57 protein-coding genes (2 of these 57 cut by a window edge) are annotated in these 57,671 nt (G+C 33.0%); 30 read left to right on the top strand and 27 right to left on the bottom strand.

Annotation, left to right across the window (positions count from 1 at the left end):
• From htpG to CAP47_RS06125, 10 genes are all read left to right on the top strand, one after another.
• Nucleotides 1-959 carry the 3' portion of a molecular chaperone HtpG gene (htpG, locus tag CAP47_RS06170; protein ID WP_100775844.1) on the top strand. It extends 943 nt beyond the left edge of the window, so only the last 959 of its 1,902 coding nucleotides appear in the window; its start codon lies beyond the left edge, outside the window; it ends in the stop codon at nucleotides 957-959.
• Between the two features lie 124 nt (nucleotides 960-1,083).
• Nucleotides 1,084-1,728, top strand: a complete 645-nt coding sequence (locus CAP47_RS06165) for a hypothetical protein (RefSeq protein ID WP_153043499.1) — start codon at nucleotides 1,084-1,086, stop codon at nucleotides 1,726-1,728.
• A gap of 151 nt (nucleotides 1,729-1,879) precedes the next feature.
• On the top strand, nucleotides 1,880-2,725 hold the full coding sequence (locus CAP47_RS06160; RefSeq protein ID WP_100775842.1) for a phospholipase D family protein: 846 nt from the start codon (nucleotides 1,880-1,882) through the stop codon (nucleotides 2,723-2,725).
• Between the two features lie 17 nt (nucleotides 2,726-2,742).
• Nucleotides 2,743-3,261 carry a GNAT family N-acetyltransferase gene (locus tag CAP47_RS06155; protein WP_192869950.1) on the top strand — a complete coding sequence of 173 codons (519 nt, stop codon included), beginning with the start codon at nucleotides 2,743-2,745 and terminating at the stop codon, nucleotides 3,259-3,261.
• Between the two features lie 120 nt (nucleotides 3,262-3,381).
• The gene (gene thrS, locus CAP47_RS06150) at nucleotides 3,382-5,328 is read left to right on the top strand and encodes a threonine--tRNA ligase (RefSeq protein ID WP_100775840.1); all 1,947 of its coding nucleotides are present in this window, start codon (nucleotides 3,382-3,384) and stop codon (nucleotides 5,326-5,328) included.
• Nucleotides 5,329-5,347: 19 nt separating this feature from the next.
• Entirely contained in the window at nucleotides 5,348-5,914 is a 567-nt protein-coding gene (infC, locus tag CAP47_RS06145) for a translation initiation factor IF-3 (protein WP_093244089.1), read from the top strand.
• A gap of 33 nt (nucleotides 5,915-5,947) precedes the next feature.
• Complete coding sequence (gene rpmI / locus CAP47_RS06140) at nucleotides 5,948-6,145, top strand: 50S ribosomal protein L35 (RefSeq protein WP_093244092.1); 198 nt, start codon at nucleotides 5,948-5,950, stop codon at nucleotides 6,143-6,145.
• Nucleotides 6,146-6,240: 95 nt separating this feature from the next.
• Nucleotides 6,241-6,585 (top strand): 50S ribosomal protein L20, encoded by a 345-nt coding sequence (rplT, locus tag CAP47_RS06135; RefSeq protein WP_100775839.1) that lies wholly within the window; start codon nucleotides 6,241-6,243, stop codon nucleotides 6,583-6,585.
• An 82-nt stretch (nucleotides 6,586-6,667) separates the two neighbouring features.
• A complete protein-coding gene (locus CAP47_RS06130) occupies nucleotides 6,668-7,447 on the top strand; it encodes a helical backbone metal receptor (protein ID WP_100775838.1) in 780 nt (259 codons plus the stop codon).
• 71 nt (nucleotides 7,448-7,518) lie between these two features.
• Nucleotides 7,519-8,298 (top strand): alpha/beta fold hydrolase, encoded by a 780-nt coding sequence (locus CAP47_RS06125; RefSeq protein ID WP_100775837.1) that lies wholly within the window; start codon nucleotides 7,519-7,521, stop codon nucleotides 8,296-8,298.
• Here CAP47_RS06125 and CAP47_RS06120 read toward each other — a convergent pair.
• Nucleotides 8,293-9,009, bottom strand: a complete 717-nt coding sequence (locus CAP47_RS06120; protein WP_100775836.1) for a DUF4197 domain-containing protein — start codon at nucleotides 9,007-9,009, stop codon at nucleotides 8,293-8,295. The genes CAP47_RS06125 and CAP47_RS06120 overlap by 6 nt on opposite strands.
• A 176-nt stretch (nucleotides 9,010-9,185) precedes the next feature.
• On the opposite strand from CAP47_RS06120, the gene CAP47_RS06115 reads away from it, so the two are divergent.
• The 3 genes from CAP47_RS06115 (at nucleotide 9,186) to guaB (ending at nucleotide 15,039) form a co-directional block, all read left to right on the top strand.
• Nucleotides 9,186-12,617 carry a methylmalonyl-CoA mutase family protein gene (locus tag CAP47_RS06115; protein WP_100775835.1) on the top strand — a complete coding sequence of 1,144 codons (3,432 nt, stop codon included), beginning with the start codon at nucleotides 9,186-9,188 and terminating at the stop codon, nucleotides 12,615-12,617.
• A gap of 115 nt (nucleotides 12,618-12,732) precedes the next feature.
• The gene (gene rluF, locus CAP47_RS06110; protein WP_100775834.1) at nucleotides 12,733-13,458 is read left to right on the top strand and encodes a 23S rRNA pseudouridine(2604) synthase RluF; all 726 of its coding nucleotides are present in this window, start codon (nucleotides 12,733-12,735) and stop codon (nucleotides 13,456-13,458) included.
• Between the two features lie 108 nt (nucleotides 13,459-13,566).
• A complete protein-coding gene (gene guaB / locus CAP47_RS06105; protein ID WP_100775833.1) occupies nucleotides 13,567-15,039 on the top strand; it encodes an IMP dehydrogenase in 1,473 nt (490 codons plus the stop codon).
• Nucleotides 15,040-15,114: 75 nt separating this feature from the next.
• Here guaB and CAP47_RS06100 read toward each other — a convergent pair whose 3' ends face one another.
• Complete coding sequence (locus tag CAP47_RS06100; protein WP_100775832.1) at nucleotides 15,115-15,642, bottom strand: OmpH family outer membrane protein; 528 nt, start codon at nucleotides 15,640-15,642, stop codon at nucleotides 15,115-15,117.
• Nucleotides 15,643-15,861: 219 nt separating this feature from the next.
• Between CAP47_RS06100 and CAP47_RS06095 the strand changes: the two genes are divergently transcribed.
• The 7 genes from CAP47_RS06095 (at nucleotide 15,862) to CAP47_RS06065 (ending at nucleotide 24,819) form a co-directional block, all read left to right on the top strand.
• Nucleotides 15,862-17,769 carry a peptidylprolyl isomerase gene (locus CAP47_RS06095; RefSeq protein WP_192869949.1) on the top strand — a complete coding sequence of 636 codons (1,908 nt, stop codon included), beginning with the start codon at nucleotides 15,862-15,864 and terminating at the stop codon, nucleotides 17,767-17,769.
• Nucleotides 17,762-18,622 carry a hypothetical protein gene (locus CAP47_RS06090; protein ID WP_100775830.1) on the top strand — a complete coding sequence of 287 codons (861 nt, stop codon included), beginning with the start codon at nucleotides 17,762-17,764 and terminating at the stop codon, nucleotides 18,620-18,622. Before CAP47_RS06095 ends, CAP47_RS06090 begins: the two co-directional genes overlap by 8 nt.
• Nucleotides 18,600-20,048, top strand: coding sequence for a peptidylprolyl isomerase (locus tag CAP47_RS06085; RefSeq protein WP_238140976.1), 1,449 nt, complete (start codon nucleotides 18,600-18,602; stop codon nucleotides 20,046-20,048). Before CAP47_RS06090 ends, CAP47_RS06085 begins: the two co-directional genes overlap by 23 nt.
• A gap of 3 nt (nucleotides 20,049-20,051) precedes the next feature.
• A complete protein-coding gene (locus CAP47_RS06080) occupies nucleotides 20,052-21,005 on the top strand; it encodes an AAA family ATPase (protein ID WP_100775828.1) in 954 nt (317 codons plus the stop codon).
• Between the two features lie 223 nt (nucleotides 21,006-21,228).
• Complete coding sequence (locus CAP47_RS06075; RefSeq protein ID WP_100775827.1) at nucleotides 21,229-23,496, top strand: aconitate hydratase; 2,268 nt, start codon at nucleotides 21,229-21,231, stop codon at nucleotides 23,494-23,496.
• Between the two features lie 66 nt (nucleotides 23,497-23,562).
• Complete coding sequence (locus CAP47_RS06070; protein WP_100775826.1) at nucleotides 23,563-24,141, top strand: TlpA family protein disulfide reductase; 579 nt, start codon at nucleotides 23,563-23,565, stop codon at nucleotides 24,139-24,141.
• A 6-nt stretch (nucleotides 24,142-24,147) separates the two neighbouring features.
• Nucleotides 24,148-24,819: a DUF3291 domain-containing protein gene (locus CAP47_RS06065; RefSeq protein WP_100775825.1), complete on the top strand. Its 672-nt coding sequence runs from the start codon at nucleotides 24,148-24,150 to the stop codon at nucleotides 24,817-24,819.
• Here the strand turns inward: CAP47_RS06065 and CAP47_RS06060 are convergent.
• The 17 genes from CAP47_RS06060 to pepE form a co-directional block, all read right to left on the bottom strand.
• Nucleotides 24,816-25,970, bottom strand: coding sequence for a lycopene cyclase family protein (locus tag CAP47_RS06060; RefSeq protein WP_100775824.1), 1,155 nt, complete (start codon nucleotides 25,968-25,970; stop codon nucleotides 24,816-24,818). The genes CAP47_RS06065 and CAP47_RS06060 overlap by 4 nt on opposite strands.
• A complete protein-coding gene (locus tag CAP47_RS06055) occupies nucleotides 25,957-26,589 on the bottom strand; it encodes a carotenoid biosynthesis protein (protein ID WP_100775823.1) in 633 nt (210 codons plus the stop codon). The genes CAP47_RS06060 and CAP47_RS06055 overlap by 14 nt, the downstream gene beginning before the upstream one ends.
• Nucleotides 26,579-28,066 carry a 1-hydroxycarotenoid 3,4-desaturase CrtD gene (crtD, locus tag CAP47_RS06050; RefSeq protein WP_100775822.1) on the bottom strand — a complete coding sequence of 496 codons (1,488 nt, stop codon included), beginning with the start codon at nucleotides 28,064-28,066 and terminating at the stop codon, nucleotides 26,579-26,581. Before crtD ends, CAP47_RS06055 begins: the two co-directional genes overlap by 11 nt.
• Nucleotides 28,047-28,511 carry a sterol desaturase family protein gene (locus tag CAP47_RS06045; protein ID WP_100775821.1) on the bottom strand — a complete coding sequence of 155 codons (465 nt, stop codon included), beginning with the start codon at nucleotides 28,509-28,511 and terminating at the stop codon, nucleotides 28,047-28,049. Before CAP47_RS06045 ends, crtD begins: the two co-directional genes overlap by 20 nt.
• A 2-nt stretch (nucleotides 28,512-28,513) precedes the next feature.
• Entirely contained in the window at nucleotides 28,514-29,353 is an 840-nt protein-coding gene (locus CAP47_RS06040) for a phytoene/squalene synthase family protein (protein WP_100775820.1), read from the bottom strand.
• Nucleotides 29,350-30,816, bottom strand: a complete 1,467-nt coding sequence (locus tag CAP47_RS06035; protein ID WP_100775819.1) for a phytoene desaturase family protein — start codon at nucleotides 30,814-30,816, stop codon at nucleotides 29,350-29,352. Before CAP47_RS06035 ends, CAP47_RS06040 begins: the two co-directional genes overlap by 4 nt.
• Nucleotide 30,817: 1 nt before the next feature.
• Nucleotides 30,818-31,714 carry a MerR family transcriptional regulator gene (locus tag CAP47_RS06030; protein ID WP_100775818.1) on the bottom strand — a complete coding sequence of 299 codons (897 nt, stop codon included), beginning with the start codon at nucleotides 31,712-31,714 and terminating at the stop codon, nucleotides 30,818-30,820.
• Nucleotides 31,715-31,887: 173 nt separating this feature from the next.
• Nucleotides 31,888-32,691, bottom strand: coding sequence for a type I methionyl aminopeptidase (gene map, locus CAP47_RS06025; protein ID WP_093244136.1), 804 nt, complete (start codon nucleotides 32,689-32,691; stop codon nucleotides 31,888-31,890).
• Nucleotides 32,692-32,694: 3 nt separating this feature from the next.
• Complete coding sequence (locus tag CAP47_RS06020) at nucleotides 32,695-33,120, bottom strand: BT0820 family HAD-type phosphatase (RefSeq protein WP_093244137.1); 426 nt, start codon at nucleotides 33,118-33,120, stop codon at nucleotides 32,695-32,697.
• Nucleotides 33,121-33,132: 12 nt separating this feature from the next.
• Nucleotides 33,133-33,681 (bottom strand): TlpA family protein disulfide reductase, encoded by a 549-nt coding sequence (locus CAP47_RS06015; RefSeq protein WP_100775817.1) that lies wholly within the window; start codon nucleotides 33,679-33,681, stop codon nucleotides 33,133-33,135.
• Nucleotides 33,678-35,198 (bottom strand): 2,3-bisphosphoglycerate-independent phosphoglycerate mutase, encoded by a 1,521-nt coding sequence (gpmI, locus tag CAP47_RS06010; protein WP_100775816.1) that lies wholly within the window; start codon nucleotides 35,196-35,198, stop codon nucleotides 33,678-33,680. The genes CAP47_RS06015 and gpmI overlap by 4 nt, the downstream gene beginning before the upstream one ends.
• Before the next feature lie 78 nt (nucleotides 35,199-35,276).
• The gene (locus CAP47_RS06005; RefSeq protein WP_100775815.1) at nucleotides 35,277-35,621 is read right to left on the bottom strand and encodes a tRNA-binding protein; all 345 of its coding nucleotides are present in this window, start codon (nucleotides 35,619-35,621) and stop codon (nucleotides 35,277-35,279) included.
• Nucleotides 35,621-36,361, bottom strand: coding sequence for a M15 family metallopeptidase (locus CAP47_RS06000; RefSeq protein WP_100775814.1), 741 nt, complete (start codon nucleotides 36,359-36,361; stop codon nucleotides 35,621-35,623). Before CAP47_RS06000 ends, CAP47_RS06005 begins: the two co-directional genes overlap by 1 nt.
• Complete coding sequence (locus tag CAP47_RS05995; protein WP_093244142.1) at nucleotides 36,358-36,789, bottom strand: GNAT family N-acetyltransferase; 432 nt, start codon at nucleotides 36,787-36,789, stop codon at nucleotides 36,358-36,360. Before CAP47_RS05995 ends, CAP47_RS06000 begins: the two co-directional genes overlap by 4 nt.
• The gene (locus CAP47_RS05990; RefSeq protein ID WP_093244143.1) at nucleotides 36,789-37,337 is read right to left on the bottom strand and encodes a ClpP family protease; all 549 of its coding nucleotides are present in this window, start codon (nucleotides 37,335-37,337) and stop codon (nucleotides 36,789-36,791) included. The genes CAP47_RS05995 and CAP47_RS05990 overlap by 1 nt, the downstream gene beginning before the upstream one ends.
• Nucleotides 37,338-37,426: 89 nt before the next feature.
• A complete protein-coding gene (locus tag CAP47_RS05985; protein WP_100775813.1) occupies nucleotides 37,427-38,341 on the bottom strand; it encodes a glutaminase in 915 nt (304 codons plus the stop codon).
• Nucleotides 38,342-39,055 carry a dipeptidase PepE gene (gene pepE / locus CAP47_RS05980; protein WP_100775812.1) on the bottom strand — a complete coding sequence of 238 codons (714 nt, stop codon included), beginning with the start codon at nucleotides 39,053-39,055 and terminating at the stop codon, nucleotides 38,342-38,344.
• A 147-nt stretch (nucleotides 39,056-39,202) separates the two neighbouring features.
• On the opposite strand from pepE, the gene CAP47_RS05975 reads away from it, so the two are divergent.
• From CAP47_RS05975 to CAP47_RS05930, 10 genes are all read left to right on the top strand, one after another.
• A complete protein-coding gene (locus CAP47_RS05975) occupies nucleotides 39,203-39,970 on the top strand; it encodes a hypothetical protein (RefSeq protein WP_100775811.1) in 768 nt (255 codons plus the stop codon).
• Between the two features lie 4 nt (nucleotides 39,971-39,974).
• On the top strand, nucleotides 39,975-40,736 hold the full coding sequence (locus tag CAP47_RS05970; RefSeq protein WP_153043498.1) for a hypothetical protein: 762 nt from the start codon (nucleotides 39,975-39,977) through the stop codon (nucleotides 40,734-40,736).
• A 242-nt stretch (nucleotides 40,737-40,978) separates the two neighbouring features.
• Nucleotides 40,979-41,515, top strand: a complete 537-nt coding sequence (locus CAP47_RS05965) for a hypothetical protein (protein ID WP_153043497.1) — start codon at nucleotides 40,979-40,981, stop codon at nucleotides 41,513-41,515.
• Nucleotides 41,506-42,504 carry a CPBP family intramembrane glutamic endopeptidase gene (locus CAP47_RS05960; RefSeq protein WP_100775808.1) on the top strand — a complete coding sequence of 333 codons (999 nt, stop codon included), beginning with the start codon at nucleotides 41,506-41,508 and terminating at the stop codon, nucleotides 42,502-42,504. Before CAP47_RS05965 ends, CAP47_RS05960 begins: the two co-directional genes overlap by 10 nt.
• 142 nt (nucleotides 42,505-42,646) lie before the next feature.
• A complete protein-coding gene (locus CAP47_RS05955) occupies nucleotides 42,647-43,408 on the top strand; it encodes a hypothetical protein (RefSeq protein ID WP_153043496.1) in 762 nt (253 codons plus the stop codon).
• 212 nt (nucleotides 43,409-43,620) lie between these two features.
• Entirely contained in the window at nucleotides 43,621-45,906 is a 2,286-nt protein-coding gene (locus CAP47_RS05950) for a M1 family metallopeptidase (protein ID WP_100775882.1), read from the top strand.
• Between the two features lie 90 nt (nucleotides 45,907-45,996).
• Nucleotides 45,997-46,320: a twin-arginine translocase TatA/TatE family subunit gene (locus tag CAP47_RS05945; protein WP_093244150.1), complete on the top strand. Its 324-nt coding sequence runs from the start codon at nucleotides 45,997-45,999 to the stop codon at nucleotides 46,318-46,320.
• Entirely contained in the window at nucleotides 46,321-46,896 is a 576-nt protein-coding gene (locus CAP47_RS05940) for a phosphatase PAP2 family protein (protein WP_093244151.1), read from the top strand.
• 17 nt (nucleotides 46,897-46,913) lie between these two features.
• Entirely contained in the window at nucleotides 46,914-47,669 is a 756-nt protein-coding gene (locus CAP47_RS05935; RefSeq protein WP_100775806.1) for a GLPGLI family protein, read from the top strand.
• 81 nt (nucleotides 47,670-47,750) lie between these two features.
• The gene (locus CAP47_RS05930; RefSeq protein WP_192869948.1) at nucleotides 47,751-50,342 is read left to right on the top strand and encodes a carboxypeptidase-like regulatory domain-containing protein; all 2,592 of its coding nucleotides are present in this window, start codon (nucleotides 47,751-47,753) and stop codon (nucleotides 50,340-50,342) included.
• Nucleotides 50,343-50,397: 55 nt separating this feature from the next.
• Here CAP47_RS05930 and CAP47_RS05925 read toward each other — a convergent pair whose 3' ends face one another.
• The 8 genes in view from CAP47_RS05925 to CAP47_RS05890 are tightly spaced (at most 24 nt apart) and all read right to left on the bottom strand, a layout consistent with a single transcriptional unit that may run on beyond the window.
• A complete protein-coding gene (locus tag CAP47_RS05925) occupies nucleotides 50,398-51,039 on the bottom strand; it encodes an O-methyltransferase (RefSeq protein ID WP_100775804.1) in 642 nt (213 codons plus the stop codon).
• Nucleotides 51,039-52,121, bottom strand: a complete 1,083-nt coding sequence (locus tag CAP47_RS05920) for an amidohydrolase family protein (RefSeq protein ID WP_100775803.1) — start codon at nucleotides 52,119-52,121, stop codon at nucleotides 51,039-51,041. Before CAP47_RS05920 ends, CAP47_RS05925 begins: the two co-directional genes overlap by 1 nt.
• Before the next feature lie 24 nt (nucleotides 52,122-52,145).
• Complete coding sequence (locus tag CAP47_RS05915) at nucleotides 52,146-52,931, bottom strand: SDR family oxidoreductase (RefSeq protein WP_100775881.1); 786 nt, start codon at nucleotides 52,929-52,931, stop codon at nucleotides 52,146-52,148.
• 7 nt (nucleotides 52,932-52,938) lie between these two features.
• Nucleotides 52,939-54,384 (bottom strand): aldehyde dehydrogenase, encoded by a 1,446-nt coding sequence (locus CAP47_RS05910; protein WP_100775802.1) that lies wholly within the window; start codon nucleotides 54,382-54,384, stop codon nucleotides 52,939-52,941.
• Nucleotides 54,385-54,397: 13 nt separating this feature from the next.
• Nucleotides 54,398-54,817: a RidA family protein gene (locus CAP47_RS05905; RefSeq protein WP_100775801.1), complete on the bottom strand. Its 420-nt coding sequence runs from the start codon at nucleotides 54,815-54,817 to the stop codon at nucleotides 54,398-54,400.
• Between the two features lie 6 nt (nucleotides 54,818-54,823).
• Nucleotides 54,824-56,215 carry an FAD-dependent oxidoreductase gene (locus CAP47_RS05900; protein ID WP_100775800.1) on the bottom strand — a complete coding sequence of 464 codons (1,392 nt, stop codon included), beginning with the start codon at nucleotides 56,213-56,215 and terminating at the stop codon, nucleotides 54,824-54,826.
• Nucleotides 56,205-57,476, bottom strand: a complete 1,272-nt coding sequence (kynU, locus tag CAP47_RS05895) for a kynureninase (RefSeq protein ID WP_100775799.1) — start codon at nucleotides 57,474-57,476, stop codon at nucleotides 56,205-56,207. Before kynU ends, CAP47_RS05900 begins: the two co-directional genes overlap by 11 nt.
• Nucleotides 57,476-57,671, bottom strand: the 3' end of a protein-coding gene (locus CAP47_RS05890) for a hypothetical protein (RefSeq protein ID WP_100775798.1). The gene runs 497 nt beyond the window's last position; the window shows 196 of its 693 coding nt (coding positions 498-693); the start codon falls outside the window, past its right edge; it ends in the stop codon at nucleotides 57,476-57,478. Before CAP47_RS05890 ends, kynU begins: the two co-directional genes overlap by 1 nt.

Genomic DNA, 57,671 nt, shown 5'->3' with positions numbered 1-57,671 from the left:
GTATTGTGCCTGAATTTTTAACCATGCTAAAAGGTGTGATTGATTCGCCTGATATCCCTCTGAATGTGTCGCGTTCATATTTACAAGCTGATGGAGCTGTTAAAAAGATTTCAAGTTATATCACAAGAAAAGTTGCTGATAAATTGAAATCATTATTCAATAATAGTCGTGAAGATTTTGAGAAAAAATGGAACGACATTAAAGTTGTTATCGAATACGGAATGTTAACTGAAGATAAGTTTTTTGAGAAAGCTCAGAAATTTAATCTTTTCCCAACCGTTGATGACACTTACCTAACTTATGAGGAACTTGAAGAAAAAATCAAAGCAAACCAAACTGATAAAGATGATAAATTAGTTGTGCTTTACGCTTCAAATAAAGAGGCGCAACACGGTGCAATCAAATCGGCTAAAGATAAAGGTTACGAAGTTTTATTACTCGATTCTCCAATTGTTTCGCACTTAATTCAGAAAATTGAATCTGAAAAAGAAAATAAAGTTTCTTTCGTAAGAGTTGATAGTGATCACATTGATAACTTGATTAAAAAGGACGAAGAGCAGGTTTCAAAATTAAATGACGAAGAAAAAGAGAAGCTAAAAGAGAGCTTTGAAACTGTTGTGCCAAAAGAAAAGTACACAGTTCAGGTTGAAGCATTAGCCTCAGATTCTGCACCAGTGATGATTACGCAGCCAGAATTTATGCGCCGAATGAAAGAAATGCAGCAGAGCGGTGGAGGCGGCGGCATGTTTGGCATGGGGAATATGCCAGAGATGTATAACTTAGTTGTGAATGCAAACCATCCATTGGCTAGCCAAATCTTATCTGCCGATCAAAAAGAAAGTTCTGAAAAGATGATCAAGCAAAGTTTAGACTTAGCGCTTTTATCACAAGGGATGTTGAAGGGAGAAGCCTTGACAAACTTTGTTAACGCTAATTTTGATAAGTTGCAGAATTCATAATTCAGTTATTTTTTAAAACAAATGAAAACCATCAATTCTTAAAGATTGATGGTTTTTTTATGTGTCAATCTTTTTGAAAATTGCATTTTTGAGATGTCAATATTAATTTTTGAAAATACAGTTTATGAAAATGACGCTGCGTTTAAGTTTTCTAATGTCTTTTTTTATTTTGATGTCTTGTCAAAATAAAACTGAAGAAGATAAAAAAGAGAAGAGTACAACTCCGGAGAAACAAGAAGTCAGAAAGCTAACTGAAAATGATCAGCTACTCCAAAACCTGATGTACGCGCATCAAACTGAAAAATTTCAGATGAAAGATCGAGTTGAGTTTATGTTGCGCCTCAAAAAAGAAGATAATGAAACCATTAAAACAATTGTGAAGTCTAACACTTTTGAAGTTAAGTTTCCGAATGATTCTATTGATAAAGAAGATGAACTTTTCGCTAGACTTTTTACATTACCTCACAATTTGAGTTATGATGATGACGAAATAGAATTGATAGAACAAAAAGAAATTGATGGCGTTGATCAAGATGTTTTTAAGATTGTCAAACAAAGTGATAAAACACTTGATTTAGTAAGGATCCAAACGCAATCAAAGACGCATTTAATTAAGTCGATCACCCTAAAAGATGATGGGCAGTTAAAGAAATTCATCTATCGAAAATACATCAGCGTCAGCGGCATCACCATTCCAATCCAAATTGATTACTATCAAGGAGAAGAATTAATTCAGCAATTATCAATACAAAGAATTAGTTTTAAATAAAATATTTTGATGGGAGTTGTTATTGAAACCCAAAGACTAATTTTTTAATAGATTGCTTTTGCTTTGCGTCTTCTAGTCTTACTGCATTAAATTTTTATGAATTTGATTGTGAAGTTATATATTTGTTTATTAAATTAAAATTTAATAAACAATGGCAAATTTTCTGAAAGGTAATGATCTAAATGCTGAATTAGAAAGGTTGTTTGAGGCAGCTGAGTATAATATCATTTTAATATCACCTTATATAAAGTTACACGAGCGCTACAAATCATCACTTTTGACAAAACTTAATAACGATGAATTAAAAATTACTGTTTTGTTTGGTAAAAACGAGGATGATTTTTCAAAAAGCATGAAGCAAGAGGATTTCGACTTTTTTAAACAACTTCCTAATGTTGAAATTTTATATGAAAAAAGGCTTCATGCAAAATACTATGCTAATGAAAGGAAAGCGATTTTAACTTCGATGAACTTGTATGGCTTTTCTCAAAATAATAATATTGAAGCTGGAGTGGTTATGGAAAATAAGTCCTCAAGATCTAATAATTTAGATGAAGAGACGTGGGCTTATTTCGAAATTGTTTTGCAGCAAGCTGAACTGCTATACAGTAAAGAGCCTGTTTACGAAAAAAAGAATTTCCTAAGTTCTAAAAAATATTTAAGATCTGAAATTAAAATTGACAAACTATCAGAATTTTTTAATAATAAGAAGTATCAAAAGACATTAAAAAAAGATTACAAAAGAAATAGTTCTCAAGCCAATCAATCTAAGCCGCAAAAAAGTGGATATTGTATAAGAACTGGACATGAGATTTCTTTCAATATTGAAAAACCAATGAGTTATGAGTCTTTCAAAATGTGGAATAAATATAAAAATCCCGACTTTCCTGAAAAGTATTGCCATTTTTCAGGAGAACCATCTCATGGTAAAACAAGCGTAAATAAACCTATTTTGAATAATAATTGGAAAAAAGCAAAAGAGAAATATAATTTATAAAATATGACTTTAAACTAGTGCAAATATTGATTCAAACCCAAAGACTAATTTTTAAACAAATAACACATCAGGATTTAGATGCTTTATTAAAAATTTATCAGTCTCCTAAAAACATGAAATTGGTGCCCAATGCCAAATTTGATTGGAATAAAGAAAAACTTTGGAAAAAGTACGAGCGTTTAAACCAAAACTATAAAAATGGATTTGGTATTTATACGATTCTAAGAAAAGAAGATCAATTCATCATAGGTGAGGCAGGTTTATATAATTCATTTGACGATGAAAAACATTTAGAATTAGGTTGTATTTTGGATCATCAATACTGGAATAAAGCTTATGGTACAGAAATTTGTCAGGCACTTATCAAGTATGCTTTTGAGAAACTAAAAGTTGAAAAACTAACAGCAAGAATGATAAAAGATAACATCGGTTCTAAACGTGTTTCAGAAAAATGTGGAATGACATTTTCTAAAGAAGGGATTTCAGAAAATGGATATCCTTTTTTACAATATGAAATCAAAAAAGAAGATTTTTAATTATTAAAAACGCATCACATAATTTTATTTAAAAAAGAAATGATTATTCATTCAAAAGCGAATGAAATTTCATTTGCCTACAATTATTAACTCAGTATCTTTGCAGCAAAGATTATATAAATGATAAACATAACATTACCAGACGGAAGCGTTAAGCAATACGAAAGCGGGTCAACACCTATGGATGTGGCTCAAAGTATCAGCGCAGGTTTAGCAAGACAGGTTATTTCTGCCAAATTTAATGGAGAAACAGTAGAAACCACAACTGCTTTAACCACGGATGGTGATTTGGTTTTGTTGACATTTAGAGATGATGCAGGGAAGCAAGCTTTTTGGCATTCTACTTCACATGTGATGGCACAAGCTATTCAGGAACTTTATCCTGGTGTGAAATTAACGATTGGTCCTTCAATTGAAAATGGATTTTATTACGATATTGATTTTGTTGAACAAAAAGTCTCAGAAAATGATTTTCCTGAAATTGAAAAACGCATGCTTGAAATCGCAAGAGGAAAGCATGAATTCAAAATGCGAAGTGTTTCAAAACAAGAAGCTTTAGATTTTTATAAATCAGAAGATAATAAGTTTAAAGTTGAACTCATTGAAAATCTTGAAGATGGTGAAATCACTTTCTGTGATCATGATTCTTTTACAGATTTATGTCGCGGTGGCCATATCCCAAATACAGGTTTTATAAAAGCTGTTAAGTTGATGAGTACAGCTGGTGCTTATTGGCGTGGCGATGAAAAAAATGACCAATTAACACGTGTTTATGGAATCTCGTTTCCTAAACAAAAAGAACTTAAAGAATATTTAGCACTTTTAGAAGAAGCTAAAAAACGTGACCACAGAAAATTAGGTAAAGAGTTAGGACTTTTCACTTTTTCACAAAAAGTGGGTCAAGGTTTACCTTTATGGTTGCCTAAAGGTGCAGCCTTGCGTAATCGTCTTGAAAACTTCATGAAAGATGCACAAGAAGAAGCAGGTTACGAACCTGTTGTAACACCGCATATTGGTCATAAAGAACTTTACGAAACTTCAGGTCATTATGCCAAATATGGAGAAGATAGTTTTCAGCCAATAAAAACACCAAACGAAGGTGAGGAGTATTTGTTGAAGCCGATGAACTGTCCGCATCACTGTGAGATTTTTAATTCTGAAGCTTGGAGTTACCGTGATTTACCGAAGCGTTTTGCAGAGTTTGGAACCGTTTATCGATACGAGCAAAGTGGTGAATTGCATGGATTAACCCGTGTTCGGGGTTTTACACAAGACGATGCGCATATTTTCTGTACAGCTGATCAGTTAGATGATGAATTTAAAAAAGTAATTGATCTTGTACTTTATGTTTTTGGATCCTTAGGTTTTGAAGATTTTACAGCGCAAGTGTCATTAAGAGATCCTGAAGACAAGACAAAATATATAGGGAGTGATGAAAATTGGGAAAAAGCTGAACAAGCAATCTTAAACGCTGCCAAAGAAAAAGGTTTAAACTATGTTGTTGAAACTGGTGAAGCTGCTTTTTATGGCCCTAAACTAGACTTTATGGTCAAAGATGCTTTAGGTCGTCAATGGCAGTTAGGAACTATTCAGGTGGATTATAATTTGCCTGAACGTTTTGAACTTGAGTACAAAGGAAGCGATAACGAAATGCACAGACCTGTGATGATTCACAGAGCGCCATTCGGAAGTATGGAGCGTTTTGTTGCGATTTTGCTCGAGCATACAGCTGGTAATTTTCCATTATGGTTAATGCCAAAACAAGCTATCATTCTCTCAATCAGTGAGAAATATGAAAAATATTCTAAAAAAGTTTTAAGTTTACTTAAAAATCACGAAATTCGCGCCGATGTCGATCACAGAGGTGAGACAATGGGGAAGAAAATTCGTGAAGCAGAAATGAATAAAATCCCATACATGTTGATTATAGGCGAGAAAGAAGCTGAAAATAATCAAATTTCTGTGAGAAAACATGGGGGAGAAGATTTAGGAGCCATGTCTGTTGAGGACTTTGCTAAAATCATTCAAACCGAGATTGATAAGAATTTAAAAACATTTGAAGTTTAATAATTAAAAATTTATAGCCATAGCATTAAGAAGAAAAAGAAATAACAGAGGTCCACAGAGGAAAAAAGAAAATCCTCATAAGATTAACAAGGAAATTAAAGCGCCAAATGTTCGTGTGGTGGGAGAAAACGTAGAAGTCAAAATCTACGATATCAAAGAAGCCTTGGCGATTGCTGATAAGCAAGATTTGGATTTAGTTGAAATTTCACCTAAAGCTGATCCGCCTGTTTGTAAGGTGATGGACTATAAGAAGTTTTTGTACGAACAAAAGAAACGCGAAAAAGCGATCAAACAAAAAGCTTCAAAAGTTGTCGTGAAAGAAATCAGATTTGGACCAAATACTGATGATCACGATTACGAATTCAAAAAGAAAAATGCAGAGAAGTTTTTAAAAGAAGGCGCAAAGCTCAAGGCTTATGTTTTCTTTAAAGGACGTTCGATTGTGTTTAAAGATAAAGGTCAGATTTTGCTTTTACGTCTTGCTCAAGATTTAGAGGAGATCGCAAAAGTAGAACAAATGCCTAAGTTAGAAGGTAAGCGTATGATTATGATGCTTGCGCCATCTACCACAAAAACGAAAAAGTAAGTTACGATTTAATATATAAATACAAGGATACAGATGCCTAAAATGAAAACAAAGTCGAGTGCTAAAAAGCGTTTTAAATTAACTGCTAGCGGTAAAATTAAGCGTAAACATGCATTCAAGAGTCATATTCTGACTAAAAAATCAAAGAAGCGTAAATTAAAATTAACGCACAGTGGATTAGTTCACAAATCAGATGAAGACAGTATTAAAACACAATTACGTTTAAAGTAATTCGTTTTTTAATCGGTTTTTAATTATTAATTAAACCATGGAGTTGGGCTCAAAATGATTTAACAATCTGCCCACTACAAAAAAAACATTAAATTATGCCTAGATCAACAAACTCAGTCGCGTCAAGAGCGAGACGTAAAAAAATAATGAAGCAAGCTAAAGGTTATTACGGTGTACGTAAAAACGTTTGGACAAGTGCTAAAAATGCAGTCGAAAAAGCAATGTTATATGCTTATAGAGACCGCAAAAACAAGAAAAGAAATTTCAGATCATTATGGATCGTGAGAATTAATGCTGCTGCAAGATTGCACGGTATGTCTTACTCACAATTTATGGGGAAAATGAAGAAAAGCAATATTGAATTGAACCGTAAGGTTCTTGCAGATTTAGCTGTAAACAACCCTGAAGCTTTCAAAGCTGTCATTGATCAAGTGAAATAAATTTCTAACCATATTTTATTTCGTAACTTATTCTTAAGCCTGATTTTTATAATCAGGCTTTTTTATATCTTTATTTATAAAAATGCTAAAGTTAAAAGATCAGCTTGGTCGTTCTCTTCACTTTTCTTCTTTACCAAAACGTATTATTTCTCTTGTCCCGAGCTTAACAGAATTACTTGTTGATGTCGGACTTCATAAAGAGTTAGTCGGTGTGACTAAGTTTTGCGTTCATCCTGAAGATATCAGAACCAGAGCAAAGATTGTTGGTGGTACAAAGCAAGTTAAGCTTCATTATATTGATCAACTCAAGCCTGATTTGATTATTTGTAGCAAGGAAGAAAACACATCCGAAATCGTTGCAGAGCTTGAGAAAAAGTACAATGTTTATGTGTCAGATATTAATACTTTGGATGATGCATATTCTTTTTTTGATGATTTAGGTGAAATGTGTAATTGTTCAGAAACTACATCAGAATTAGTTCATGATATTAAATCAGAATTAACACGTTATAAAAAGAAAACAAAAGATTTACCTAAATTGAAAATCACTTATTTCATTTGGAGAGAACCTTGGATGTTGGTTGGAGGCCAAACTTTTATACAGCATTTATTTGAACAACTAGGTTTTATAAATGTTTATGCTGATCAAGAAAGATATCCTGAAATTGAATTGTCAGATTTAAAAGAAGCAGATTATTATTTTCTTTCTACTGAACCTTTTCCTTTTAAAGAAAAGCATAAATCAGAGTTGCCAGTCGATGCATCAAAGATAAAAATTGTTGATGGTGAATATTTTAGTTGGTATGGCTCAAGATTGCTAAAAGCATTTCGATATTTTGAAAAATTACGAACAAATCTCTAAAAATTCATAATTTTTTAAATTGTAAGATTGTATAAGTATTATAAGTTTATATTTGCGAAAAAACCTACAACTTGCTTCATTACAATACTTACGAGCATTCAACTTCAAATCAGTGGATTACTTTTGTGCACGGAGCGGGCGGCAGTTCCTCAATTTGGTTTAAACAATTACGTGTTTTTAAAGCGCATTTTAACGTCCTTCTTTTAGATCTAAGAGGTCATGGAAGATCAAAGCCTTCATTAAAAGACAGTTTTACTGAAGACTACACTTTTGATGTGATCACTGAAGATATTCTTCAGGTGATGGATCATTGCAATATTAGAAGTTCACATTTTGTAGGTATTTCCCTAGGGACAATTTTAATCAGGAATTTAGCTGAAAATTATCCTGAACGTGTTGAAAGTATGATTATGGGTGGTGCAATAATGAAGATGAACGTTCGCTCTCGTTTTCTTATAAAGATGGGGATGATTTTTAAATCTGTAGTTCCTTATATGTTTTTATACAAGCTTTTTGCATTTGTGATCATGCCACGTAAAAATCACAAAAAGAGTAGAAACCTTTTTGTGAATGAAGCGAAGAAACTTTATCAAAAAGAATTTATACGTTGGTTTAGGTTGACTTCAGAAATAAAGCCTTTATTAAGTTTGTTTAGACAGAAACCTGTTGATATTCCATCAATTTATATCATGGGAGAACAAGATTATTTGTTTTTACCAGCCATCGAAAAACTGACAAAAGCGCACAAAAAGGCACAACTATTTGTTGTGCAAAATTGTGGTCATGTTGTTAATGTTGATCAGCCTCAAGTGTTTAATCAGCAGGCAATCAATTTCATTAAGGGTTTATGATTTGTTGTCTTGCAGTGCAAAAACACGTCTTAATAAATCTGAAGTTCTTGCGTTGAGATTATTTCTAATTTCAATTTCTTCTTTAGCAATCATTTGGAAAACTCCGTGCAAAGCTCTGTTTGTGACATAATCAGTTAAATCAGGATTCACATTTTCAACTAACGGAATTTGATTATAGCGTGTAATTAGATTTGTCCAGATTTGGTCAGCACCAACTTTAGAGAATGAATTCTCAATCACAGGATTAAATTTGTTGTAAAGCTGAGCTGAAGTTTTAGTTTCTAAATATGAAGTTGCAGCTCTTTCATTACCTAATAAAATGTTTTTTGCATCTGTAAAGCTCATATCTTTAACAGCAGAAATGAAAATTGGTGTTGCTTCTTTGACAGCATCTTCAGCTGCACGGTTTAAAGCTTTGACACCTTCATCGGCTAAATTTCCTAAACCGATTTTGCGCAAACCATTTTCAACTTTTCTAAGTTCAGGTGGCATTAATATTTTAACGGCTTCATTTCTGTAGAAACCATCAGTTTTTGTCAGTTTTGAAACTTCTTTTTCAATACCATTGTTAAGTGCTTCTTTTAAACCATTCCCAATTTGTTGCTGCGTCAATTGCCCCGAATTTTGAGGTAATTGATTAGCAATGTCTTGTAATTCAGCACAAGAAATAAAGGTGAAAGTGATAACGAATAATAGAATAATTTTTTTCATAAGATGAGTTTTAAAGAGCTAAATTATCATTTAAAATTTTAAATCAAGGCTATCTTTAAACATCATTTAAATTTTAGATTCACTAAAAGCTTTTATACTGTAAACTAAGCCTTGTCTAAAGGTTTAATTCGACTAATTTTTATTAAATTTACGCCTCAAAAAATAAGAATTTTTCAATGGAACAAGCAAAACCATATAAACCAAAAAACCTTGTCAGAATTGTAACGGCAGCTTCTTTGTTTGACGGGCACGATGCAGCGATAAACGTGATGCGTCGTATCATTCAATCAACAGGTGTTGAAGTGATTCATTTAGGTCACGATAGAAGTGTGGAGGAAGTTGTTAACACTGCAATACAAGAAGATGTTAACGCAATTGCGATGACGTCTTATCAAGGAGGTCATACCGAATATTTTAAGTATATGTACGATTTGCTTCAAGAAAAAGGAGCAACGCATATCAAAATTTTCGGCGGCGGCGGCGGTGTGATTCTTCCAGAGGAAATTGAAGAATTAATGGATTACGGAATTACACGAATTTATGCACCAGATGATGGTCGTGAACTTGGCTTACAAGGGATGATTAATGATTTGGTTGAACGTAGTGATTTTAAAACACCAGATTTAGTTGACGCAGAAAAAGTTGAAGAAAACATCAAAAATAAAGATGTCAATACAATAGCAAGACTTATTTCTCTTGCAGAAAATAGACATGAAGACTTTCTGAAACATTTTAATAAAATAAAATCAGACTCAAAAACACCAGTTCTTGGTATTACAGGGACAGGAGGCTCAGGGAAATCATCTTTAGTGGATGAGCTCGTGCGTCGTTTCTTAGTTGATTTTGATGATAATCAAACAATTGGAATTGTTTCTGTTGACCCATCAAAAAGAAAAACAGGTGGCGCATTATTAGGAGACAGAATCCGTATGAATGCGATCAATTCACCCCGTGTTTATATGCGCTCATTGGCGACGCGTCAATCAAATTTAGCGCTTTCTAAGTATGTGCAAGAAGCTGTTGATGTTTTACGTGCTGCTGAATTTGATCTCATCATTTTAGAAACTTCAGGTATTGGTCAAAGTGATACAGAAATTTTAGACCATTCAGATGCTTCACTTTATGTGATGACACCTGAATTTGGTGCAGCAACGCAATTAGAAAAAATCGATATGCTTGATTTTGCTGATTTGGTCGCTATCAATAAATTTGATAAACGCGGATCTAAAGATGCGCTCCGTGATGTTAAAAAGCAATATCAGCGTAACCATCAACTGTTTGATCAAAAACCAGATGAGATGCCTGTTTTTGGAACAATTGCTTCTCAGTTTAATGATCCAGGAATGAATATTCTTTACAAGAAAATCATGGATAAAATTGTAGAGAGAACAAATGCAGACCTTAAAAGTGATTATGAAATCACCGATGAGATGTCTGAAAAAATATTCGTGATTCCACCTGCGAGAACACGTTATCTTTCTGAAATTTCAGAAAATAATCGAGCTTATGATCAAAAAGCAGAGAAACAAACTCAAGTTGCGCAGAAATTATATAGTATCTATCAGACTTTAAACTCTGTTTTAAATACGACAATCTCATTAAGCCAAAACGGGTTAAATGAAGATGAAATTCAGAATGCAACAACTTCAGAAAATGAAGATTTAGTAGGCTTATTGAAGAAAGAATTTGACCGTGTTAAAATGGATCTCGATCCTTATAACTGGGAAAAAATTCTCGGTTGGGATGCTAAAGTCAAAAAATATGAAGATGACGTTTATGTCTTTAAAGTCCGTGATAAAGAAATAAAAATCGACACACACACAGAGTCCTTATCACATTTACAAATTCCTAAAGTGGCTTTGCCAAAATATAAAGCTTGGGGAGATTTATTAAAATGGATTTTACAGGAAAATGTACCTGGCGAATTTCCTTACACTGCAGGACTTTATCCGTTTAAGAGAACTGGTGAAGATCCAACGCGTATGTTTGCTGGAGAAGGCGGTCCTGAACGTACAAACAGACGTTTTCATTACGTTAGCCAAGGCTTGCCAGCAAAGCGTTTATCAACAGCTTTTGATTCTGTAACGCTTTACGGAAACGACCCTGATCATAGACCAGATATTTACGGAAAAATTGGTAATGCTGGTGTTTCTATTTGTTGTCTAGATGATGCTAAAAAACTTTATTCAGGTTTTGATTTAGCACATCACATGACTTCTGTGAGTATGACGATTAACGGTCCAGCTCCAATGTTGCTAGGTTTCTTTATGAATGCAGCGATTGATCAGCAATGTGAAAAATACATCAAAGAAAACGGACTTGAAGGTGAAGTCAATGCTAAAATTGATAAAATTTATCAAGAAAGCGGAAAACCTCGTCCAGAATATCATGGTGATTTACCAGAAGGAAATGACGGTTTAGGCTTGATGTTACTTGGTGTAACTGGTGATTTGGTTCTGCCAATAGATGTTTACGAGAAAATTAAAAAAGACACAATCGCAGTTGTACGAGGAACTGTTCAAGCTGATATTTTAAAAGAAGACCAAGCGCAAAACACATGTATTTTCTCAACTGAATTTGCCTTGCGTTTAATGGGTGATGTTCAGGAGTATTTTATTGAAAATAAAGTCAGAAACTTTTATTCGGTTTCTATTTCAGGTTACCATATTGCTGAAGCAGGTGCAAACCCAATTACACAGTTGGCATTAACACTTTCTAACGGCTTTACTTATGTAGAGTATTATTTAAGTAGAGGGATGGATATCAACAAGTTTGGACCAAACTTATCCTTCTTTTTCTCAAATGGAATCGATCCAGAATACGCTGTGATTGGACGTGTTGCTAGAAGAATTTGGGCAAAAGCAATGCGTGATAAATATGGCGCAAATCCGAGAGCGCAAATGTTGAAATATCATATTCAAACATCCGGTCGTTCACTGCATGCGCAAGAAATTGATTTCAATGATATTCGTACTAGCTTACAAGCTCTTTATGCCATTTATGACAACTGTAATTCACTACATACAAACGCTTATGATGAAGCCATCACAACACCTACAGAAGAGTCTGTTAGACGTGCAATGGCAATTCAGTTGATTATCAATAAAGAACTTGGTTTAGCGAAAAACGAAAATCCAATTCAGGGCGCATTTATTATCGAAGAGTTAACCGACCTTGTTGAAGAAGCTGTTTTAACAGAATTTGATCGTTTAACTGAGCGTGGAGGCGTTTTAGGAGCGATGGAAACGATGTATCAAAGAAGTAAAATTCAGGAAGAAAGTTTACATTATGAAACTTTAAAACACACAGGTGAATTCCCGATTATCGGTGTCAATACGTTCTTGAGTAGCAAAGGTTCTCCAACTGTTAAGCCTCGAGAAGTGATTAGGGCGACTAAAGAAGAAAAAGAAGGACAAATTGAAACACTTAATAATTTACATGAAACTTATGAAGATAGTGCAAATCAATATTTAGAGCGTGTTCAGAAAGCAGCTATCAATAATCAAAACATTTTTGAGGAACTGATGGAAGCAACTAAATATTGTTCATTAGGTCAGATCACTGAAGCTTTATTTGATGTTGGAGGTCAGTATAGACGTAATATGTAATTTATAAAATTAATTCATAGCTGTCTCAAAACTTAGAATGTCAATTTTGATATTTTATTTTTGAGACAGTTTCTTTAATAAGAATTTTTAAAAAAGAAATTCATACCAAATAATTATGGCAAAAGAAACACGAATCAATAAATTTTTGAGTGAAGCAGGCTATTGTTCACGTCGCGCTGCTGATAAATTAATTGATCAAGGACGCGTGACAATTAATGGTATTGCTCCAGAAATGGGAACAAAGGTCAAAGAAGGTGATCGTGTTGCTGTTGATGGTAAAATTGTTGGTAATGATGATGTTGAGCATGTTTACATCGCGTTGAATAAGCCTATTGGCATTGTTTGTACAACGGATACACGTGTTGAGAAGGATAATATTATTGATTTTATAAATTATCCTGAACGTATTTTTCCGATTGGTCGATTGGATAAGCCAAGTGAGGGTTTAATTTTATTGACAAACGATGGAGATATTGTGAACAAAATTTTGCGTTCTAGTAATAATCATGAAAAAGAATATATCGTTTGGACGCATGAACCTATTACAGATGAATTTATCAAACGCATGTCAAACGGAATTCCGATTCTTGACACAGTGACGAATAAATGTAAGGTTGAAAAACTAAATGAAAGAACATTTAAAATTGTTTTGACACAAGGTCTAAATCGTCAAATCCGTCGTATGTGTGAATATTTAGGCTATCATGTTGCAAAATTGAAAAGGATTCGTATCATGAATATTCAGCTGGATACACCAGTTGGTGAGTGGCGTTATTTAACCGAAAGTGAGTTTACAGAACTTTCACAACTCATTGGTTACTCAAAGAAAATACAAGACTGAGAGAATCCAATCGTAAACTTTAAGAAAATTTGATTTTAAATTCAGACTGTCAACGCATTACACTAAATATAAAACATGTATATTTGCATGCAATTAAAATTTAATTGCATGAAATCTTCTCAACATAAAGTCAAAGGACTTGGATTAACTTATGACGATGTCTTGTTAGTCCCAGCATATTCAGAGGTTTTGCCTCGTGAAGTCAGTTTAAAGTCAAATTTTTCTAAAAATATACAACTCAACACGCCTATTGTTTCTGCAGCGATGGATACTGTTACGGAAGCCGATATGGCTATTGCCATTGCTCGCGAAGGAGGCATTGGTGTTTTACATAAAAACATGAGTGCTAAACAACAAGCACTTCATGTCAGGAAAGTCAAAAGAGCAGAGAGCGGTATGATTATCGATCCTGTGACTTTGCCGCAAACAGCAAGTGTTGGCGACGCTAAAGATTCAATGCGAGAGCATAGCATTGGCGGAATTCCGATTGTTGATAATAACAGTAATTTAGTCGGTATTGTCACAAATCGTGATTTACGATTTGAGGAAAACATACAAAGACCAATCGTTGAGGTGATGACTTCAGAAAACCTTGTCACAGTTAGCGAAGGAACTTCTTTAAAAGATGCTGAGGTGATTTTACAAAATCATAAAATTGAAAAGTTACCCGTTGTCAATGATGAAAATAAGCTTGTTGGTTTAATCACATTTAGAGACATAACAAAGTTAACTTTAAAGCCAGATGCTAATAAAGATTCTTATGGAAGATTAAGAGTTGCTGCGGCTTTAGGTGTTACAGCTGATGCAGTAGAACGCGCAACAGAGCTAGTGAATGCTGGCGTTGATGCAGTGATTATTGATACAGCACATGGTCATACAAAAGGTGTTGTTGATGTCCTTAAAAAAGTAAAATCTCAATTTCCTGATTTAGATGTTGTTGTCGGTAATGTTGCTACAGCAGATGCCGCAAAATATTTAGCCGATGCAGGCGCTGATGGTGTTAAAGTCGGTATTGGGCCTGGTTCAATATGTACAACGCGCGTTGTCGCAGGTGTTGGCTACCCACAACTTTCTGCAGTGATTGAAGTTTCAGAAGCTTTGAAAAATACTGATGTTCCTGTGATCGCTGATGGTGGAATCCGTTACACAGGTGATATTCCTAAAGCAATTGCAGCTGGTGCTGATTGTGTGATGTTGGGTTCTCTTTTAGCAGGAACTAAAGAATCTCCAGGTGAAACAATTATTTATGAAGGACGTAAATATAAATCTTACCGCGGCATGGGTTCTGTTGAAGCGATGAATAAAGGTTCAAAAGATCGTTATTTCCAAGATGTTGAAGATGATATTAAAAAATTAGTGCCGGAAGGTATTGTCGGTCGTGTTGCTTATAAAGGTGAATTGTACGAAAGTATGCTTCAGTTTATTGGCGGTTTGCGTGCAGGCATGGGGTATTGTGGTGCAAAAGATATAAAAGCTTTAAAAGAAAATGCACAGTTTGTCCAAATTACAAGTTCTGGTATTATGGAGAGTCATCCGCATGATGTAACAATCACTAAAGAAGCACCAAATTACAGTCGATAAAATAAAATTAGAGATATAAAAAATGCTTTCAAACTAACTTGAAAGCATTTTTTTGATTCAACTTTTTGGTTGAATTTAATTGTTATCAATTGGATTTTCATCTGGAATCTCCAAACCAATTTCTTTCATCACCTTAATGGTTAAATCATAATCAGGATCAATATATATCAAACTTTGGTTTTCATTAATCACTTGTGTGTAATTTTCTCTTTTGACGATTTTTTCAAGCGCATTTCCGATTTCCTGATAAAGCGGACGCATTAATTCATCTTGTCTTATTTGTAATAATTTTGAAGAATTTTGTTGAAGCTTCTGTAAATCATTTTCCATCTCAGTGATTTTTTTCTCACGAGAGACACGAACAACCTTTGTTAGCTCTTCCTTATCTTCATTATATTTTGTAATAGCTTCCGTGTAAGCGTTGTATTTTTCTTGAATATTATTGTCAAGTTCTTCTCCATATGTCATCAATTGTTTTTCAACATCTTTAATTTCAGACATTTGAGATAGGATGTACTCGTTGTTAATTGTACCAACTTTTGATTGTGCTTGCATGCTTTGAAAACCGATCAATGCAATCGCAAGAATGAAAATTTTCTTCATCTTTTTTATTTTTGGGACAAATAAAAAGAATATAGATGTGTTTTACAAGGTTTTTAACTTGATGGCCTAGAATAATTTATTTGAGCACCAATGTTTTTAATAGAAATAAGAGGCTTGTAAGCCTTTGTAAAATTTGTATTTTTGCAAACTAAAATTTAAGCTCCTCAAATGCGTTACAAATTTATATCACTACTGGTTTTTGTATTCATTTTCAATGTTATGAAAGCACAAAAAGTTGATCAAGACAAAACTTTATTTCAAATTGGTGATGAAAAATATTCTGTCGAAGGTTTTTTAGAAAACTATAATAAAAATCTTGATCTTGTTATTGACGACTCTCAGAAAACAATTGATAACTACTTTCAACTTTATATAAATTATAATCTCAAACTCAAAGAAGCAAAAGCTTTAGGTTTAGATAAATCTGAAGCATACTTGAAGGATTATAATAAATATTATAAGCAATTAGCTGATAATTTTATCGCTAATGGTGAAATTACTGAAGCCATGCTCCAAGAAACATATAATCGATATAAAACTGAAGTGAAAGCTTCACACATATTGATTTCAAATTCTTCTAAAGATGCTGCTGATACATTAAAGGCATACAAAAAAGCAGAAAAAGCACGTCATAAACTCTTAGCTGGAGAAGGTTTTGATAAAATTGCTCGTCAATTTTCAGATGATCCTTCTGTGAAAATGAACGATGGAGATTTAGGTTGGTTTCGAGCATTCAAAATGATTTATCCTTTTGAAAATGCAACTTATAACATGACAACTGGTGATGTTTCAAAACCTATTAAAACGAAGTTTGGCTACCATATTATTAAAAAGACAGGAGAGAGAACTTCAAAAGGCAAAATTACTGTTTCGCATATTATGCTGAGAGTTGAGAATGCTGAGCAAGACCAAGAAGCAGAAATGAAAATTCAGCAACTACATCAAAAGCTTAATTCAGATAATTTTGCAGAAATGACAAAACAATATTCTGATGATGAAAATACTGCCCAAAATGGCGGACAATTAAAAGCTTTCAGTATTTCAGAGATTAATTCAAAGCGTTTTGAAAATACAGCTTTCAACTTAGAGAAAATCGGTGATATTTCTGAACCTATTAAAACAAAATTTGGATGGCATATTTTGATGCTCAACAAAGTTGATTCATTAGCTTCTTATGAAGAAATGAAGCCGGATATTCGTCGTCAGGTTAAAACTTCTTCAAGAGCGAAATTGATCAACGCACAGATATCAAAAGATTTGCAAAAGCGTTATCAAGCTAAATTTGATGATAATTATAAAGAAAAACTTTATCAGATTATTGAAAACACAAAGGTTGATGGTAAATTTAAAATTGATAACATTAAAGAATCAAATGCTCTTCCTTCAAAAGTTTTGTTTGAATTTGCAAATCAAAAATATACCTACAAAGATTACCTTAAATATTTTGAAAAAAATCAGTTGAGTTTTGCTGCTAAGGCAACACCAAAGCAGCGTATTGATAAAATATATAGCGATTTTCTTTACAATAAATTAGTGGCTCATCACCGCGTTGAATTGGAAAATATCAATACGGAATTTGCAAATTCAGTTAAAACTTACAGAGATGGTATTTTGTTATTTGAGGTGATGAAAAATCAGGTTTGGGAGTCTGTTTCAAATGATACTTTAGGTCAACAAGAGTATTATCAAAATCATCTTCAAGATTTTTATTCTGAAGAAAGTATTCAGGCTAAAATTTTCACTTCTTCTGATAAAAAGAATTTGAGAAAATTTAGAAAATCTTATAGAAAGAATACAGAGAAAGCTATGTCAGCTTTAACTCAAGAAGATACTTACAACATTATGATTGATAAGGTGGAAATAACTGCAAAGAGTTCAAAAATTCCATCATCGATATTCTCAACTAAAAAAATATCAAGTATTAAAAAGCATAACGGAGGCTATGTTTTTATAGATGTTGAAAAGCGTTTCCCAGCAAAACAACTAGAGTTAAACAATGTGAAAGGTGAAATAATCAACTTGATGCAAAAGCAGAAAGAGGATCAGTGGATAAAATCTTTAAGAAAGAAATATACGATTTCAATTAATGAAGACGTTTTAAAAACAATAAAACAAACTTTTGAGTAAATATCAAATCTTATTATTGAGTGTTTTTGTTTTGACACTTCATTCATGCCAACTTTTTCAATCTGGAGATGATAGAGAAGTTGTTGCAAGCGTTAATAAACACAAACTCTTTAAAGAACAACTTTTAGCAAATATTCCTGAGAAATTGACGGGTGATGATAGTTTGTCATACGTCAGATCTTATATTGAAAAGTGGGCAAATGATAAATTGATTATGGATAAAGCAGAATTGAATTTGCCAAAATCTATAAAAAATGAATTTGATAGTTTATCAAAGAAATACAAACAAGAGCTTTACAAAAAAGCATATTTAGATGCTCTAGTTGAAGCGCAAGCAAAAACTGAAATTGATTCTGCGGCAATTGTTTCTTATTACGAAAAGAATAAACCTAACTTTAAGTTAAATGAAAATTTAATGAAAATCAGGTATATCAAGTTGCGTAAAGATTTACAGGATATATCAAAAATCAAAAAAAGTTTTAAAAATTTCAGTCAAGAAGATCAAACTTATTTGGCAAATAAATCATTAGAATTTAAGTCGTTATATTTAAACGATTCAACATGGGTTCGCGAGGTTGATATTGTTAAAGAATTTAGCGTTGGAACCGAGGAAGGAATTGAATCTGAATTATTTAAGCAAAATGGCTTTGTAGAAACAAATTTAAAAGATACGTTTGTATTTATTTTTATCAAGGATCGCTTGGAACGAAATGATCAAGCCCCTTTGAGCTACATAGAACCAACTGTTAAACAGGTTTTAATCAATAAGATGAAGCTGAAAGTTTCAAAACAAATTCAGCAAGAGATAAAAGAGGATGCAATACAAAATAATGAATACAAATTATATGAATAAACAGAGCTTTTTATATGTATTTGGTGCACTTTTTATGTGTCAATTGACATTAGCACAAATAACAGTTGATGAAAAAGACAACTTGCTCAATAAACAAAATCCAATTAGTCAAATTGATTCTGTTAAAACGAATAAAATCGATCGTGTTAAGGTTGACGGTGTCGCTGGTGTTGTAGGTGATTACCTCGTATTAGAAAGCGATATTCAGAAACTTTTTCAAGATGCAAAATCTCAAGGTTACGAATCTGAGGTTTCTTACTGTGATTTAGCAGAGAGTTTGCTAGAGAATAAATTACTTGCGCACCATGCAGTTCAAGACAGCTTACCATACAATCAAGCAAGAGTTGATGCTTACACCGACCAGCAGATTGGCGCTTTAGTTGAGCGTGTAGGAAGCATGGATAAGTTGGTTGAGTTTTATAAATATGATTCAGAGTCTGAATTAAAAGAAGAATTAAAACGCATCAATAAAGAGAAACTGCTTTCTGAAGAAATGCAAGGCGAAATTGTTGATGCAGTTGAAATCACGCCTGAAGAAACACGCCAATATTTTGAAGCAATTCCAGCTGATGAACGTCCAGTTTTAGGTGATGAAGTTGAAATTGCTCAGATTGTTATTTATCCTGAAAGCGGAGAAGAAGAAAAGCAGGCTGTGATTGATAAATTAAATGAGTTTAGAACTGATGTTCTTGAAAACGGAGCGAGCTTTGCAACAAAGGCAATTCTTTATTCTGAAGATTTAGGCTCGCGTCGTAAAGGTGGAAAAATCACTTTAAAGCGTGATGATCCTTATGTTAAAGAATTTAAAGAAGCTGCATTTAGTTTGAGAGAAGGCGAAGTTAGTCGTCCTTTTAAAACTGAATTTGGTTACCATATCCTTACTGTTGAAAAAATTAGAGGTCAGCAAGTTGATGTACGTCACATATTACTTTATCCAGAGGTCACTAAAAAAGCAATTAGTGAAGCTAAGGAAAAAATTAAGGATGTCAGAGGAAAAATTCTTTCAGGTGATGTTTCTTTTGCAAACGCTGCACGTGAAGCTTCTGATGAAAAGGAAACTCGTGAAAGCGGTGGACAGTTAATTAATGGCGCAACAGGTGATACAAGGTTTGAACTTTCGAAAATTGATCCGAGTATTTACGACCAAGTTGTGAATTTAAAAGAAGATGAGGTTTCAAAAGTTTTGACTGATACAAAACCTAGAACTAACGAAGTTTTCTTTAAAATAATTACTGTGAATAACAGAATTGACGAACACGTTGCTGATTTCACTGAAGATTACACTAAGATTAGAGAGCTTGCTTTAAAAAAGAAACAAGCCGAAGCAATCAGTAAGTGGGTTGATGAAAAACTGGAATCAACTTATGTAAAAATCAATGGAGAGTACAGAGATTGCAAATTTGCACAGAAATGGATTAAAAAATAAAACATGTCTGAAGTTGAGATCATCAATAATTTTGTAATCAAATACAAAAGTTTAAAAAAAGAAATCGCAAAAGTTATTATCGGTCAAGATAAAGTTGTCGATGAGATTTTAATTTCTGTTTTTTCTGGTGGACACGCACTTTTAATCGGTGTCCCGGGTTTAGCAAAAACTTTGATGGTCAATACAATATCAAAGACTTTAGGTCTAGATTTTAATCGTATTCAGTTTACACCAGATTTGATGCCGAGTGACATTCTTGGTGCTGAAATTTTAGATGAATCTCGTCAGTTTAAATTCATTAAAGGGCCAATTTTTAGCAACATTATTCTTGCTGATGAAATTAACAGAACACCGCCTAAAACTCAGTCGGCTTTGTTAGAAGTGATGCAAGAAAAATCTGTTACAATTGCTGGACAGCATTTTAAATTGGAAGAACCTTATTTTGTTTTGGCAACCCAAAACCCAATTGAGCAAGAAGGAACGTATCCTTTACCAGAAGCGCAATTGGATAGATTTATGTTTTCAATAAATCTCACCTATCCAACATTTCAAGAAGAAGTTGATGTTGTTAAAGCCACGACCTCAAATATTACACATGATATCAAAGCATTGTTTAATGCTGAAGAAATTGTTGAAATTCAGAAGTTAATCCGTCAAATGCCAGTTGCAGATAATGTCGTGGAATATGCTGTAAAGTTGGTTTCTCAAACGAGACCTTTCGAAGATTCAGCAGCAGAAATTGTCAAGAATTATGTTGAATGGGGCGCAGGACCAAGAGCTTCACAAAACCTCATTTTGGCGGCCAAAACGCATGCTGCTATCAATGGAAAATATTCTCCAGACATAGAAAACATCCAAGCTGTAGCTGAAGGAATTCTGAGACATCGTGTCGTTAAAAATTACAAGGCAGAAGCAGAGGGTGTTGATATCAATGCGATCATCAATCAGCTTATGTAAAACGATTATAAATTACTTAGCCTGAATTTTAATTGTTCTTAATTTTTTACTTTTCATTATCAGATTTTAAATTATAAGCGTATAATTTAGAGACATTGCTTTTATTTTTAGCTGAAATTGATTTTTTAGTAGATAATATGCATGAATACTTCATAAAGCTTGATAACTTTTAAATCCGAAGTATATTTCTTACTTTTGTTCAATTAACAAAAAAATACGTTTTATGGCTTTTGATATTGATATGATAAAGCAAGTTTACAGTCAAATGGCTGAGCGTGTTGATCTCGCGAGAGAGATCGTTGGACGCCCTTTGACACTTGCAGAAAAAATTCTTTATACACACCTTTGGGATGGAAAACCATCAACCAAATTTACAAGAGGTAAGGATTATGTAGAGTTTTCTCCAGACCGTATTGCATGTCAAGATGCAACTGCTCAGATGGCGTTGCTTCAATTTATGCAAGCAGGGAAAGATAAAGTTGCAGTTCCGACAACTGTTCACTGTGACCATTTAATCCAAGCTAAACAAGGTGCTGCAGCCGATTTAAAACGTGCTAATGATACAAGTAAAGAGGTTTTTGATTTCTTAGGATCAGTTTCTAATAAATATGGAATTGGTTTCTGGGAGCCAGGAGCTGGTATTATTCACCAAGTTGTTTTAGAAAACTATGCTTTTCCAGGTGGAATGATGATTGGTACAGATTCTCACACAGTTAATGCTGGAGGACTCGGTATGGTCGCTATTGGTGTTGGCGGTGCAGATGCTGTTGACGTTATGGCTGGAATGCCTTGGGAACTCAAGTTTCCAAAGCTGATAGGTGTTAAATTAGTTGGTAAACCACAAGGTTGGACAGCTGCTAAAGATGTTATTCTTAAAGTGGCTGAAATTTTAACTGTTAAAGGTGGAACAGGTGCAATTGTCGAATACTTTGGTGAAGGTGCTAAAAACTTATCTTGTACAGGTAAAGGAACAATTTGTAATATGGGTGCTGAAATTGGAGCAACAACTTCAACATTTGGTTACGATGATTCTATGGAACGTTTTTTACGTGCAACTGACCGTAATGAAATTGCTGATGAAGCAAATAAAATTAGAGAACACTTAACTGGTGATGATGCAGTTTATAATGACCCAGAAGAGTATTTCGATCAAGTTATCGAAATTGATTTAAGCACATTGAGACCGCATCTAAACGGTCCATTTACACCCGACTTAGCAACACCAGTTGGTGAGTTAGGCGAAAAAGCAAGAAAGAACGGTTGGCCGATTAAAGTTGATTGGGGATTAATCGGTTCTTGTACAAACTCTTCTTATGAAGATTTAACGCGTGCAGCTTCAATCGCTAAGCAAGCAGTTGATAAAAAATTAAAGCCAAAATCTGATTTTGGAATTAACCCAGGTTCAGAGCAAATTCGTTTTACAGCTGAACGTGATGGCTTATTAAAAATATTTGAAGATCTTGATGCCACTATTTTTACAAACGCATGTGGACCTTGTATTGGTCAGTGGGATCGTAGCGATTTAAAAGGTGATGAGAAAAACACAATTGTTCACTCGTTTAACCGTAACTTCTCAAAACGTGCTGATGGAAACCCAAATACTCACGCTTTTGTAGGTTCACCAGAAATGGTTGCAGCAATTGCAATTTCAGGTCGTTTAGATTTTGATCCGATGAATGATACGCTGATCAATGAAGATGGAGAAGAGGTGAAACTTGATCCACCTCAAGGTATAGAGTTACCTGAAAATGGTTTTGAAGTTGAAGAAAATGGTTATGTAGAACCTTTAAAAGATGGTAGCAAGGTAGATATATCTGTTGATGAAAACTCAAACCGTATTCAAATATTAACGCCTTTTGAGCCTTGGGATGGTAAAAACATTACAGATGCCAAGCTTCTTATTAAAGCGCATGGTAAATGTACAACTGATCATATTTCTATGGCTGGACCTTGGTTGAAGTATAGAGGTCACCTTGACAACATTTCTGACAACTGTTTAATTGGCGCTGTGAATGCTTTCAATATGAAAACAAACTTCGTGAAAAGCCAGATCACAGGAAAATATGACGCTGTGCCTAAAACACAGAGACAATATAAAGCTGAAGGAATTCCAACAGTTGTTGTCGGAGACCATAACTATGGTGAAGGATCTTCTCGTGAGCATGCCGCAATGGAGCCACGTCATTTAGGTGTGCGTGTTGTGCTTGTCAAATCATTTGCGCGTATTCACGAAACAAACTTGAAAAAACAAGGAATGTTAGGAATCACTTTTGATAATGAACAAGATTATGATCTGATTCAAGAAGATGATACTTTTAACTTTGTTGATCTTGAAGATTTTTCAGAAGACAAGCCTCTCACAATAGAGATTGTTCACGCTGATGGATCAAAAGATACTATTAAAGCAAATCATACTTATAACCAAGCTCAAATTAATTGGTTTAAAGAAGGTTCTGCTTTAAATATGATTAAAAAACAAAATAAAGCTTAGGCCTTAATTTGGTAAATATGACTTAAAAACCACCTTTCGAGGTGGTTTTTTTATAAATTTATACGCATGAAAAATAAAGAAGAAAAAAAGGAATCATTTCTAAAAAAGCATTGGAGTAATATTCTTTTTGGGCTTTTTGTTATACTATTGATAATTCCTCAAACCCGAACGCCAATTCAAGTTTTTATAAATAAAATAATTTCTTTTAGTCCATCTGAGATTTCTGAAGATGACAGAGAGAGTTTAAAGACTTATAATTGGGTTTTGATGAATGAGAGAGGAGAGGACATCAACTTCAATCAATCAAAAGATAAAGTTGTGATTATCAATTATTGGGCAACTTGGTGCGCGCCATGTATTGCTGAAATGCCCAGCCTTCAAGAACTTTATACTGAATTTAAGGATGATGTAGATTTTTATTTTGTCACAAATGATGAGCCACAAAAAGTCAATACTTTTATGTCTAAAAATGATTATGATATGCCTAGTTATCGTCAAAGATCTCAAGCGCCTCAAATACTTCAATCATCAAGCTTGCCTACAACTTATATGATTTCAAAAAAAGGTGAAATTATTATGAAGAAAATAGGTTCAGCTAATTGGAGTAGTGATAAAGTTAAAAATACAATCAGAGAAAATTTATAATATAAAGTGAGTGACTATGTAACTTTTAGCGTTTTTAAATTTGATAACACAGGTTCTAAATATTGGGCTTTATCTCAAATGCAATTGGCACACACTCAACTCAAAAAAGTAAAAGGACAATCTTTCTATAAACTAATGGGCAGCGGTCAACAGGGATTTAAACCTTGGCCAGATTTCTCAACTTATGCCTTACTTCAAGTTTGGGACTCTAAGGAAGCTGCGAAAGATTTTTTGGATAATTCAGTTATTTTTAAAAAATATAAAAATCACTCTAAAAAAATCACAACGTATTTTTTGCAGGCTTTTAAAGCAAGAGGTCAGTGGAATCAAAAGTCAATTTTCAAATTTGAAGCAAGTCAACCTGATAGTAGTGAAGAGATTGTTTCACTAACAAGAGCTTCGGTTAATAAAAGGAAAATTTTTAAATTTTGGAAAACAGTTCCTGCAGCCCAATTGACTTTAAATGCCCAAACGGATTTAATTTATGCAAAAGGTTTTGGGGAATATCCGCTCACTGAAATGGCCACTTTCAGTCACTGGAAAACTTATGATGCCATGCGAAAATATGCTTATAAATCAAAAGGACATCAACAAGCAATTAAAGCAACAAGGAAGAATCATCTTTTTAAAGAAGAAATGTTTGCAAGTTTTAGGATTTTAAAAATTGAAACTTGTTAATTTGTTTTGAAACCTCTTTTCAAGTGTCTGATAAATGCTTGATGAAAAGGCTTGGAATTTAAGCTTAAAATAATTTTGAAATCTTCACTAAAACTCGATTCTTCATCCAAAAATCTAAAGATTCGCTCAATTGGGTTTTTCTTATACATTCTGTAAAATAGCTCTTCACCAAAATCATTTCTTGACTTCAGCACATCCAAAAACATTTTATCATAATGTTTATATTTAAGCGGTTTCTTGAGGTCGGATAGATTTTTATTATTTAATAGACAATTTACAATTTCCTCACTTTTTCTTTCACAATTTTTAAAAGCATAACCAGTGGAAGCTTTTACCCAACCTGCTGCTGTTCCAATTTTATATATGCGTTTGCTTTGAAAATTATCAAAATCAAAACTGCTCATCGGGATGACACCTTTTTCTTCAGAAACGACCTGATAATTATTGATTTTAATATGCTCTAAATATTTTTTGAGATGACGGTTATAGGTTTCATCAGAGACTATATCAGGTGAAAAATATGTGAATTCGACTAAGGCTTCCTTTCTATTGATAGGTAAAACATAGGTGAAACTCGTTGTGTTTTGATCCTTGATATCAAAATCCATCATCGTGAAAAGTTCATTATCAAAAGTATTTTCTTCGGTCTTAATATACCAACCTTTAAAGTGTTGATGAATGTGTATGGAATTATTGGGTTTATAAAATTCTGGAGAAATTCTACTGTCAAACATCAATTCAGTGTTATAAGAATTTGTATTTGTTTTGACAATAACCTCTTTATTGGTTTCTCGGTAGTCAATGACTTTCTCTTGAACCCACTCAATATTTTCGTCTTCTAATATTTGATTTTTACAGGCTTTATAAAAATCAATAGACCGTAACATTTTGTATTTATATTTATCAAGATCAAACTCAATACTTTCTTTATTAGCTCTTAATTCACCTTTTGACCAAGATTTTGTAATGAAATCGTCCCATAATCCTGATTTTTTTTCCCAAAAACACCAAGTTTTATCATCACTGTTTTTTGTGCTTGGTTCAATGATAAGAAGCTTTTTTTTATTCAGTAAGCCATTTCTTTTCATCGCCATACTTAGGTGTAAACCTGCGGCACCAGCACCCACAATAATATAATCAAAAGTAAACATAGAAATACATAAAGAATAAGAATTGAACACCAAAAACATGTGCTGATGTTCTGAAACTTCCTTTGACTTTCAAAAAATCACACAACAACATGAACAGATAAGCAAACATAAACCAAGAAGCATAATTACGTAAGGGAACCGTGTTATTTTCAAATTCCCAAAAATCAAATCTTGGCGCTGTAAACTCCATTAAATAATCTAAACTAAGCATTAATAAAGAAGCAATACCAGCTTTTACCCATTTATTTTTTATGTATTTAGAGATTATAGTATAAGAAGTCAAACTCAGTATTGCCCAATTGATGCCGATCAAGACAGGAACTCCAAGAAAGCGATAGCCAAAATTATTTCCGTAAGCATATTTGCCAAAGAACCATGCATAATTAACGCCTAAAACTTCAACTAAAAAACCAAAAAGTGATATGATTAAAAATGCAATTAAATTTTTGATATGAATTAACTTATAGCTGAACAACATAATGATAAGAATAATCATTAAATTGAGGGGTGTCTTCGGTAAAAACCAATCAGCGTAACCTAATGTGATTCCGATAATTGCCGAAATATGGAAGAGCCAAATCAGTAAAAACTGAGGTTTGATTTTTAGGTTAATTGTCATTGTTATTTTGGATTAGATCAGAAACAATTTGAGCTGATAACAAACATAGCGGAATTCCTCCTCCGGGGTGAACACTCCCGCCACAAAAATAAAGATTCTTAATTTGAGAAGTGAAATTTGCATGCCTTAGAAAACTAGAAAATTTTCCATGACTTGCCATTCCATATAGCGAACCTTGATGCGAGGAAGTTTGTTTTTCAATATCTTTTGGTGTCAAACAATGCTCTATTTCAATATACTTTTCGATATCTGTTTTTAAAACACGATTAATTTTAGAAATGATTTGTTGACGAATTTTATGGATCATTTCTTCACTCAAGATTTTTCCATCAGCAGGGGCGTTTATCATAACAAACCAATTTTCACAATTTTCAGGGGCATCTGTTTCAATTATTTTTGATGTGATATTGATGTAAACTGTCGGATCTTCATAAAATGCTTTTTGATTAAAAATGTGATCGAACTCTTTTTTGTAATCTTCTGAAAATAATATGTTATGTATGCCTAAATCTTTGAATTCTTTATTGATTCCCCAATAAAAAATAAGTGCTGAGCTTGAGCCTTCTTGTTTTAAATTTAATTTAGGCTTTTTGGCTTTTTTTAAAATAGTTTGATATGATTGATAAATGTCCATATTTGAAATAATGAAATTAGCTTTATGAATCTCAGAATTGACACGGACAGCTTTTGCAGTTTTTTGATCGAAGATGATTTCATCAACAGCCTGATTGAGATGTATTTTAATACCAACATCTTTGGCTAATTTTGTTAAGGATTGTGAAATATCGTGCATACCTTTTTCTGGTAAAAAGGTTCCGTCATACATTTCTAAATAAGGAATCATTGACATAATTCCTGGGGTTTTGTATGGTGAAGATCCGTTATAAGTTGCGTAACGATCAAATAATTGAACGAGTTTAGGATTTTTAAAAGATGCCTTATTATGCTCGTGTAAGCTTTTTGTCAGATCTAATTTTTGAATATTTACAACTGCTCTGAGTGCTTTTTTATTTAAAAAGTTTTCAGGTTGATGCAGTGAATTTTTTAGAAATAAATCTGCAGTTAACTCATATTTATCTTTGGTGTTTTTAAGATAATGACTGATGTTTTGCTCATCTTCGTCAAATATAGATGAAGCAGATTTTACAAAATCATCAGGGTCAGCAGGAGCTGTAAACTTTATGGCATCTTCCCAAAAATATCGACAAGTCTCGTTTTGTTTGGAATAATTAAAATATGTCTCAGGATTTTTTCCATGCAATTCAATTAATTCCGTGACAAGATGAGGAAGCGTAAAAAGTGATGGTCCTAAATCAAATCTGTATTGCTTATCTTGAAATGCGTGAATTTTTCCACCTGTGTAATCATTCTTTTCATAAATATCAACCTCAAAACCTTGTTTTCGAAGTCGTAAAGCACTAGCAATACCAGCAATGCCAGCACCAATAATAATTATGTTAGGCTTTCTTTTTGGCATTTTTAAGCTCTCTTTTAAAATATTTTAAAGGGGGAAATAGCATTCCGAAACATTCGCTATCTTCTTTACCTAGGTGTTTATGGTGCATTTTATGAGCTCTTCTGATTCCTCTTGCATACCAATTGTTAGCATTTCTAAACATTTTGAATCTTTGGTGAATGAAAATGTCGTGAACTAAAAAATATGCTAAACCATAAGCCGCGATACCAGCGCCAACTGCAATAGCATATGGATTTAAACTGATAAAAAGAGACATACTGATGACGGCGTAAAAAACGAAATATAAATCATTGCGTTCCCACCATGAATCGTGATCTTTCATGTGGTGGTCTTTGTGTAAGAACCATCCGAAGCCATGCATAATATATTTATGTGAAAACCACGCCATAAATTCCATAAAGCAAAAAGTTGACAGGAAAATGAGTATCAATAAAAAAATTTTCATAATTAAATAAGATTTAATCTAAAAAAAACATAAGATTTAGCGAGTAAACCCGCTTTTTGATAATTTGAAACACGGATTCTTCTCTCTTGAATTTCTGAAGAAGGTGTGTTTTTAATTTTGTTTAATAACTTAGTATAATAAATGTAAGCCGTGTAAATGCCAAGCTTTGCCTCCAATGGTAAATGTATAATGCCGTTTAAACCCGCTTTAAAATCTTCTTCTATTTCAATAATAATTTCGTCCTTATTTGAATCATCAAAAGCTTGAAGGTTTAAATGTGGGAAATAGCTTCGTTCTAAGCCTTCCATATCTGCTTTTAAATCTCTTAAGAAATTTATTTTTTGAAAAGCAGAACCTAAACGCATGGCACACTCTTTTAATTCATCATATTTATTTTGATCTCCCTTAACAAAGACCTTTAAACACATCAAACCGACAACATCAGCGGAGCCATAAATATATTGTTCGTATTCTTCTTTAGTGAGATAGTTCGATTTATGTAAGTCTTTTTCCATGCTATTCATAAATGAAATATAAAGATGTTCAGGGATTTCATATTTATGAACAGTTTCTTGAAAAGCATTGAGTATTGGGTTTAAGCTTATTTTATTTTCAATAGCATCATACATCTGCTTTTTAAAGTCATGAAAAAGCGTTTCTTTGTCATAATCATGAAATGAATCAACAATTTCATCAGCAAACCTTACAAAGCCATAGATGTTGTAAATGTCTTGCCTGATAGATGGCGCCAGTAATCTTGTCGCTGTAGAAAAAGATGTGCTGTAAGATTGTGTTACCGTTTTACTACATCTTTTGGAAACGATGTCAAAAATTGATTTCATGATTGAAGACTTTTTAAAATGAGTTGAGAAACTAATTTTCCAGAAATTAAAGCAGGAGGAACTCCAGGCCCAGGAACTGTTAATTGTCCAGTGAAAAATAGTCCATCTATTTTTTTGCTTTTGAGTTTTGGTCTTAAAAACGCTGTTTGTAAGAGCGTATTTGCCATGCCGTATGCATTTCCTTTATAAGAGTTATAATCTTTTACAAAATCATTAACGCAATAGGATTTTTTATAAATAACGTGATCTTTAATTTTTTCTCCTGTCAATTTTTCAAATCTATCCATTATAATACCATAATATTTTTCTCTGAGTTCATTTGTATCTTCGAGACCAGGAGCTATTGGAACCAAGAAGAAGCCGTTTTCACAACCCTCAGGAGCCGTATCGGAATCTGTTTTTGATGTGAAATTTGCATAAAACAAAGGTTCTTTAGGCCATTTTTTTGTGCTATAAATGCTGTCAGCATGTGCATCAAAATCGACATCAAAAAATAAATTATGATGTTCAGCATTCTTTATTTTTTTATCAAAACCTAGATAGAATAAGAGAGAAGAAGGTGCAAAAACTTTTTTATCCCAATATGACTCTGAATATTGTCTGTATTTTTCATCAAGCAATTGTTCGCTATGATGATAGTCGGCACCTGATAATATGATGTCAGATTCAATAATTTCATCATTAACTTTTATAGACTTAGCTTTTTTGTCTTCAATATTAATTTTTTGAACGTCAGAATTTGTATGAATTTTCACGCCTAAAGATTCAGCTAAATTTTGCATTGCTTGAACGACAGCAAAAAAACCTCCTTTTGGGTGCCAAGTCCCTAAACCGAAATCAGCATAATTCATAAAGTTATAAAATGAAGGTGTTTCGCTTGGTTTTGCGCCTAAAAATAGAACAGGAAATTTAAGGATTTGCTTAAGGTTTTCACTCTCAAACTCTTTGTCTACATCTTTACTAACCGTACTGAAAAAAGTATTTAATTTTTTGATTGTTTCTGGTGTTACAAGTTCTAATGGAGATAAACCTGGTTTGTAAACAAGCTTTTCAATTGCAACTTTGTAATTATCTTGCGCTTCCTTAATAAATTTTTGAAGCTTGATTGATGCACCTTTTTCTTCAGCTTCAAAAACTTCATATATTTCTTCAAAATTATCACCTATCTTAATTTTTTTTCCATTTTCAAAAATAACTTGATAACCAGGGTTTAAGCGTTCAAGTTGATAATAATCTGATGGTTTTTTATTAAAATCAGCAAAAAATCTTTCAAAAACATCAGGCATCCAATACCATGAGGGGCCCATATCGAATGTAAATCCTTTAGCTTTGTGTTGTCTAGCACGTCCGCCAATGGTATCATTTTTTTCAAAAATGTGAACCTCATGACCAGCTTTAGCTAAATATGCTGCTGCTGCTAAAGATGAAAACCCAGACCCTATAATTGTTATTTTCTTTTTCATTTTATAAGTTTAATGTCATTTCTGAAATGTCTCCAAAGGTTTTAAAGTTGGATGGTAATTCAATTTGATTTTCTGTAATTTCTTGAGTTTTTCTTCCTAGAATCCAATATTCTGATTTTTCTGGACTCATATAATCTTTAATTTCATTTATATAATTTCCAATATCGTCAGGCTTTACTGTAAAGTAACTTATAAATACTGTTTTACTATATACAGATGAAAATAAGTGTAAATCCTTTTTAGGAAGAGATTGACCTAAAAATATCACTTTATAGCCATAAAGTAGTAACTCATAGTTGATGTAAAACAATCCGATGTCATGAACTTCTTCAGTCGGAAGAAATAATACAAAGACCTTATCTTCTTTTTGAGGTTTTTCATGTTGCAGCTTTTCAATGTTAATGTAAAGCTTTTGTTTGACTAGAGTTGAAACAAATTGCTCGTGCGCAGGAGATATAGTTCCTATTTGCCATAAAAAACCAATTTCTTTTAATAAAGGAATAAAGACATTGTTGTAAATTTCTCTAAATGTATAAGTTATCATTAATTCGTCATAAGTCCTTAAAAATAATGACTGATCAAAATTGAGCATTGCCAACTTCATTGATTTGACAGCCCTATTTGTATCGCTTCGGCTAACAGAAATATTTTGAACATAACTTGCGATCTCTTTATCAGATAATTTTGAAATTCTTGAAATCTTATATCCATGATCGTTCAGAAAAGTCACATTAAGTATTTTCTGAAGTCCTTTAATATCATAAGTTCTAATATTAGATTCAGTTCGATTTGGATTCAAAATCCCATATCTTTTTTCCCACATTCTAATTGTGTGTGCTTTTACGCCACTGAGAGATTCTAAATCTTTAATACTGAAATTCTGTTTAATGTTTTCCATGACTTTGTTTAACAATAGTCAAAATTATAAATAATTGTTTAATATAAATACATAAATATGAAACAAAATAGTTAAATCTTGTTAAGGTTTTATCGAGTCATGCTTAAACAAAATGATTTTAATAAAAAAAAGCCACTTCTTTCGAAATGGCTTTCCTACAAATTTTATTGTTTTTAAAATCGATACGGATCTTCTTCTTCGGTTGAAATACCTAATGCTTTATGTACATAATCAAAGGTTGAAAGTAATTTTGGCTTACCATCAACTAAAGCAACATCATGTTCAAAATGTGCGCTTGGCTTCATGTCAGCTGTTAAGATTGTCCATCCGTCAGGAAGTTGTTTGATATCTTTTGTGCCAAGATTAATCATCGGTTCAATAGCAACGGTCATTCCTTCAACAAATTTTTTACCTCGGCCTCTTTTTCCATAGTTTGGCATTTCTGGGTCTTCGTGCATTGTTTTTCCTATACCATGACCGACAAGTTCACGAACAACGCCATAACCATTTTTTTCAGCGTATTTCTGAATTGCAAAACCGACATCGCCAACACGATTGCCAGGCTTGAACTGTTCAATACCCTTATATAATGAAGCTCTTGTGACTTCAAGAAGCTTATCAATTTCTGGGGAAACTACCCCAACTTTAAAAGTATAAGCATGATCTCCATAAAAATTGTTTTTGAGTGCGCCACAATCTATCGATATAATGTCACCTTCAATCAATGGTTTATCATTTGGAATACCGTGAACAACTTGTGCATTTGGACTCATGCAAAGCGAATTTGGAAAATCATAAAGACCTAAAAAACCTGGTATTGCACCATGGTCTCTAATAAATTCCTCTGCCAATCCATCTAGCTTTAAGGTTGTGACACCTGGTTTGACTTCTTTGGCAAGCATGCCCAATGTTTTAGAAACAATGAGAGCACTCTCACGCATTAATTCTATTTCTTCTGACGTTTTTGTGATAATCATCTATTATTTTTTAAATAATGAGCTCAAGAAACCTTTCTTTGATTTTTCTTGAGCCTTGTTCTTAAGTTCGTCATTTTCACCGATGAGTTCTCTATAAATACCTCCCCATCCGTAAAAACCACCGATATTTCTATCATCGATAAAAATATCAGCATTAATTTTTCTACTTATTTTTTCAGAATATTCTTCTTCTGGATAACTTTTATTTACGGCATAAAACTCAATGCCATTCTTCTTACAAAATTCAACAGCTTCATCTAAACTTTTACCACTTCTATAAGTCCATAATATTAAAATATGACCTTGATCTTGAAGTTTTTTTAGAGTTTCAAAAGCAAACAACATGGGTTTACCTATACCAGGATATCGATTTTCAACAATGGTTCCATCAAAATCGATGGCAAGAATTGGTTTATTAGGAGAAATCATATTTATTAAAAATTAAAAGTCGTAACTGTGCTTGTATTTTTGACCTGACATAATTTTATATAGATCTTCCTCTAAACTTTCAACAGCGTATTCAACAAAACGATTCATTTCTTGACCATTTTTATAAACAATAATTGTTGGGACATTGAAAACGTTTAGTTCTTTACGTTCTTTATCTGTGATGTTAGGAATTTGTTTACGTTGAGTGACACCAACGAGTTTAAGTTTTTCATGAGAGATGTCAGCTTTGTCAAAAATCTTGATCAAACGCGGTAGTTCTCTCCGACTATCTGGACACCAAGTTCCAAGATAAATGCTGAATGTGATTTCGTCTAAACCATCAATATTTGAAATTTCTTCAATGAATTTAGGCTTTGGGGAATATCTATCATAAACTGCATTATACCAACCTGCGTTGCGAGAATCCATTAATTCATCTAATGTAAACTCACCTAACATGAGTTCGTAACTTTGTTCTTTAGTTACTTTTTCTGAATTAATACTCGAAAATGGAGTTACTAAAAAAGCGATAAATGTTACTAAAATACTGATACTTTTCATGAGATAAGAGATTTTTGAGTCATTAATTTAGGTTTTTCAATTCCCATTAAGTCGAGAATTGTTGGCGCAATATCGCCTAAAATACCATCTTTTATTTGTTTAACATCTTGGTCAACTAAAATAAGTGGGACAGGATTTGTTGTGTGTGCAGTATTGACTGAGCCGTCATCATTTAGCATTTTTTCGCTGTTTCCGTGATCAGCAATGATAATCATACTATAGTTTTCAGCTTCTGCAGCTTCAACTAAAGAACCAACACAATCATCAACTGTTTCACATGCTTTGACCGCAGCATCAAAATCACCTGTATGTCCGACCATGTCAGGATTTGCAAAATTGACACACATAAAATCTGCAGTTTGATCTTTTATTTCAGGAATGAGCTTGTCTCTAAGTTTATAAGCACTCATCTCTGGTTGTAAATCATAAGTTGCGACTTTAGGCGAATTGACTAAAATTCGTTTTTCATCTCTAAATGGTTTTTCACGACCGCCAGAAAAGAAGAAAGTGACATGTGGATATTTTTCAGTTTCAGCAGCTCTAATTTGAGATTTGCCAGTGTACTCTAAAACTTCACCTAAAGTTGCTTTGATATTTTCTTTTCTGTAAATGATATTGATATTTTTAAAACGATCATCGTATTGTGTCATTGTCACGAAATATAAAGGAAGAGATTTCATTTCAAATTCAGGAAAATCTTCTTGAGATAAAGCTTGCGTTAATTGTCTACCACGATCAGTTCTGAAATTAAAGAAAATAACAACATCATCTTTTTCTATCTGACCATTTTTTTGATCGTCTAAATCAATTTTGATAGGTTTGATGAATTCATCACTCACATCATTTTCATAGCTTTTTTCAATTGCTTCAATAGGATTTTTAGTGTGAACATTTGCTTTTCCTTGCGTTAAAAGGTGATATGCATTTGCAACACGTTCCCATCTTTTATCTCTATCCATTGCATAATAACGACCAATAATGCTTGATAATTGTGCGTTGTATTTTTGAGAAAAATCAAGCACATTACTGATGAAATTTTTTCCGGAATGTGGGTCAACATCACGGCCATCAGTAAAAGCGTGAATGTACTTTTCATCAATACCATAGTCATCAGCTGCTTTGACTAAACCTTCTAAATGATTGATGTGCGAATGAACGCCACCGTCACTGACAAGACCTATGAAGTGAACGGCTTTATTGTTTTCTTTGGCATAATTAAAGGTTTGCTCTAAGACAGGCTCGTTTTTTAAGGTGTCTTTTTCGACAGCCATATTGATTTTTACCAAATCTTGATAAACAATACGACCAGCGCCCAAGTTCATGTGACCAACTTCAGAGTTACCCATTTGTCCCTCTGGAAGTCCGACGTTCAAACCATCGGTTCTTAAAATTGAATGTGGATATTTCTTATATAATTTATCAATGTTTGGTGTGTTTGCAGCATCAACGGCAGAGCCTTTTCCTGTTGGCGAAATACCCCAGCCATCAAGAATTGTTAAGATTACTTTTTTGTTCATCTCTTTTTTTTGCTAAAATATGAATTATTCAAGAAAACTATCTTTAAGACGTGTTAACTTCGAGTGACAATAATCAATTTAAGAGATTTTTGTTCCATTTTTGACTGATCGTTCAGGTTGAATTATGATAACTTCTTCATGTTCTTCAAGTCCGCCTAAAAGTAAACATTCACTCATCATATTTGCAATTTGTTTAGGAGGGAAATTAATGACTGCAACCACTTGCTTTCCTATTAAATCTTCAAGGTTGTATATTTTAGTGATTTGAGCTGAAGTTTTTTTGATACCAATTTTTCCAAAATCAATTGTCATTTTATAAGCTGGTTTTTTAGCTTCTTTAAATAACTCTGCGGTTAGTATTGTACCAACTCGCATTTCTATCTTGGCAAAATCTTTAAAATCGATGAAGTTATTATCAGACATTAAGCTTTTAATTTTGGATTGATATCATTGATATGGTCTTTAAAATATTTTCTGATAAAGTCATCTGACATTAAATCTTTGCCTTCAAATTTGAGTTTAGCCCAACGTGATATGAATTTTTCAGAATTTTGAAGTTCTAAGAAGCTTTGAGAAATAGGTTTATATGAATAATGCCAAGGCTCATAATTAAAGCCTTTTCGATGATAATTTTGTGTGTAAACCAAATAAAATCCAAAGCGATTTGCATTGGCTTCCATCCATTCTTTTAAAGTACAATAGTTTCCTATACCGTGATAGTTATCAGGATTCAGCAAGCTTCCTTTTGGCTGTGGTTGGTTGGCGTCAATGATGTCCATGTCAGTTCCCCAATGATGGCGTGAGGTGCCAGGAATAGTAGAGTAGGTAATGATTTTATTGAAATTGTCTTCAGTATTTAAACCTTCTTTTTTGTTATTTCTAAACTTTCGTTCAAAGATCGCTTTCTGTCTTTCAAAAGAACGAAATCCTGAAACAATTTGTATGTTAATTTGATCTTTTAAAGCCGCATTTTTCATTTTTAAAAAAGCTAAATAAGTTTGCTTTTCTAATGTTTTTGTTGAGGTCAAATGAGAAAAACTTAGGCCTGCTAATTGCTTAAATTTCAGATCAAAATCATCTTTATTAAAGCTGACCAAACTCGGCGCAATAGCACAAGCAGCGGCAGCTTTTAGATTCAAACGTATGAATTCATTTCTTTTCATTTTCTGATATATTTCATCACAACATGTAAACCAACATTTTCAATATTGAAAACATCTGAAGCTTTCACAAAGCCATTTTTCTCGTAAAATGTAGAGGCGGAAACTCTTGCATTACACCAAATCAAGTCATTGGATTTTGTTGATTTAATTGCCTCACAAAGCAGTTTTTGACCGAAGCCTTTTTTTTGATTGTCTGGCTCTACAGCCATTCCTCTCAGCTGAATTTGGTTTTGAGTTTTAAAAAGATGATGTCTATTTTTAAATAAACTGATGATGCCGACAAGTTTATCTTCAAAAAAAGCACCCAAATGTTGAGTGCTTTCTATATCGTCGTTTTCAAAATAACAGCTCTCAATTGGCTTACCAGGTCTTAAAACTTTTTGTCTGAGTTGTAAGATTTCTTGAGAAGCTAATAATTTGAACTTCATTATTTTAATATATCGTCAACAATGCCATAATCTAAAGATTCTTGAGCATCCATCCAATAATCACGTTTAAAGTCGTTCATGACTTTTTCAAAATCTTGGCCACAATTATCAGCGAGAATTTGAGCACTTAATTCTTTTGTCTTTAGAATTTCACGTGCTTGAATTTCAATATTTGAAGCTTGACCTCTCGCACCGCCAAGTGGTTGGTGTATCATCACCTTTGCATGTGGTTGAATATAACGTTTGCCTTTTGTGCCAACAGATAACAAAACTGATCCCATAGAGGCAGCTAAACCGCTACATATTGTTGAGACATCGCTATCAAGAGATTTAATGGTGTCGTAAATGGCAAAACCATCTGTGACGTATCCGCCAGGGCTATTGATGTAAAGTTGTATATCTTTTGTGTCAAGCAAATCTAAATATAAAAGTCTGTCGATCACATGTTTTGCACTTTTACCATCAACTTGTCCGTTGAGAAAAACTTTGCGTTCTTCTAAAAATTTATGATCTATTAAATCTTGTACTTTACTTGATTTTTTACTCATGATTTTATTTTTAAAAAGGTAAAATTAAAGTTTTAAATTCAAATTCTATCAATTCTTAGAAGGCTATTAACAAAATCTGAAATGTTTCTTTAAAAAACAGATAAGCCAGAAAGATTTGTCAAATCCTCCAAAGCATGAATTCCTAGGTTTGAATTGCCTTTTTCATTTAATTTTGGGCTCCAAACTGCAACAACGTAGGCGGTAGGATGTACTGCAACAATGCCGCCACCAACACCACTTTTTCCAGGTAAACCAACGCGATAAGCAAACTCACCAGCTTCATCATAGAAGCCACAAGTTTGCATTATGGCATTAATTCTCTTGACACTTTTAGCTGAAATGACTTGTTTTTTAGAACTGATTTTTTTTCCTGCATTTGCAAAAATTGAAAATGTTCTTGCCAATTGTACGCAGGTCATTTCAATTGCACATTGATGATAATAAAAATTCAGAACATCATCAATATCATTTTCAATATTGCCTAAAGCTTTCATGTAATTGACCAAAGCAGTGTTACGATAACCATAATCTTTCTCGCTCTCTGCAACTTTTTCATTGTAGTAAATGTCATCGTCGCCAGCTAATTTTCTGATGAAGGTCAAAAAGTCATTGATCGGATCGTCAAGCACTGATAGTAGAACATCTGCGATAATAATTGCACCAGCATTGATAAAAGGATTTCTGGGTATACCTTTATCACGCTCAAGTTCGGTAAGTGAATTAAAAGGTGTTCCTGAAGGTTCAACTTCAACGCGATTCCATAAATCTTGTCCAACTAATTCAGCAGCGATCGTTAAACTGATGACTTTTGAAATACTTTGAATTGAAAATTTTTCTTGGCTATCGCCAATTTCATAACTTTCATTTTCATTGGTGAGTAGAAACATACCGAATTTATCAGGATCGACTTTTGCAAGTTCAGGGATGTAGTTTGCAATCTTACCGTGATTTTCTATCCGGTTGCAATCTTTATGGATGATATTAAGAATGTTTTGAAAATCCATTTATAAAAAATCTAAATTTTCACCAGATTCTATTTCATAAGCTTCTTTTTCAGGTTCGAAAATTCGTGCTTTTAAACCCCCTTCTAAAGTTAATTTTTCTCCTTTAGCTTTAATGTAACTGCCTTCCCTTAAGCCTATGACGTTGATGTTGTTTTGTACTTGAAACTCTTTGAGCCTTGTTTCTCTGGTTTCGCCTTTGTGCGTTGAGTGCGGATTTGGATCTAAATAATGTGCGTTGATATTGAATTTTAAAATACCCATTGTTTCAAAACTAGAAGGATAAACAATCGGCATATCGTTTGTTGTTTGCATATTTAAACCACAAATGTTACTTCCTGCAGATGTCCCTAAATAAGCTTTGCCTTTTAAGATTTCTTCTTTCAAAGTTGCCATGAGATTTTTGTCATGCAAAGTTTTAACCAACAAGAAAGTATTTCCGCCACCTGTAAAAATTGCATCGGCATCTTTCAACGCTTGTATTGGGTTTTCGAATTCGTGTAAACCCTGTATTGTGTCAAAAATATCACCTAATGCTTTACGAACTTTATCGGTATATGCGTCGTGAGTGATGCCACCTGGACGAGCGAATGGAATGAAAACAAGCTTTTTCTTTTCTTTAAAAAACTTCTTTAAAGTTGGTTTTAGGTATTCTAAATAACTCAATCCATGTATGGTAGAAGTGCTCGCGATAATGCAATTTAAATTTTGACGCATATGATATTATGTATTAAAATTCTTGTGGAACTAAATTATATTGCGAAATTAGAAGATTTTAGGAGCTTAACAAAAGTTTATTAGCAAGCTTGCTGTTGCTTCTAAATATTTAAAATATATTTACTATAAAGTTAAACCACCTATTAAATGCGTTATTTCTATTTATTATTTATCGTTTTTTCAATTCAAGTTCAAGCCCAAAATCGTACGACGATTAAAGGCCAGGTGAATGTTCCTAAAGACGAATCATCTTCAATGATTGAAGTTGTTAATCTCAATTCAAAATCAGGCACATTGACAGATGCCAAAGGACAATTTGAAATCAGAGTTTCTGAAGGTGATCGATTACGTATCGATGCGCTGCAATATGAAGCATTTACGGCGATTGTCGATAAAGGAATCATCAGAAGCAAACAAATTATTATCACCATTAAATACGGAATTAATGAACTTGAGGAAATCGTTGTTAAACCTTATGATTTAGATGGAAATATTGCTGTTGATTTAGAACGTGTGAACACTTATGCTGTTGAATCAAATATTCCTTCAACACGAGAAATTCTTCAATCTTACAGAGGTGAAAACCCGACATCACCAAACCTAACTGTTGATGAAAATCCGACAGAAACAAGAATTGTTAAAAACGGATTAAACGTTGCCAATATTATAAGAGCGATAGCAAAGGATAGATCTAAAAAGAAAAAAGGAAATGGTCAAATTGACAGTCGTTACTTAAAACAACTTTATGAAGATGGTTTTTTTGAAGATCAATTAGGCATAGAGAAAGATCAGGTTTACGGATTTGTTGAATTCGCTGTTAATGATAAAGATTTTTCTGAAAAACTACTCAAGAAAGAAAATGAACTAGACCTTGTTCGTTATCTAATGATTAAATCTGAGGAATTTAAGGAATAAGCGCATGAAAATATTTTTCCTCTCATTAATACTGATTTTTAACTGTATTCAACTTTTTTCTCAAAGCAAAGAATTGAGAGGAGAAATATTGGCTGACTCAATACAATATTATCAGGTTAATATTGTAAATATCACACAAGAAACAGGGACAACGACAGCTAAAGATGGACATTTTGTTTTAGCTGTCAATCTTAATGACAGCGTTGTTTTTTCCTCACTTATTCATGAGTTTAAAGCTTTAAAGGTAAATGAAGAACACTTGAAAGAGCCTATAAAAATTCATCTAAAGCCACAGATTAATGAGTTACCAGAAGTTGTCCTTAAGCCTTATGATTTATCAGGAGATATTTTAATTGATGTTCCGAAAATTAAAGTGAGCCATATCGATCAAACGAACTATGGTTTTGGAACAGTCAGACGACTGACACCAATACAACAAGAAATTTATTTTGTACAAACAACAGGTGTCCTAGGGCAAGTTATTATGCGGCTTAATGGTCAGATGGAACAGTTAAGAAGACGTATTGAAATTAATAATAAAATTAAGAAGCAACTAAAATTAAGACCCTATATCACTGAAGAATTGATGCAAAATCACTTAAAAATCAATCCGATTTACAGAGATGATTTTGCTTATTTCTGTTCTGCTGATCCCGAATTACTCGCCATATTGGGAGAGGATAAACTTAAAATGATCGAGATACTCATTGAAAAATCTAAAGCTTTCAAAAAATCAAAATATAACTTGATTCCTCATGAAGAGTAGATTGAAAATTTAGTTCAACTTTTTAAATCTTTATAAAACACTTAAGGGGGTGATTTTTTTTACAAAACATTTTGTTAAATCATTTTTTTTTTAAGTTTGATTCAGTTTTTGGTCAAAACTTTAATAGTATTAACTTAAATTTTTTAAAAATGAAAAATTATAATTTATTTTTTTTAGTAACTATTTTTAGTTTTTTTAGTTGTAGTAATGATGATATTTTTCAAAATGATTTTGAAAATAATTTGGAAACAACTTCATTTACAGGAAAACCCTATCATTTAGAATTTGGGAACTTAAGTTTTGAACCTACGCAGAACAATTTAGATGTTTACAATAATGGACATTTCGAAACTTCTATATTAATTAAGGATAATAGTTATGATATAGTCGATACTAATGAATTAGGGGGTGGCGTTAAATTTACAAATACAACATCTGGAGATGAATTTGTCATGTTTAATATACGCTTAGCGAATGATAAAAAATCTTTTTTATATGATATTAAAGACAATAATGGATTTATAATTCAAGATTTAAAATTTGTTAGTGATGTTGAATTACCTGAGCTTCCAGTACGAGAGACCGACGGCTTTGGAGACTGGATTAGAGGAGTTATCAAAGATATTAAAGATGGTGCTAGAGAATTAATTGGTGAAGTGTCTGAAGCTGTTGAGCATATTGTGCAGCATGTTTCAGGTGCAGCGTCACCTTGTCCTCCAGGGACTGGTAGGAGTTATGGTTATGATCAGAACGGTAAACCTTGGAGCAGATGCGAATAATAGAAAAATTTAAAACAAATAAATTTAATTCATATTTGTTATTGGGCCTTCTTTTGAAGGCTCAATTTTATATTTTAATCATTTTTGTTAATTATCCAGGTTTTGAAAATAAATTTTCAAAAGACACTGAAAACATACCTGATGCTCTTGCTTTTTCAAGCAACATTTATTTTATTCTGTTTATGATTCTTTTAGTACCAGCTATTGAAGAGTTTATGTACAGATGGCCTATTTTTAAGGATGAAAAAAGTATTTCTAAAAAAATTGTTTTTGCAATTATCATCATCCTTTTATTATCTTTTGTTTTCAGCCCTTTTCAATCTTTATATAATTTTTTACTTGTTAGTATTCTGGCTATCAGTACTTGTCTTATGTTTTTGAATTCTAAGAGAGTTTCAAAGAATAAACGAATACAATTACAAATTATATTAAGTGCATTGGCTTTTAGTTTGAGCCATGCGGGTCCTAAAACTTTATTTTATGAGCCGAGCTTATTATCTCTAAGTCTATTTGCTAATTTTATAGGTGCAGGTTTTTTATATGCGTATTTGAGGTATAACTTTGGCATTATTTGGCCAATTTTATTACATTTCACAACAAACTTATTTTTAATATCATTATATGGTATTGATTCTGAAATTGATGCGACACCTGTGACTTTTAATACGCCAACTTATCAATTAGAGGTTAAAGAATCAGGATATTTTGATGATCGAGCTTTATTTCATTTTTCTAAGGATTCTTTGGGTTGGGAAACTTTGAATTTAAGTAAAGGTCTTAAAATGGCTATAGATTTCCAAGGTGAAGATTTGCGTTTCTTTGCAACAGATAAGCATAAAAATTTAGATTCCTTATTAGACTCATTCATACAAAAAAAGGCTTTTAGAGTTTATAAGTTTAAGTTGATAAAAAAAGATACTATTGATATACAACTGTATGATGTTCTGAAATCATTAGAACAAAAGAATCTTTTGTTGCCAGATATTTGATATTTTGTGATTATCTTTTTAGAGGAATCTTAAGTTTAGCATAACTTTGATTACTTTAGTCAGAGTTATGCTTTTTTTGATGTAAAGTTTTTCTTTATTATAAGTCTGACTTCTAAAAAATCAAAATATAACTTGATTCCTCATGAAGAGTAGGTTTTTACTTGTTTTATGTTTGTTTATTGCTGTTTCAGGTTTGGCACAACAGAGATATTTGCGCGGACAAATCATTGCAGATTCAATTCAACATTACCAAATAAATATCGTTAATATTACTCAGGAAACAGGAACGCTAACATCCAAAAACGGGACGTTTAAATTAGCTGTCGATCTCAATGACAGCATTGTTTTTTCATCACTTGTGCATGAATTTCAGAGTTTGGTTGTCACCAATTCAACTTTAGAAGAACCTGTTAAAATCAAATTGAAAAGACAAATTAATGAGTTGCCTGAAGTTGTTGTTAACGCCTATGATTTGTCTGGAGAACTTGGTCAAGATGTTATTCAAGTGCCAACGTATCATTTAGCACAAGAAGCTCTTGGTTTTAGCATACCGCGCCGACTTGATTATCCGACAAGTGAGCTTAAGCGTGTGAAGCGTGTAAGTGTTGGTTTTGGGTTCGCAGTTCCATTGGAATACATCATCATGAGTCTCAACGGCGATATTAAAAAGCTTGAACGTTATCAAAATATTCTCAAAATTGAAAAACAAAAGGAAAAATTACTTGCGTATTTTAAAACTGAGTTTATCGTCAAAAACTTAAAAATAGACACATCTTCCGTAGATGATTTTATTTATTTCTGCATGGAAGATCAAAGTTTCATCGAAACTTTTCGCAATGATAAATTAGCTGCTTTTAATGAAATCGAACAAAAAGCAGAAGCTTACAATACTAAAAATTATTAAATATAGTTTTTTAGGGCTTAATGAGAGGTTTTCAATTAAGTATCAATTCCTTTATATTTAATCAAAATCTCAATCTCTATCTTTTCAATTATAAGATTGAATTTTTGTATTTTTGTGCCGTAAATTGAGGGTTTTTAATAAGCTTTATGCAAAAAAAATTAAATGATCCACAGCATAATTTCAAACAAATTCAGATAAAACACATTTTTATGATGCAAAAAAAGAATTTCTTAAATCTATTTATCATTTTTCTGACTTTAGGTCAAATGGGTTTTGCGCAACAAAAATCTTTTTATAACAAAGATGAAGAAGGACACACAAACCAAAATAAATTCAGACAACTCTATGATGAGTTTGCAACACCAAATATATATCGCACCGCATCTGGAGCGCCAGGTCATGCTTATTACCAAAACACAGCTGATTATGTGATGGACATCACCTTAGATGATGAGAAAGCTGAAATCTATGGTGAAGAAACAATTACTTACACAAATAATTCACCAGATCAATTAAGATACTTATGGGTGCAATTAGATCAGAATGTGCGTTCAAAAGATAGCAAAGCTCACGACAGAAACTCGAGTAGCTTTGCGCCTATTACTAAAGTAGAATCTTTTGCGTCACAGCACATGCCAAAAGAATTTGACGGTGGTTTTAATATTGAGTATGTCAAACAAAATGGTCAAGATTTAGATTACATCATTAATTTTACAATGATGCGTGTTGAACTACCTGAACCTCTCAAATCAGGAGAGTCTTTTGAATTTTCAATTAAATGGAATTACAAACTTATCGATCATACGATTAATAATGATCGCTCCGGTTATGAATACTTTGAAAAAGATGACAATAGAGCTTATGTTATTGCTCAATTTTTTCCACGCATGGCAGTTTATAACGATAAAGAAGGTTGGCAAAATTATCAGTTCTGGGGAGCAGGCGAATATGCGCTTCCGTTCGGTAACTACGATGTGAAAATTACAGTTCCTTCTGATCACATTATGGATGCCACTGGTGAGCTACAAAATCGAAAAAAAGTTTTTTCTAGAACAATGATGGAACGTTTTGAAGAAGCTAAAAAATCTTTTGACGAGCCAGTTGTTATCGTTAATGAAGAAGAAGCGATTGATGCAGAGAAAAATATGTCAAGACGCACAAAAACCTGGGAATATAAAGCTGAAAACGTCAGAGATTTTGCTTTTGCAAGTTCAAGAAAATTCATCTGGGATATGATGAATGTCAAAATTGGCGACAAAGAGGTCATGGCAGCTTCATTATATCCAAAAGAAGGAAAAGCGCTGTGGGAAAAATGGGGAACACGAGCAGTTGCAAGTACTTTAAAAACTTTTAGCAAGCATACCTTTGATTATCCTTATCACAAAGCCGTCGCTGTTCATGCCAAAGATCAAGGCATGGAGTATCCGATGATTTCTTGGAATCACGGACGACCTGATGAAAATGGGAATATTTCTGATAAAGTGAGAACAGGAATGGTGAGTGTGATTATTCATGAAACTGGTCATAACTTTTTCCCGATGATTGTGAATAGTGACGAACGCCAATGGGGCTGGATGGATGAAGGTTTAAATACTTTTCTGCAATATTTAACTGAACAAAATTTTGGGAAAGAATATCCTGAAATTTTAAAAGGAAAAAAACAAACTTTAGATAAATTTCCTTCACGCAGAGGTGAACCTTCAAAAATTGTCAATTACATGAAGGGTGATCAAGAGGATATTGTTCCAATTATGACTAACCCAGAGAATGTTAAACAACTTGGTAATAATGCTTACGGCAAAACAACCACAGCGCTCAATATCCTTAGAGAAACTGTGATGGGACCAGAGTTGTTTGATTATGCTTTTAAAGAATATGCTCAACGTTGGATGTTTAAACACCCAACGCCTGAAGATTTTTTTAGAACGATGGAAGATGCTTCTGGTGTTGATTTAGATTGGTTTTGGAGAGGTTGGTTTTATACCACAGATTATGTTGATATTGGTGTAGAAAGCGTATCACGATATGTTTTAACAAGTACGCCAACTGAAGAAGGTAAAGCACTTTTGAAGCGTTTTGGTATTAGAAATCCTGATAAAAATCCTAAGACAAAAAACTCAGTTTACTTAATTGATTTGGATTCTGATAAATCTAAAAACTTGAAAACAGAAGGTAACCCTTTTAAAAATGCACCGAATCTTCAGGAGTATTTAAAAGAGTATTATTCAGAAGATGAAATGAAAGAAATTGAGATGCCGAAGTTTATTTATGAAGTGACATTTAATAAACCAGGCGGTTTAGTGATGCCACTCATTGTGAAATATACTTATGCTGATGAAACTTCAGAAATTAAACGTTATCCAGTTCAAGTGTGGCGTAAAAATGATAAAGCAGTGACAAAAGCTATTTTATCATTAAAAGAAATTGTCAAAATAGAAATTGATCCTAAGGCAGAAACTGCAGATGTCAACTTAGAAAACAATGTTTGGACAAAATAAAAACAGAAGAGAAAACGGTCTTTCTTTAAATTTAAGAAAATCCGGATGTTATTTAACATTCGGATTTTTTATTCTCCTTATATTTGCAGCATGATTACATTTCCTTTATTTATTAGTGGCACAGAAATAACTTTTATACTCTTCATTTTATTGATGGTATTTGGTGCGGACAAGATTCCTGAGATCGCAAGATTTGTTGGGAAAACAATGAAGTCATTTCGTCATGCAACAGATGAAATCAAATATGAAATCACGAAATATACTGATGAAAGTGAACTGAACTTCGATATCAAAAAAGAGTTTGAAGAAGGGAAGAAGCAACTCAACCAAGAGAAAGAATCTCTTCAATCACATGCCGATAAAGTTAAAGATGATATTGAGGAAGTGACAGGTCCAATTAAAAGAAAATTCTAAATGACAATACGCTTACAAGAATTAGATGAAAGTCTTTTTCTTTTACTAAACAATTTAACTTCAGATATCAGTAATCATTTTTGGGCTCTTGTGACCAAACCATTATTTTGGTCTCCTTTATTTGTTTTGTTTTTTGTTTTGTTTTTTGTGACTTTCAAGCGTAAAACGGCTCTTATTTATTCAGCAGGAATCATTACATCATTTTGGGGAGTTTATGCCATCACTTATATTGTCAAAGTAATAGTGGAAAGACCTAGACCATTATTTAACGAACAGCTGATACAGCAGGTAAATGTATTGTATGAGCCCACTGGCTTTTCCTTTTTTTCAGGGCATGCTTCTACCTCCACAGCGGCTGCAATATTTTTTTATATGGTTTTTAGAACTAAAAGCCAATGGGCGAAACTCGTGTTTTTATTTCCATTGATTTTCGCAACAAGCCGTATTTTTGTTGGGGTGCATTATCCAAGTGACATTTTAGTAGGAGGAACTGTTGGCTTAATTTTCGGAAGTATTTGTTATACAGTTTTTCAAAAATTAAATGAAAAATATACTGAAGATAAGTTGAATTCTTAAAAATGACATAATTAATTATGAAAATAAATAAGCTATTTATATTAGTATTATTATTAATAATAAGTAAAATAGGTTTTTGTCAATCTAAACTACAATATGCTAAAGCTAAAGTTAGTTATGTAATAAACATACATTTTGATAAAAGTAAAAAGATTTATGAAGTTTACGAGAAATATAGACCAGGATTGGTTGCTGAAGCAGAATCAATAGCATCGGAACTTGATTTTTCTTTAATTCTAAATGACTCCATTTCAGTTTTTTATTTAGAAAAAAAGCTGTTTTCAGATAATAGGGCAGCTAGTTTTGCAATACGTAAATCAGGCTATTATGGCAGAATCAAACAACAACCTCATAATTATATTACTGAAGAACTACAAGAAAGCTTTGGGGAGTTTTTGGTGTCTCGACCTTATCATGAATGGGAATTGCAAGACGAGACTAAAGTCATTGGAGATTATACTTGTTTTAAAGCGACCACTTCGTACACGACAACAAATCCTAAAGGAAAAGCTTTTAACCACAGTTTTACAGCTTGGTACACGCCTCAACTGCCTTATAGTTTTGGTCCTGCAGGTTTTGGCGATTTACCTGGGCTGATCATTGAACTACAAAGTGATGACTATACTTATGGCGTTAAAAAAATTAAATTTTTTGATAAGGAACAAAAAAATAAAGAAAACGAAATACCTAGATTAAAACGAAAAAAACTTATTACTGAAGAAGAATTTGAAAAACTTGCTGCTGAGGATGAAAAGCGTTGGCGTAAAGATTAATGCTGTTAACATTTTATATAATTAATGAATTTAAAAAACACATTAGCAATAAGCTTTTTGCTTTTTTTTACTATTACCGCCATGGCTCAAGATAATACCTTGACAGTTAGTGGTAAAATAGTGGATAGCCTAAAAAAAACCATAAATAATGTTTCTTTAATTGCTAAGCCTCAGCAAAATCATCACAAAGTAAAATATACAATTTCTGACAGCCAAGGCTTTTTTAAACTTGTGCTAGAAAAGGATGTAACTTATGAGCTCAATATTTCACATTTAGGTTATGAAACCATTAATAAAACAGTTCTCTTCTCTGATAGTAAATCTGACTATAACATTGAGCTAAATGCTAAAAATGAAAGTTTAGATGAAGTTGTTATCAACTATAAATACGAGCCCATAAAGAAAAGTAAGGACACCATTACTTATAATCTCAAATCTTTCACCAATGGTAATGAGTTTAAAATGGAGGATGTCTTGGCTAAATTGCCTGGTATTAAGGTTGAAGATAACGTTATTAAAATTCAGGGCAAGGCTGTCACCAAATTGCTGGTAGAAGGGAAGTTGTTTTTTGATGGGAGTACAAAATTGGCTATCGAAAATATTCCTGCAGATGTTATGGATAAGATTGAAATTATTTCTGATTATAAAGAATCAGAATTATTAAGAAACTTAGCCGATAATGAAGATTTAGCTTTGAATGTCGTTTTAAAAGAAGATAAAAAAAATTTTGCATTTGGAGATATTGAAGTAGGAATAGGTTTAGATGAATATTATAGAATACATCCTGCTTTGTTCAAGTATAACCCTAAATCAAACTTTAGTTTTATAGGTGATATTAATAACTTCAATAATAGCAGTATAACTTTTAGTGATTTATCAAGGTTGGTTGGTGGTTCAAGTAATTTGTTCAAGCGCAATAATTTATCGAACAATTTAATGTCTTTTGCATCAAGTAATAATGAACGTTATAAGTCGACGACAAGATTCTCAGCTTTAAATGTTCAGAAAGAATTCAATGATAAGTTTACAGTTTCTGGATATGCTATTTACTCAAATAACGATATTGTAGAAAAAGCTATTTCCACACGAGAGTATCTAGGGAATGAGCCTATTATTGAGAGTAGAGATGATTTAGGAGATACAGATAAAATTTCTGCGATGTTCAATTTTAAACTTGATTATAATCCAAATACTCGTCAAAAATGGAAATATAATGTAAACTATCTTCATAATAATTCAGGTTTTTCAAAGCAATCAATATCAAGTTCGGAAAACAACAATGAATTTTTAACGGATGTAGATGGTAAAAGAAATAGTTTTTCACAAAATATTGAAGGTTATTTTAGACTAAATGACAAGCATACTATGGGCTTGGCTTTTCAGCATAATATAACGAATTCAAATTCAACAGATCGATGGTTAAGCAATAACATTTTTTTGGAAGAATTTCTGCCACTTAATGAAGCAGATGATTATCAGATAAAACAGAAAAATAAAATAAGATCTGAAAATTTTAATTTTCTCATAAAGGATTACTGGATTACAAACAGGTATTTTCATTTGTTTTTTAATGTGGGTTTAAATCATAAAAATTCTACTATAAGAAATGATATCAGTCAAATTTTGAGCGACGATGAAGCTATAGATTTTACTGAAATAGGTAACAATAACCTTCAAAAGCTTATTGATTTTAATGCTGGAATAGGGATTAAAACTCAATTAGGTAAATTTGAATTTTTCATAGAAGCTAAGCCACATTATTATAACTTCAAGCGAGCCTTAGTTGAAAGCACTGATTTGTTTATAGAACCTAAATTAGATATTGACTTCAAAATAAAAGATGATGTAAGTTTAAAATTTAATTACGACTATACGAATAGATACTTAAATGATTTCAGTTATTTAGAAAATCTAAAATTGACTGGTTTTAATTCTGTATTGCAAGGGAACCCTAATTTAACTGATGTACGCTCTCACAATTTTAGTCTTTACTATAGTGATTATGAAAACATGGATAGTTATTTTATCGATGTCACTTTGGATTATAGTTTAAATAATCCTACTGAAAATAATAATATTATACAAAGTGGTATCAATCGTTTAAACACACCTGTTATATTAAACTCGGCTGAAGAAAATTTAAGTTTAAATACTAATTATGGATTAATATTTAATAAAACCAGTTTTGAATTTGATGTATATTTAGAATGGTTTAAAAATAACCAAATTATCAATGAAGAGATAGATAAGATTAATTCATTTGAGTACAGCTTAAGCAGTAAATGGTTATTGAAATTGAGTAAACGCACGCAATTGAGTCTAAGTTATAAGCATCTTGGAACTCAAGTCTTATCTGACATTGACTCTAAATTCAATGAGAATATTATTTCTTTAGACTTTGATACGAGGTTCTTAAAAAACTTTATTTTTAAAACAGATTTTTCAACAAGCTTCGTTAATGATTTCAATGATGATACACAGAATTATACATTACAAAATCTTTATTTAGGATACTCTAAACCAAATACTAAGTTATCTTATAGCTTAAATTTTAGAAATATATTTGATAATGGAGTCATCACTAGAAATACATTTGCTAATAATTTACTACTGACAAATCAGGTTTTTACTTTACCTCGAACTTTTCTAGTAGAATTAAAATACAAATTTTAGCCTCAGAATAAAATCGCTTTCTAAACCATAATAATACTTTAAAAAATACAGCTTCTTAAACTTTTCTCGATAGCGTTAAGCCATCACGAATTGGCAAAATAACTGTTTCTACGCGTTTGTCATCTTTTAAAATTTTATTGTATTCAAGTAAAGCTTTTGTGTCTTTATCTTTTGGATCAAGTTTTTCAATCACTTTACCGCTCCACAAAACATTGTCTGATAAAATGAGGCCTCCTGGATTTAATCTATCAACGATGAGTTCAAAATACTTGGGGTATGAACTTTTATCTGCATCAATAAAAGCCAGATCAAAGTTTCCAGATATTTTAGGAATCACTTTTTTGGCATCGCCAACGTATTGCTTTATTTGATCTGAAAAATCACTTTTATCAAAATACTTACGTTGTAAATCGTGTAATTCTTCATTTCTATCAATCGTATGCAAAACGCCATCTTTAGCCAAACCTTCAGCTAAACTCAATGCTGAATAACCTGTGTAAGTCCCAATTTCTAAAATTGATTTGGGCTGACATAATTTAGAAATTAAACTGAGTAAACGACCTTGATAATGACCGCTTAGCATTCTGGGTTGTAAGACTTTCTGCCAAGTTTCTCTGTTTAATTCTTTTAAAAGTTGAGGCTCATCTTCAGAATGAGAAGTGACATAATCAAGAAGGTCATCGTCTAAGAAATCCATTAGCTCAAAATTTTATTGATAAGTTCTTTTTTTGCTTTTTCATCATCACCAAAAAGCCATTGAAGCACATTATCTTCCCAAATTTCATCTTTTTCAGTTGAGGTGATAATTTTTTCTTCTAAAGCCAAATCTAATATTTTTCCTGGATATGAAGACTGAGGTTCACTTTCCATCTCTCCCAAAGGATAAGGATCATCAAGACCTGCGATGATCTGCTTGCTTTTTTGATTTTCAAGTAACAACTGTAATGATCTTGTATCGTGAACTAAAGTATCAAAAAAGATATTTTTATGACCAACTGATTTTCTTGGGTGTGTTTTTCCTTCAAATAAATCAGGCCTGCCATCAAAACCTTGGATGCGACGGCCGAGATTGATTTGAGCCAACTGTCCGCCATGAGCAAAACAAACACGCATATTCGGGTATTTATCAGGATAACCATTCAAGGTTAAAAAATGGTAAGCATCTGCACATTGGGCCAACATCCAGATGAGGTGAAAACGCCAAGCCGTATTTTCTAATTTTATAAATTTTTCACCATCATAAGGATGAATTTCTACGGCGAGATTATACTTGCTGGCAAGTTCAAAAATAGGTTCGTTTTCTTCATCAAAAATACAACGCCAAGTTCCTATACTGTCCATATAATGCGTTGGTAGGCAAAGAAGTTTTAAATCTAATTCTTCAACACAGCGTTCAATTTCCCATAAAGCACTTCTGACAAAAGCAGGATGCACAACAAAACCACATGTAAATTTATCAGGATGTTTTTGTTGAACATTGGCATTAAAGTCATTTTGAAAACGTAAAGCTTTTTTCATCTCTTCCACGCGCAAGCCGTTGCCATAAAGTTGTGATAAATTCAGCACAACGGCATGGTCAATTTTATAGCGCTCCATCCATTCCAATTTTTCGTTAAGGAAAAAACTAGAATCTGTGACTGGTCGCTTCCAGTTTTTTTGAAGCATATATTTTTTATCCTTATCTATCCAGAAGATTTCTTTTTCACGCATAAAATCAGGAATTTCCTCAGGATAAGGCAATAAATGCGAATGACCATTGATACGAAGTTTACGTGACATTTTGATGAAGTTTAAGTGAGAATATTATAATGTTTTTGTACGACCGCCATCAACAGGTAAATTGATACCATTGATGTAACCGGCAAGTTCAGAAGAGAGAAAAACAACAGCTTGTGCAACTTCTTCAGGCTGACCGAAGCGTTTGGCAGGCACGAGCGATTTCATCATTTCTGCGGTTTCTTCTTCAGACTTTTGGTTCTTTTTTGCTTTGTTGGAAATGATGCTATCTAAACGTCCTGTGGCTGTAAATCCAGGTAAAACATTGTTGACAGTAATCCCAAATTGACCAAGTTCGTTTGCCATGGTTTTACTCCAGCTTGCAACAGCGCCACGTATGGTGTTACTGACGCCAAGTCCGTCTATAGGCTGTTTGACGGATGTTGAGATAATATTGATAATTCGGCCATAATTATCTTTTTTCATGCCAGGAACAGCGGCTTGTGCCAATATTTGATTGCAAATCACATGCATTTTGAAAGCTTTGTCGAACTCATCTGTTCCAGCTTCATAAATAGCACCGCCTTTAGGGCCGCCAGTATTATTTAATAAAATATGAAAAGTTTTGTTTTCAACTTTATGATTGATTTTTTCTCTTAATTCTTCTGGATTTGAAAAATCAGCGACGAGATAATCATGTTCTTGATTGTCGTCTTGCGATAGTGAATTCAAAGTGTCTTTCAACTTGTCTTCATCTCTTGCAACTAAAGTGATATTAGCACCTAGTTTTGCCATTATTTCAGCAGTTGCTTTGCCAATTCCGGCTGTACTTCCGCATAGTAGTGCATTTTTATTTTTAAAAGATATATTCATTTCTATTTTATTCATAAGTGATACAAATATTTTTTTGTTCCGTAAAGAACTTTAGGGCATCAAAACCGCCTTCACGGCCAACACCACTTTGCTTAATGCCGCCAAAAGGTGTTCTTAAATCACGATTAAGCCAAGTGTTTATCCATACAATGCCTGCATTGATTTCTTTTGAAAAACGCATACTTCTGTTGAGGTTGTTTGTCCATACAGTCGCTGAAAGTCCGTATTTGGTTTCATTTGCCAGTTGAAGTGCTTCATTATCTGATGAAAATTTCATGAGGCTCACCACAGGGCCAAAAATTTCTTCTTGATTAACGCGACATTGATTGTCTTTGACTTCTAAAATTGTGGGTTCAAAATAATAACCCTTTTCAAAGTTTTCAACTTTTACTTTTTGTCCGCCTGCTAAAACTTTAGCACCTTCTTCTTTAGCGATTTCAATATATGAGGCTACTTTATCTAGATGTTCTTTTGAAACAAGTGCACCAAAATTTGTTGATTTATCTAAAGGATAACCAATTTTTAAGGCTTTTGTTTTTTTGATAAAATCTGTTTTGAATTTGTCGTAGATTTTGTCTTCAACATAAATTCGGCTACCGCATAAACAAATCTGTCCTTGATTGGCAAATGATGATTTGACGGTTGTAGCCAACATTTTGTCGTAATCGCAGTCAGCAAAAATTAAGTTTGGATTTTTACCACCAAGTTCGAGGGATAATTTTTTAAACATCGGCGCCGTTGTCTTGGCAATATGCTGACCTGTAGCCGTGCCACCTGTAAAACTAATCGCTTTAATATCAGGATGCGCAACAATGGCTTGCCCAGCTGTTTGTCCGCGACCATGAACGATATTGAGAACGCCATTAGGCAAACCTGCTTTCTGACAAATATCAGCAAGCATAAAAGCCGTCATTGGTGTGATTTCACTAGGTTTTGCCACAACAGTATTTCCAGCCGCTAAAGCTGGCGCAATTTTCCAAGAAAATAAATACAGAGGCAAGTTCCAAGGAGAGATGCAACCCACAACACCAATGGCTTGATTGAGTGTGATGTTTTGCGTGTTTAAACCCTGACTTTCATATGCTTTTCCGCTAAATTGTGTAATGGCATTTGCATAAAATCTAAAGTTTGCAGCAGCACGTGGGATGTCAACAGCTTTGGCTAAGTTTAATGGTTTCCCATTATCAATAGATTCAGCTTGCGCTAGTTTTTCGAAATTCTCATCGATGAGATCTGCGATTTTCATTAAGATTTTACTGCGGTTTTCAATGCTTGTCTTAGACCAATCTTTAAATGCATTCTTTGCTGCTTGATAAGCCAATTCAACATCTTGTTCGTCAGCATCAGCGATTTGGCTATAAACTTTCCCTTCAGCAGGATTGTAATTATTTAGCCATTTATCAGAAATTGAAGCTTTAAACTTACCATTGATAAAATGTAAAATCTTTTGCATTCTCTTTCTCTTTTTATTTTAATGGTTTATAAGCCATTGCTTTTATTTCGATCACTAAATGTGGATGAGGTAATTGATGCACAGCAACAGTTGTGCGAGCCGGTCCGTTTTCAGCATCAAAATATTCTGCATAAACCTGATTGTAACCTGCGAAATCATTCATGTTGACAAGAAATGTTGTTACATCAACCACATCATCAAGTGTTGCGTTTTCTTCAGCCAAATAATCTTTAATATTATCAAGCACAATTTTTGTCTGCTCTTTAATATCGATTGTGAGGCTTCCCATTTCATCAACTTTATGAACGCCACCAATGCTATTATCGGGTAGGCGAGAACTTGTTCCTGAGATAAATAAAAAATCTCCGACACGTTTGATGTGCGGATATGCACCACGTGGTTCTGCTTTTCCTTCTACGAGTTTATTTCCCATCATATTTTAATTTTCTAATAAAAAATCTCCTTCACGGAGTTGTTGTGTTGTTTTATTTATCAATTTTAATTGCTCTTCTAAACTTTGATGTTCATTAAGCTTTTCGTGTTTTAATAAACTCAAAATGGCTTTATCTTGTGCACGGCCTTTTTCCATGGCTTCTTTATAAGGTATCTCTTCTTTAAAGGTTACCAGAGAATATTTAGAAGCATAAGCCTCAGGAAATTCCTTTTCCAAAGCCAATTCAATCTTTCTTTTTCTTAAAAATAAATCTTGAGCAGTATGCGACTTCATCTCATAGAAATTGTCAAGTGCTAAATTTGCAATGGCATCAGCATCTTCTTTTCTCTTTTTTGAAAAGCTAACAAATGTTTTGTCAAGATCAAAATTCTGGTCGTGAAGACATTCATCAAAAACAAAAACATCTTCAAAAGAAGCATTCATACCTTGCCCATAAAAAGGAACTATAGCATGTGCGGCATCACCCATCAAAATTGATTTATTATAATACCAAGGTGAGCACTTGACTGTGCCAAGTGGTGAGGTTGGGTTCTCGAAAAACTCTGTTTTTAAATTGGGTAAAATCTCATAAGCATCAGGGTAAACTTTTCTGAAGTACTCCTCAACAATTTCAGGGTTTGTGAGATTATTGAAGTTATACTCGCCGCCTTCATAAGCTAAAAATAAGGTCACTGTAAAGCTCTGGTCTGGGTTAGGTAAGGCTATCAACATATTTTCACCTCTTGGCCAAATGTGTAAAGCATTTTTCTCGATAGCGTAATCATTATTTTTATTAGGCGGAAAGCGCAATTCTTTATAAGCATGCGTTAGGAATTCTTGTGAATGACTGAATAAAAAGTCTTTTTGTGCTTGCATACTTTGCCTTACTGCAGATCCGGCACCATCAGTTCCAAAAATATAATCTGCTTTTAGATTGATTTCTTGTTGATTTTTTTCATCAAAGAAAACGCCTATTGAATTTTCTAAATCGAGATGTTGACATGAATGGCTAAAAATGATATTAACATTATCAAATTTTTCGACTTCATTCAGCAAGAGTGCATTTAGATCCGTTCTTGAAATAGAGTTGATATATTCATTATCACGGCCGCTATATTTAGATAAAAATGTTTCGCTATCAGGGCTGTGAAGCATTCGGCCATGCATTGGAATAAAAAGTTCTGCAACTTTTTCATGAAGACCAACCAATTGAAAGGCTTTGTAAGCTCGATCAGAAAAAGCAAGGTTAATAGAACGACCTGCCGATAATTTTTCTTTTCTTAAATCTGGTCTTTTTTCAACCAAAGTAATTTTGTAACCATGTTGCGCCATTCTCAAAGCTAGTAATGAACCACAAAGGCCAGCACCGATAATGAGTAAGTGTTCTCTATTTTTCATTAAGCAGTTTTTTTAGAATTTGTATAAAATTGTAAACATCTTGAAATGAATTGTAGAGTGGTGTTGGTGCAATACGAATGACATCTGGTTCACGCCAATCAGCGACAACTCCAGCTTCAGTCAGTTTTTCAAAAAGTGATTTATCGGCATCTTTGATTTGAAATGACAATTGACAACCACGTTCTTCAGGATTTTCGGGTGTAATGATATTGATTTTATCATTATTGAGTTCTTTGACTAAAAATTCTAAAAATCCAGTGAGTTGAACCGATTTTTTTCTAAGATTTTCAAAACCAGCTTTTTCAAAAATATCTAGTGATGCGCGAATGGCTGCCATTGATAAAATTGGTGGATTACTGAGTTGCCAACCTTCAGCACCAGGAATTGGAGAAAAGTCTTTACGCATATTAAAACGCGTGGCTTTGTCATGTCCCCACCAGCCAGCAAATCTGTTAAGTTCAGGGTTATTAGCATGGCGTTCATGAACAAAACAACCGCCCAAACTTCCTGGGCCTGAATTCAGATATTTGTAAGTACACCACACGGCGAAATCTGCATTGCTTTCGTGGAGGTTTGGTTGTATATTTCCTGCGCCATGCGCTAAATCAAAACCAACTTTTGCATTATGTTGATGTCCGAGTTCTGTGATTTTTTTGAGATTAAAAGATTGACCAGAGTAGTAATTTGTGCTACCGATCATCACCAAAGCAACTTCGTCTTTATTGTCGTCTAATATTTTTTCTAAATCTTCATAACGACAGAGATTTTCACCTTCTCTAGGCTGCCAAAGCAAAAGAGAATCTGAAGGGTCAAAACCATGGTGTTTAATCTGTGATTCTACAGCATATTTATCAGAAGGGAAAGCATCGCTTTCAATGATGATTTTATGTCTTTTATGTGTTGGTTGATAAAACGAAACCATCATCAGATGCAAATTGGTTGTTAAGGTATTCATGATAACAACTTCTTCAGGTTTTGCACCTACAATTTTTGACATTGAATTTGTGAGAAATTCGTGATAAGGTTTCCATGCATGTTCAGCATCTGTGTGACCGTCAACACCGAGTTTTGCCCAATCCTTGAGTTCTTTTTGTATGTAATTTTGCGTTTGTTTTGCTTGTAAGCCTAAAGAATTTCCGCAGAGGTAAATTTTATCTTCACCATTTTCTTTTTGAGGGATATAAAATTCGTTTCTGAAATGTTTTAAAGAATCATTCTGATCTAATTTTTCAGCGAATTGAAGTGAGTTTTCGTAAATCATTAATTTATTTTTAAATCTGTAAAATAGAGCTTAAATGAGGCATCTTTATTTTGATGCATTTGCGAAATTTTTAAACCTTTTTGAGTTGTGTAATCTTCCCAAGTAGTTTCAGTAGCAGGTTCATCTTGTCCGCCAGGATAATAACCCCATTCTTGAATTTGGTGAGACTTATCAATATAAAGCTTGTATTTGTCA

This window comes from Psychroflexus sp. S27 (genome assembly GCF_002810405.1).
GTDB lineage: Bacteria > Bacteroidota > Bacteroidia > Flavobacteriales > Flavobacteriaceae > Psychroflexus > Psychroflexus halocasei_A.
This window is presented reverse-complemented; position numbering and strand designations above follow the sequence as displayed.

Excerpts from the sequence above, each read along its gene's own strand:
- CAP47_RS05995 (WP_093244142.1), bottom strand. The coding sequence starts at position 36,789 with ATGAAGTTCAAATTATTAGCTTCTCAAGAAATCTTACAACTCAGACAA.
- CAP47_RS05930 (WP_192869948.1), top strand. The coding sequence starts at position 47,751 with ATGGCTCAAGATAATACCTTGACAGTTAGTGGTAAAATAGTGGATAGC.
- CAP47_RS06165 (WP_153043499.1), top strand. The coding sequence starts at position 1,084 with ATGAAAATGACGCTGCGTTTAAGTTTTCTAATGTCTTTTTTTATTTTG.
- CAP47_RS05970 (WP_153043498.1), top strand. The coding sequence starts at position 39,975 with ATGAAAATATTTTTCCTCTCATTAATACTGATTTTTAACTGTATTCAA.
- map (WP_093244136.1), bottom strand. The coding sequence starts at position 32,691 with ATGATTATCACAAAAACGTCAGAAGAAATAGAATTAATGCGTGAGAGT.
- CAP47_RS05960 (WP_100775808.1), top strand. The coding sequence starts at position 41,506 with ATGCGAATAATAGAAAAATTTAAAACAAATAAATTTAATTCATATTTG.
- rplT (WP_100775839.1), top strand. The coding sequence starts at position 6,241 with ATGCCTAGATCAACAAACTCAGTCGCGTCAAGAGCGAGACGTAAAAAA.
- CAP47_RS06115 (WP_100775835.1), top strand. The coding sequence starts at position 9,186 with ATGGAACAAGCAAAACCATATAAACCAAAAAACCTTGTCAGAATTGTA.
- crtD (WP_100775822.1), bottom strand. The coding sequence starts at position 28,066 with ATGCCAAAAAGAAAGCCTAACATAATTATTATTGGTGCTGGCATTGCT.
- CAP47_RS06005 (WP_100775815.1), bottom strand. The coding sequence starts at position 35,621 with ATGTCTGATAATAACTTCATCGATTTTAAAGATTTTGCCAAGATAGAA.
- CAP47_RS05925 (WP_100775804.1), bottom strand. The coding sequence starts at position 51,039 with ATGGATTTCTTAGACGATGACCTTCTTGATTATGTCACTTCTCATTCT.
- CAP47_RS05990 (WP_093244143.1), bottom strand. The coding sequence starts at position 37,337 with ATGAGTAAAAAATCAAGTAAAGTACAAGATTTAATAGATCATAAATTT.
- gpmI (WP_100775816.1), bottom strand. The coding sequence starts at position 35,198 with ATGAACAAAAAAGTAATCTTAACAATTCTTGATGGCTGGGGTATTTCG.
- CAP47_RS06035 (WP_100775819.1), bottom strand. The coding sequence starts at position 30,816 with ATGAAAAAGAAAATAACAATTATAGGGTCTGGGTTTTCATCTTTAGCA.
- CAP47_RS05910 (WP_100775802.1), bottom strand. The coding sequence starts at position 54,384 with ATGCAAAAGATTTTACATTTTATCAATGGTAAGTTTAAAGCTTCAATT.
- CAP47_RS05975 (WP_100775811.1), top strand. The coding sequence starts at position 39,203 with ATGCGTTATTTCTATTTATTATTTATCGTTTTTTCAATTCAAGTTCAA.
- CAP47_RS06000 (WP_100775814.1), bottom strand. The coding sequence starts at position 36,361 with ATGAAAAGAAATGAATTCATACGTTTGAATCTAAAAGCTGCCGCTGCT.
- CAP47_RS05905 (WP_100775801.1), bottom strand. The coding sequence starts at position 54,817 with ATGGGAAATAAACTCGTAGAAGGAAAAGCAGAACCACGTGGTGCATAT.
- CAP47_RS05945 (WP_093244150.1), top strand. The coding sequence starts at position 45,997 with ATGATTACATTTCCTTTATTTATTAGTGGCACAGAAATAACTTTTATA.
- kynU (WP_100775799.1), bottom strand. The coding sequence starts at position 57,476 with ATGATTTACGAAAACTCACTTCAATTCGCTGAAAAATTAGATCAGAAT.
- CAP47_RS05985 (WP_100775813.1), bottom strand. The coding sequence starts at position 38,341 with ATGGATTTTCAAAACATTCTTAATATCATCCATAAAGATTGCAACCGG.
- CAP47_RS06100 (WP_100775832.1), bottom strand. The coding sequence starts at position 15,642 with ATGAAGAAAATTTTCATTCTTGCGATTGCATTGATCGGTTTTCAAAGC.
- CAP47_RS06120 (WP_100775836.1), bottom strand. The coding sequence starts at position 9,009 with ATGAAAAAAATTATTCTATTATTCGTTATCACTTTCACCTTTATTTCT.
- CAP47_RS06070 (WP_100775826.1), top strand. The coding sequence starts at position 23,563 with ATGAAAAATAAAGAAGAAAAAAAGGAATCATTTCTAAAAAAGCATTGG.
- CAP47_RS06020 (WP_093244137.1), bottom strand. The coding sequence starts at position 33,120 with ATGATTTCTCCTAATAAACCAATTCTTGCCATCGATTTTGATGGAACC.
- CAP47_RS06040 (WP_100775820.1), bottom strand. The coding sequence starts at position 29,353 with ATGAAATCAATTTTTGACATCGTTTCCAAAAGATGTAGTAAAACGGTA.
- CAP47_RS05935 (WP_100775806.1), top strand. The coding sequence starts at position 46,914 with ATGAAAATAAATAAGCTATTTATATTAGTATTATTATTAATAATAAGT.
- CAP47_RS05940 (WP_093244151.1), top strand. The coding sequence starts at position 46,321 with ATGACAATACGCTTACAAGAATTAGATGAAAGTCTTTTTCTTTTACTA.
- CAP47_RS06080 (WP_100775828.1), top strand. The coding sequence starts at position 20,052 with ATGTCTGAAGTTGAGATCATCAATAATTTTGTAATCAAATACAAAAGT.
- CAP47_RS05950 (WP_100775882.1), top strand. The coding sequence starts at position 43,621 with ATGCAAAAAAAGAATTTCTTAAATCTATTTATCATTTTTCTGACTTTA.
- thrS (WP_100775840.1), top strand. The coding sequence starts at position 3,382 with ATGATAAACATAACATTACCAGACGGAAGCGTTAAGCAATACGAAAGC.
- CAP47_RS06075 (WP_100775827.1), top strand. The coding sequence starts at position 21,229 with ATGGCTTTTGATATTGATATGATAAAGCAAGTTTACAGTCAAATGGCT.
- CAP47_RS06085 (WP_238140976.1), top strand. The coding sequence starts at position 18,600 with ATGAATACAAATTATATGAATAAACAGAGCTTTTTATATGTATTTGGT.
- CAP47_RS05900 (WP_100775800.1), bottom strand. The coding sequence starts at position 56,215 with ATGAAAAATAGAGAACACTTACTCATTATCGGTGCTGGCCTTTGTGGT.
- CAP47_RS06055 (WP_100775823.1), bottom strand. The coding sequence starts at position 26,589 with ATGACAATTAACCTAAAAATCAAACCTCAGTTTTTACTGATTTGGCTC.
- rpmI (WP_093244092.1), top strand. The coding sequence starts at position 5,948 with ATGCCTAAAATGAAAACAAAGTCGAGTGCTAAAAAGCGTTTTAAATTA.
- CAP47_RS06045 (WP_100775821.1), bottom strand. The coding sequence starts at position 28,511 with ATGAAAATTTTTTTATTGATACTCATTTTCCTGTCAACTTTTTGCTTT.
- CAP47_RS06060 (WP_100775824.1), bottom strand. The coding sequence starts at position 25,970 with ATGTTTACTTTTGATTATATTATTGTGGGTGCTGGTGCCGCAGGTTTA.
- CAP47_RS06095 (WP_192869949.1), top strand. The coding sequence starts at position 15,862 with ATGAAAGCACAAAAAGTTGATCAAGACAAAACTTTATTTCAAATTGGT.
- pepE (WP_100775812.1), bottom strand. The coding sequence starts at position 39,055 with ATGCGTCAAAATTTAAATTGCATTATCGCGAGCACTTCTACCATACAT.
- CAP47_RS05915 (WP_100775881.1), bottom strand. The coding sequence starts at position 52,931 with ATGAATATATCTTTTAAAAATAAAAATGCACTACTATGCGGAAGTACA.
- CAP47_RS06160 (WP_100775842.1), top strand. The coding sequence starts at position 1,880 with ATGGCAAATTTTCTGAAAGGTAATGATCTAAATGCTGAATTAGAAAGG.
- CAP47_RS06015 (WP_100775817.1), bottom strand. The coding sequence starts at position 33,681 with ATGAAAAGTATCAGTATTTTAGTAACATTTATCGCTTTTTTAGTAACT.
- CAP47_RS06130 (WP_100775838.1), top strand. The coding sequence starts at position 6,668 with ATGCTAAAGTTAAAAGATCAGCTTGGTCGTTCTCTTCACTTTTCTTCT.
- rluF (WP_100775834.1), top strand. The coding sequence starts at position 12,733 with ATGGCAAAAGAAACACGAATCAATAAATTTTTGAGTGAAGCAGGCTAT.
- CAP47_RS06030 (WP_100775818.1), bottom strand. The coding sequence starts at position 31,714 with ATGGAAAACATTAAACAGAATTTCAGTATTAAAGATTTAGAATCTCTC.
- CAP47_RS05920 (WP_100775803.1), bottom strand. The coding sequence starts at position 52,121 with ATGTCACGTAAACTTCGTATCAATGGTCATTCGCATTTATTGCCTTAT.
- guaB (WP_100775833.1), top strand. The coding sequence starts at position 13,567 with ATGAAATCTTCTCAACATAAAGTCAAAGGACTTGGATTAACTTATGAC.
- CAP47_RS05955 (WP_153043496.1), top strand. The coding sequence starts at position 42,647 with ATGAAGAGTAGGTTTTTACTTGTTTTATGTTTGTTTATTGCTGTTTCA.